This window comes from Palleronia sediminis (genome assembly GCF_004358695.1).
GTDB lineage: Bacteria > Pseudomonadota > Alphaproteobacteria > Rhodobacterales > Rhodobacteraceae > Palleronia > Palleronia sediminis.
Genome location: NZ_SNAA01000008.1, coordinates 1 through 56,170, shown reverse-complemented (window position 1 = coordinate 56,170; position 56,170 = coordinate 1). Strand labels below are relative to the sequence as shown.

General features: G+C 65.6%; 52 protein-coding genes and 1 pseudogene (1 of these 53 cut by a window edge). 19 read left to right on the top strand and 34 right to left on the bottom strand.

Annotated features, from left to right (window positions below; all coding sequences use genetic code 11):
* Both E2L08_RS08600 and ccoS read left to right on the top strand, forming a co-directional pair.
* On the top strand, positions 1-1,182 hold the 3' portion of the coding sequence (locus E2L08_RS08600; protein WP_133396665.1) for a heavy metal translocating P-type ATPase. The gene continues 960 nt to the left of window position 1, outside the view; only the last 1,182 of its 2,142 coding nucleotides appear in the window; the start codon falls outside the window, past its left edge; the stop codon is at positions 1,180-1,182.
* Entirely contained in the window at positions 1,179-1,346 is a 168-nt protein-coding gene (gene ccoS / locus E2L08_RS08595) for a cbb3-type cytochrome oxidase assembly protein CcoS (protein ID WP_133396664.1), read from the top strand. The genes E2L08_RS08600 and ccoS overlap by 4 nt, the downstream gene beginning before the upstream one ends.
* A 17-nt stretch (positions 1,347-1,363) precedes the next feature.
* Here ccoS and E2L08_RS08590 read toward each other — a convergent pair whose 3' ends face one another.
* From E2L08_RS08590 to E2L08_RS08575, 4 genes are all read right to left on the bottom strand, one after another.
* Positions 1,364-3,166 carry an ABC transporter ATP-binding protein gene (locus E2L08_RS08590; RefSeq protein ID WP_133396663.1) on the bottom strand — a complete coding sequence of 601 codons (1,803 nt, stop codon included), beginning with the start codon at positions 3,164-3,166 and terminating at the stop codon, positions 1,364-1,366.
* A complete protein-coding gene (locus E2L08_RS08585) occupies positions 3,166-4,095 on the bottom strand; it encodes an ABC transporter permease subunit (RefSeq protein WP_133396662.1) in 930 nt (309 codons plus the stop codon). Before E2L08_RS08585 ends, E2L08_RS08590 begins: the two co-directional genes overlap by 1 nt.
* A 13-nt stretch (positions 4,096-4,108) precedes the next feature.
* Positions 4,109-5,032 (bottom strand): ABC transporter permease subunit, encoded by a 924-nt coding sequence (locus E2L08_RS08580; RefSeq protein ID WP_133396661.1) that lies wholly within the window; start codon positions 5,030-5,032, stop codon positions 4,109-4,111.
* Positions 5,033-5,095: 63 nt separating this feature from the next.
* Positions 5,096-6,730 (bottom strand): peptide ABC transporter substrate-binding protein, encoded by a 1,635-nt coding sequence (locus tag E2L08_RS08575; protein ID WP_133396660.1) that lies wholly within the window; start codon positions 6,728-6,730, stop codon positions 5,096-5,098.
* Between the two features lie 266 nt (positions 6,731-6,996).
* Between E2L08_RS08575 and E2L08_RS08570 the strand changes: the two genes are divergently transcribed.
* From E2L08_RS08570 to E2L08_RS08545, 6 genes are all read left to right on the top strand, one after another.
* The gene (locus E2L08_RS08570) at positions 6,997-7,929 is read left to right on the top strand and encodes a LysR family transcriptional regulator (RefSeq protein WP_133396659.1); all 933 of its coding nucleotides are present in this window, start codon (positions 6,997-6,999) and stop codon (positions 7,927-7,929) included.
* A gap of 68 nt (positions 7,930-7,997) precedes the next feature.
* Positions 7,998-8,813 carry a putative hydro-lyase gene (locus E2L08_RS08565; protein ID WP_133396658.1) on the top strand — a complete coding sequence of 272 codons (816 nt, stop codon included), beginning with the start codon at positions 7,998-8,000 and terminating at the stop codon, positions 8,811-8,813.
* Positions 8,814-8,842: 29 nt separating this feature from the next.
* Positions 8,843-9,883 (top strand): TRAP transporter substrate-binding protein, encoded by a 1,041-nt coding sequence (locus E2L08_RS08560; RefSeq protein ID WP_133396657.1) that lies wholly within the window; start codon positions 8,843-8,845, stop codon positions 9,881-9,883.
* Positions 9,884-9,977: 94 nt separating this feature from the next.
* The gene (locus E2L08_RS08555; protein WP_133396656.1) at positions 9,978-10,526 is read left to right on the top strand and encodes a TRAP transporter small permease subunit; all 549 of its coding nucleotides are present in this window, start codon (positions 9,978-9,980) and stop codon (positions 10,524-10,526) included.
* Entirely contained in the window at positions 10,523-11,803 is a 1,281-nt protein-coding gene (locus tag E2L08_RS08550; RefSeq protein ID WP_133396655.1) for a TRAP transporter large permease, read from the top strand. The genes E2L08_RS08555 and E2L08_RS08550 overlap by 4 nt, the downstream gene beginning before the upstream one ends.
* A gap of 106 nt (positions 11,804-11,909) precedes the next feature.
* Entirely contained in the window at positions 11,910-12,674 is a 765-nt protein-coding gene (locus E2L08_RS08545) for a SpoIIAA family protein (protein ID WP_133396654.1), read from the top strand.
* A gap of 35 nt (positions 12,675-12,709) precedes the next feature.
* Here E2L08_RS08545 and rnk read toward each other — a convergent pair whose 3' ends face one another.
* The 3 genes from rnk to E2L08_RS08530 all read right to left on the bottom strand — a co-directional run bounded on the left by rnk (position 12,710) and on the right by E2L08_RS08530 (position 14,596).
* Entirely contained in the window at positions 12,710-13,162 is a 453-nt protein-coding gene (gene rnk / locus E2L08_RS08540; RefSeq protein ID WP_133396653.1) for a nucleoside diphosphate kinase regulator, read from the bottom strand.
* Positions 13,163-13,568: 406 nt separating this feature from the next.
* The gene (locus tag E2L08_RS08535) at positions 13,569-13,898 is read right to left on the bottom strand and encodes a DUF1127 domain-containing protein (RefSeq protein WP_168771091.1); all 330 of its coding nucleotides are present in this window, start codon (positions 13,896-13,898) and stop codon (positions 13,569-13,571) included.
* Between the two features lie 347 nt (positions 13,899-14,245).
* On the bottom strand, positions 14,246-14,596 hold the full coding sequence (locus tag E2L08_RS08530) for an MliC family protein (protein ID WP_133396651.1): 351 nt from the start codon (positions 14,594-14,596) through the stop codon (positions 14,246-14,248).
* Between the two features lie 98 nt (positions 14,597-14,694).
* Here E2L08_RS08530 and E2L08_RS08525 point away from each other — a divergent pair, with 98 nt between their 5' ends.
* Positions 14,695-15,816 (top strand): DSD1 family PLP-dependent enzyme, encoded by a 1,122-nt coding sequence (locus E2L08_RS08525; protein ID WP_133396755.1) that lies wholly within the window; start codon positions 14,695-14,697, stop codon positions 15,814-15,816.
* 10 nt (positions 15,817-15,826) lie between these two features.
* Here the strand turns inward: E2L08_RS08525 and E2L08_RS08520 are convergent, their stop codons facing one another.
* The 8 genes from E2L08_RS08520 to E2L08_RS08485 all read right to left on the bottom strand — a co-directional run bounded on the left by E2L08_RS08520 (position 15,827) and on the right by E2L08_RS08485 (position 23,711).
* The gene (locus tag E2L08_RS08520; RefSeq protein WP_133396650.1) at positions 15,827-17,035 is read right to left on the bottom strand and encodes a vWA domain-containing protein; all 1,209 of its coding nucleotides are present in this window, start codon (positions 17,033-17,035) and stop codon (positions 15,827-15,829) included.
* Positions 17,032-18,138, bottom strand: a complete 1,107-nt coding sequence (locus tag E2L08_RS08515; protein ID WP_133396649.1) for an AAA family ATPase — start codon at positions 18,136-18,138, stop codon at positions 17,032-17,034. Before E2L08_RS08515 ends, E2L08_RS08520 begins: the two co-directional genes overlap by 4 nt.
* Positions 18,135-18,851, bottom strand: a complete 717-nt coding sequence (locus E2L08_RS08510) for a hypothetical protein (RefSeq protein ID WP_133396648.1) — start codon at positions 18,849-18,851, stop codon at positions 18,135-18,137. The genes E2L08_RS08515 and E2L08_RS08510 overlap by 4 nt, the downstream gene beginning before the upstream one ends.
* A 94-nt stretch (positions 18,852-18,945) precedes the next feature.
* A complete protein-coding gene (locus E2L08_RS08505) occupies positions 18,946-20,223 on the bottom strand; it encodes an FGGY-family carbohydrate kinase (RefSeq protein ID WP_133396647.1) in 1,278 nt (425 codons plus the stop codon).
* Positions 20,220-21,176 (bottom strand): class II aldolase/adducin family protein, encoded by a 957-nt coding sequence (locus tag E2L08_RS08500; protein ID WP_133396646.1) that lies wholly within the window; start codon positions 21,174-21,176, stop codon positions 20,220-20,222. Before E2L08_RS08500 ends, E2L08_RS08505 begins: the two co-directional genes overlap by 4 nt.
* On the bottom strand, positions 21,169-22,026 hold the full coding sequence (locus E2L08_RS08495) for a TIGR01459 family HAD-type hydrolase (RefSeq protein ID WP_133396645.1): 858 nt from the start codon (positions 22,024-22,026) through the stop codon (positions 21,169-21,171). Before E2L08_RS08495 ends, E2L08_RS08500 begins: the two co-directional genes overlap by 8 nt.
* Positions 22,027-22,029: 3 nt before the next feature.
* The gene (locus E2L08_RS08490) at positions 22,030-22,962 is read right to left on the bottom strand and encodes an N-acyl homoserine lactonase family protein (RefSeq protein ID WP_133396644.1); all 933 of its coding nucleotides are present in this window, start codon (positions 22,960-22,962) and stop codon (positions 22,030-22,032) included.
* Between the two features lie 83 nt (positions 22,963-23,045).
* Positions 23,046-23,711 carry a GntR family transcriptional regulator gene (locus E2L08_RS08485; RefSeq protein WP_133396643.1) on the bottom strand — a complete coding sequence of 222 codons (666 nt, stop codon included), beginning with the start codon at positions 23,709-23,711 and terminating at the stop codon, positions 23,046-23,048.
* 119 nt (positions 23,712-23,830) lie between these two features.
* Here E2L08_RS08485 and E2L08_RS08480 point away from each other — a divergent pair, with 119 nt between their 5' ends.
* From E2L08_RS08480 to E2L08_RS08455, 6 genes are all read left to right on the top strand, one after another.
* A complete protein-coding gene (locus E2L08_RS08480) occupies positions 23,831-24,916 on the top strand; it encodes an ABC transporter ATP-binding protein (protein ID WP_133396642.1) in 1,086 nt (361 codons plus the stop codon).
* 33 nt (positions 24,917-24,949) lie between these two features.
* Positions 24,950-26,278: an ABC transporter substrate-binding protein gene (locus tag E2L08_RS08475; RefSeq protein WP_133396641.1), complete on the top strand. Its 1,329-nt coding sequence runs from the start codon at positions 24,950-24,952 to the stop codon at positions 26,276-26,278.
* 80 nt (positions 26,279-26,358) lie between these two features.
* Positions 26,359-27,327, top strand: a complete 969-nt coding sequence (locus E2L08_RS08470) for a carbohydrate ABC transporter permease (protein ID WP_240758171.1) — start codon at positions 26,359-26,361, stop codon at positions 27,325-27,327.
* Positions 27,328-27,330: 3 nt separating this feature from the next.
* Complete coding sequence (locus E2L08_RS08465; protein WP_133396640.1) at positions 27,331-28,266, top strand: carbohydrate ABC transporter permease; 936 nt, start codon at positions 27,331-27,333, stop codon at positions 28,264-28,266.
* A gap of 4 nt (positions 28,267-28,270) precedes the next feature.
* The gene (locus tag E2L08_RS08460) at positions 28,271-29,401 is read left to right on the top strand and encodes a Tm-1-like ATP-binding domain-containing protein (RefSeq protein WP_133396639.1); all 1,131 of its coding nucleotides are present in this window, start codon (positions 28,271-28,273) and stop codon (positions 29,399-29,401) included.
* On the top strand, positions 29,394-30,062 hold the full coding sequence (locus E2L08_RS08455; RefSeq protein WP_133396638.1) for a class II aldolase/adducin family protein: 669 nt from the start codon (positions 29,394-29,396) through the stop codon (positions 30,060-30,062). The genes E2L08_RS08460 and E2L08_RS08455 overlap by 8 nt, the downstream gene beginning before the upstream one ends.
* A gap of 459 nt (positions 30,063-30,521) precedes the next feature.
* On the opposite strand, the gene E2L08_RS08450 is transcribed toward E2L08_RS08455, so the two are convergent.
* The 3 genes from E2L08_RS08450 to E2L08_RS08440 form a co-directional block, all read right to left on the bottom strand.
* Positions 30,522-33,206 carry a UvrD-helicase domain-containing protein gene (locus tag E2L08_RS08450; protein WP_133396753.1) on the bottom strand — a complete coding sequence of 895 codons (2,685 nt, stop codon included), beginning with the start codon at positions 33,204-33,206 and terminating at the stop codon, positions 30,522-30,524.
* A gap of 542 nt (positions 33,207-33,748) precedes the next feature.
* The gene (locus E2L08_RS08445; RefSeq protein ID WP_133396637.1) at positions 33,749-37,090 is read right to left on the bottom strand and encodes a DEAD/DEAH box helicase; all 3,342 of its coding nucleotides are present in this window, start codon (positions 37,088-37,090) and stop codon (positions 33,749-33,751) included.
* Positions 37,083-37,880, bottom strand: a complete 798-nt coding sequence (locus E2L08_RS08440) for a hypothetical protein (protein ID WP_240758170.1) — start codon at positions 37,878-37,880, stop codon at positions 37,083-37,085. Before E2L08_RS08440 ends, E2L08_RS08445 begins: the two co-directional genes overlap by 8 nt.
* 54 nt (positions 37,881-37,934) lie before the next feature.
* Between E2L08_RS08440 and E2L08_RS08435 the strand changes: the two genes are divergently transcribed.
* A complete protein-coding gene (locus E2L08_RS08435; protein WP_240758169.1) occupies positions 37,935-38,822 on the top strand; it encodes a poly-gamma-glutamate hydrolase family protein in 888 nt (295 codons plus the stop codon).
* A 59-nt stretch (positions 38,823-38,881) separates the two neighbouring features.
* Positions 38,882-39,133 carry a hypothetical protein gene (locus E2L08_RS08430; RefSeq protein ID WP_133396636.1) on the top strand — a complete coding sequence of 84 codons (252 nt, stop codon included), beginning with the start codon at positions 38,882-38,884 and terminating at the stop codon, positions 39,131-39,133.
* Between the two features lie 236 nt (positions 39,134-39,369).
* Here E2L08_RS08430 and E2L08_RS08425 read toward each other — a convergent pair whose 3' ends face one another.
* The gene (locus tag E2L08_RS08425; RefSeq protein WP_133396635.1) at positions 39,370-40,914 is read right to left on the bottom strand and encodes a hypothetical protein; all 1,545 of its coding nucleotides are present in this window, start codon (positions 40,912-40,914) and stop codon (positions 39,370-39,372) included.
* Positions 40,911-42,386, bottom strand: coding sequence for a hypothetical protein (locus tag E2L08_RS08420; protein ID WP_133396634.1), 1,476 nt, complete (start codon positions 42,384-42,386; stop codon positions 40,911-40,913). The genes E2L08_RS08425 and E2L08_RS08420 overlap by 4 nt, the downstream gene beginning before the upstream one ends.
* A gap of 28 nt (positions 42,387-42,414) precedes the next feature.
* Between E2L08_RS08420 and E2L08_RS08415 the strand changes: the two genes are divergently transcribed.
* A complete protein-coding gene (locus E2L08_RS08415) occupies positions 42,415-42,852 on the top strand; it encodes a hypothetical protein (protein ID WP_133396633.1) in 438 nt (145 codons plus the stop codon).
* A 103-nt stretch (positions 42,853-42,955) separates the two neighbouring features.
* Here the strand turns inward: E2L08_RS08415 and E2L08_RS08410 are convergent, their stop codons facing one another.
* From E2L08_RS08410 to E2L08_RS08385, 6 genes are all read right to left on the bottom strand, one after another.
* On the bottom strand, positions 42,956-43,540 hold the full coding sequence (locus E2L08_RS08410) for a hypothetical protein (protein WP_133396632.1): 585 nt from the start codon (positions 43,538-43,540) through the stop codon (positions 42,956-42,958).
* A 168-nt stretch (positions 43,541-43,708) separates the two neighbouring features.
* A complete protein-coding gene (locus E2L08_RS08405; protein ID WP_133396631.1) occupies positions 43,709-44,092 on the bottom strand; it encodes a hypothetical protein in 384 nt (127 codons plus the stop codon).
* 328 nt (positions 44,093-44,420) lie between these two features.
* Positions 44,421-45,635, bottom strand: coding sequence for a hypothetical protein (locus E2L08_RS08400; protein WP_133396630.1), 1,215 nt, complete (start codon positions 45,633-45,635; stop codon positions 44,421-44,423).
* A gap of 1,065 nt (positions 45,636-46,700) precedes the next feature.
* Positions 46,701-47,600, bottom strand: a complete 900-nt coding sequence (locus tag E2L08_RS08395) for a dihydrodipicolinate synthase family protein (protein ID WP_133396629.1) — start codon at positions 47,598-47,600, stop codon at positions 46,701-46,703.
* Between the two features lie 13 nt (positions 47,601-47,613).
* Entirely contained in the window at positions 47,614-48,249 is a 636-nt protein-coding gene (locus E2L08_RS08390; RefSeq protein ID WP_133396628.1) for a LysE family translocator, read from the bottom strand.
* A gap of 11 nt (positions 48,250-48,260) precedes the next feature.
* Positions 48,261-48,872, bottom strand: coding sequence for a LysE/ArgO family amino acid transporter (locus E2L08_RS08385; protein WP_133396627.1), 612 nt, complete (start codon positions 48,870-48,872; stop codon positions 48,261-48,263).
* A 94-nt stretch (positions 48,873-48,966) separates the two neighbouring features.
* On the opposite strand from E2L08_RS08385, the gene E2L08_RS08380 reads away from it, so the two are divergent.
* Positions 48,967-49,875: a LysR family transcriptional regulator ArgP gene (locus tag E2L08_RS08380; RefSeq protein ID WP_133396626.1), complete on the top strand. Its 909-nt coding sequence runs from the start codon at positions 48,967-48,969 to the stop codon at positions 49,873-49,875.
* On the opposite strand, the gene E2L08_RS08375 is transcribed toward E2L08_RS08380, so the two are convergent.
* From E2L08_RS08375 to E2L08_RS17255, 8 genes and pseudogenes are all read right to left on the bottom strand, one after another.
* The gene (locus E2L08_RS08375; protein WP_133396625.1) at positions 49,859-50,056 is read right to left on the bottom strand and encodes a hypothetical protein; all 198 of its coding nucleotides are present in this window, start codon (positions 50,054-50,056) and stop codon (positions 49,859-49,861) included. The two genes, E2L08_RS08380 and E2L08_RS08375, sit on opposite strands and share 17 nt — an antisense overlap.
* Positions 50,053-50,592: a 3'-5' exonuclease gene (locus E2L08_RS08370; protein WP_133396624.1), complete on the bottom strand. Its 540-nt coding sequence runs from the start codon at positions 50,590-50,592 to the stop codon at positions 50,053-50,055. Before E2L08_RS08370 ends, E2L08_RS08375 begins: the two co-directional genes overlap by 4 nt.
* Positions 50,593-50,596: 4 nt before the next feature.
* Positions 50,597-51,052, bottom strand: coding sequence for a hypothetical protein (locus E2L08_RS08365; protein ID WP_133396623.1), 456 nt, complete (start codon positions 51,050-51,052; stop codon positions 50,597-50,599).
* Between the two features lie 29 nt (positions 51,053-51,081).
* Complete coding sequence (locus E2L08_RS08360) at positions 51,082-51,252, bottom strand: type II toxin-antitoxin system PrlF family antitoxin (RefSeq protein WP_133396622.1); 171 nt, start codon at positions 51,250-51,252, stop codon at positions 51,082-51,084.
* A 73-nt stretch (positions 51,253-51,325) separates the two neighbouring features.
* Positions 51,326-51,628, bottom strand: a complete 303-nt coding sequence (locus E2L08_RS08355; protein ID WP_076695361.1) for a helix-turn-helix domain-containing protein — start codon at positions 51,626-51,628, stop codon at positions 51,326-51,328.
* Positions 51,625-52,005 (bottom strand): type II toxin-antitoxin system RelE/ParE family toxin, encoded by a 381-nt coding sequence (locus E2L08_RS08350; protein ID WP_168771090.1) that lies wholly within the window; start codon positions 52,003-52,005, stop codon positions 51,625-51,627. Before E2L08_RS08350 ends, E2L08_RS08355 begins: the two co-directional genes overlap by 4 nt.
* 40 nt (positions 52,006-52,045) lie before the next feature.
* Complete coding sequence (locus E2L08_RS08345) at positions 52,046-53,260, bottom strand: abortive infection family protein (protein WP_168771089.1); 1,215 nt, start codon at positions 53,258-53,260, stop codon at positions 52,046-52,048.
* Positions 53,261-53,344: 84 nt separating this feature from the next.
* A pseudogene (locus tag E2L08_RS17255) lies at positions 53,345-56,050 on the bottom strand (TrlF family AAA-like ATPase); the annotation flags it as partial.
* Between the last annotated feature and the right edge of the window lie 120 nt (positions 56,051-56,170).

Genomic DNA, 56,170 nt, shown 5'->3' with positions numbered 1-56,170 from the left:
CGCGCCGGGCGCGATACCGGGCTTGCCCGGCTGGCGGAACTCGTCGCCACCTCGGAAAGCCAGCGTTCGCGCTATGCCGGCATCGCCGACCGGGCCGCGCGGTTCTATGCGCCCGCCGTCCACCTGCTGGGCGCGGCGGCGTTTCTCGGCTGGTTCTGGGCCACGCGCGAGGGGTGGCACGCGCTCGACGTGGCGATCTCGGTGCTCGTCATCACCTGTCCCTGCGCGCTGGGGCTGGCCGTGCCGGCGGTCTCGACCGTGTCGACCTCGCGGCTCTACCGCGCGGGGCTGCTGGTGAAATCGCGCACCGCGCTCGAACGGCTGGCCGAGATCGACACCGTCGTTTTCGACAAGACCGGAACCCTGACCACGGGCGTGCCGGTCCTGACCGGCAGCCCCGACCGCGCGGCGCTGTCCATTGCCGCCGGTCTGGCCGAGGGGTCGTCGCACCCCGCCTCGCGCGCCATTGCCGAGGCCGCGCGCGCCCGCGGCATCGCGCCTGCCGCGATCGAGGACGTGACCGAGATCGCGGGGCAGGGGCTCGAGGGGCGGCACGAGGGCCGTCTCTGGCGGCTGGGCCGCAACGGCCCCGAGGGGCGCGAGGCGTCGGTCTGGCTGACCTCGGATGACGGGGACGCGCATCCCTTCATGCTGGCCGAGGATCTGCGCGAGGATGCGGCCCAGGCGGTCGCCACGCTGCGCGCGCAGGGCTATGCCATCGCGCTTTTGTCGGGCGACGCGCCCGGCGCCGTTGCCCATATCGCGGAAACGCTGGGCATCGACACGGCGCTGGCGCGGATGACGCCCGAGGACAAGGTCGCCTGGGTCGAGGCGCGCGGCGCCGCGGGTGCGCGGGTGCTGATGGTCGGCGACGGGCTGAACGACACCGGGTGTCTTGCGGTCGCTCATGCCGGCATCGCGCCGGGCAGTGCGCTCGACGCGGCGCGCAGCGCGGCCGACGTGATCCTGCTGTCGGGCAAGCTCGACGGTGTGCCCCATGCCCTGCGCACGGCGCGCACGGCGCGGGCGCGGATGAAGCAAAACATCGCGCTGTCGGGGGCCTATAACATCGTGTCGATCCCGATCGCGCTGGCGGGCTTTGCCACGCCGTTCCTTGCCGCAATCGCCATGTCCACCTCGTCGCTGACCGTGACGCTCAACGCAATGAGGCGCGATCCATGAACGTGCTGGTCTTTCTCATACCCGTTTCGGTGACGCTGGGGCTTCTGGGGCTCGGCGCCTTTGTCTGGAGCCTCAGGGCCGGGCAATACGACGACCCGGCCGGCGACCAGGCGCGCGCGCTGTCGGACCGCTACGACGACGCGCCGCCGCCGCCGCGGGACTGAGCGACCGCGCGGCCCGCTCAGGCCGCCTCGTCGCCCATGATGGTCTCGAGCGTGTCGTGCTCGGCCACCCAATGCCCCGGCGCGACCTCGATCAGTTGCGGGACATATCCCGCGCTCGACCGGCGCGAGGGCAGGAACCGCAGCGCCGCCGCCGGGTCGAGCGGGGAGGGCAGCTCTCCGGGCAGGCGGATGCGCTTGCGCGCGCGCTCGACGGCCGGATCGGGGATCGGCACGGCCGAGATCAGCGAGCGCGTATAGGGATGGCGCGGGGCGCCGCAGACCGCGTCGGCCTCGCCCATCTCGACGATCCGCCCCAGATAGAGGACCATGATCCGGTGCGAGATCTCGCGCACGACGGACAGGTCGTGGCTGATGAACAGCATCGACATGCCGAACTCGGCCTGCAGATCCTTGAGCAGTTTCACGATCTGGGCCTGGATCGACACGTCGAGCGCCGACACCGCCTCGTCGCAGATGATGAGACGGGGGCGGTTGATCATCGCCCGCGCGATGCCGACGCGCTGATTCTGGCCGCCCGACAATTCATGCGGATACCGGTTGAGCTTGTCGGGCTCGAGGCCCACCCGCTCCATCATGGCGCGCACCTCGTTGCGGCGCCCGGTGGCGGTAAGCTCGGGGCGGAAGGTGCGCAGCGGCTCGGCGATGGACTGGCCGATGGTCATGCGCGGATCGAGGCTGGCCAGCGGGTCCTGGAACACGATCTGGAGATCCTTGCGCGCCTCGGTCATCGCGCGCCGGTCGAGCCCCGTCAGATCGCGGCCCAGCCATGTCACGGCGCCGCCCGTCGGCTCGACCAGCCGCAGCACGGCGCGCGCCAGCGTGGACTTGCCGCAGCCCGATTCCCCCACGATCCCCAGCGTCTCGCCCGATTTCAGCGCAAAGCTCACCCCGTCGACGGCGCGCAGGGGCCGCGTGCGGGGAAAGAGGCCGCCGCGCTCGGGCACGGGGAAATGCACGCGCATGTCCTCGACCTCGAGGATGGTCTCGGGGGCCGCGTCGGCGGCGGGCCGCGCGGTGCCGTCGATGCGCGGCATCGCGTCGAGCAGGCGGCGGGTATAGTCATGCGCGGGCGCGGCAAAGATGTCGTGGACCTCGCCGCTTTCGACGAAGAGGCCGTCGCGCATGACCTCGATGCGGTCGCACATCCGTGCGACCACGCCCATGTCATGCGTGATGAGCGCGAGTCCGGTGTTCCGCTCGCGCTTGAGGTCGGCCATCAGGTCGAGCACGTCGGCCTGCACCGTGACGTCGAGCGCGGTGGTCGGCTCGTCGGCGATCAGCAGCTTGGGATCGCAGAGCATGGCCTGCGCGATCATCACCCGCTGGCGCATCCCGCCCGACAGCTCGTGCGGATACTGGTCGAGCCGGCGCGCGGCCTCGGGGATGCGCACCCGGTCGAGCCAGTCGAGACAGATCCGCCGCGCCTGCGCCCCGCCGAGACCGCGATGGGTGCGCAGCACCTCGGCCATCTGCTGGCCCACGCGCAGATGCGGCGTTAGCGCGGTCAGCGGGTCCTGGAAGATCATCCCCACATCGGCGCCCCGCACCCGGTTCAGCGCCCGCGGCGAGAGGCCCAGGATCTCGGTCCCGCCCAGCCGGACCGAGCCGCGCGCCCGCCCGTTGGGCGGCAAGAGCCCCATCGCGGCCATGAAGCTCTGGCTCTTGCCCGAGCCGCTTTCGCCGACGATGCCGAGGCATTCGCCGGGGCCGATATCGAAGGACACGCCGCGCACCGCCTCGACGGTGCCGTCGGGGGTGTCGAAGCTCACGAAAAGGTCTGAGACGGACAGAACGGGCATCAGCGGTCCTTGGGATCGAGCGCGTCGCGCAGCCCGTCCCCGATGAAGAACATGGTGACGATGATCGCGACGTAGAAGAAAAGCGGAATGAGGAGCTGCCAGATGGTGCCATAGGCCATGGTGCCGGCCCCTTCGGCGATGAGGCGGCCGAGCGAGGTATGCGGCTCGGAGATGCCGAGGCCGAGGAACGAGATGAAGCTCTCGGCGAGGATCATCTCGGGCACGAGCAGCGAGGCATAGACGATGACCACCCCCGCGAGGTTGGGCAGGATGTGGCGCAGGATGATCTTGGGCTGCGACACGCCGCCCGCCCGCGCGGCCTCGACGAACTCGCGCGAACGCAGGGCGAGCGTCTGGCCGCGGACGATCCGGCTCATGGTGAGCCACGACACCGCGCCCAGCGCCACGAACAGCGCGACGAAGCTGCGCCCGGCGATCACGAGGATGAGGATCAGCACCAGCGTCAGCGGGATGGCGAGCAGGATATCGACCACCCGCATCATCACCGAATCGAGCCGCCCGCCGTAAAACCCCGCGATCACGCCCCAGGCGGTGCCCACGACCAGCGCCATCGCCGCCCCGATCAGCCCCACCAGCAACGAGGTGCGCGTGGCCTGGATGACCCGCGCGTAGAGGTCGCGCCCGAGCTCGTCGAGGCCGAAATAATGCCCCGTGGCGATCGAGGGCGCGCCCTGGCCGCGGATATCGGCCATGCGCGCCCAGTCGATCTCGTCATTGGCGTATTGCGCGAAAAGCGGGCCGATCAGCACGAAGAGCACGATGGCCGACAGCAGCACGAGGCTGGCCATCGCCGCCTTGTTGCGCAGGAAACGGTCCATCCCGTCGCGCAGCAGCGACCGCCCGCGCACCGCCTCGAAATCCGAGATGTCGGCGGCAAGCTCGGCCGTCTTGGGAGAGGTTCCGAACATGGGAAGGCCCCTTTCAGTAGCGGATGCGCGGGTCGAGCCACGCATAGGCGAGATCGGTGGCGAGGTTCACCAGCACGGTCAGCGTGCCGTAGAGGATGGTGACGCCCAGCAGCACGGCATAGTCGCGCGTCAGCGCCGAGCTGACGTAATCGGCCCCGAGCCCCCCGGTCGAGAAATAGAGATCGACGAAGACCGAGCCGGTGAGCACGTAGACGAAGACCGGGCCGAGATAGGACACGACCGGCATGAGCGTCGGCTTCATCGCGTGGCGCCACAGGATCGTGCGCTCGGGCAGGCCCTTGGCGCGGGCGGTGCGGATGAAGTTCGAGTTCATCACCTCGAGCATCGAGGAGCGCGTGATCCGCGCGATCGACCCGATATAGGAGGTGGCGAGCGCGATGACCGGCATCACGAGATATTGCCATTGCCCGCCGTTCCAGCCGCCGCCGGGCAGCAATCCCAGCCAGAGCGTGAAGACGAGGATGAGGATCGGCCCCATGATGAAGTTGGGCAGCGCCTGCGCCGCGATCCCGAGGCTGACGGCGCCGTAGTCGATCCAGCTGTTGTGCCGGATCGCGGCCAGCACGCCGAGCCCCGCGCCCAGCACGGTGGCGGCGAGAAAGGACAGCCCGCCATAGGTCAGCGAGATCGGGAAGCCGTTGGCGATGATGTCGTTCACGCTGCGGTCCTTCTGGACGAAGGAGGGGCCGAAATCGAAATGCAGCACGATATTGGCGAGGTAGTCCCAGAGCTGTTTCCACAGCGGCTGGTCGAGCCCGTATTGCGCTTCGATATTGGCCAGCACCGCCGGGGGCAGAGGGCGTTCCGAGGTGAACGGACCGCCCGGCGCGAGGTGCATCAGGAAGAAACAGGCCACGATGAGCAGAAGGATCGTCGGGATCGCGACGGCCAGGCGGCGGATGACATATGACAGCATGTGACGGTCCGGGAAGGGAGGGGCCCGCCCCCGGTCGCGCGGGGGCGGGCGGTCAGCCGAAGGTTACTCGGCCTTCTTGTAGAGTTCGCGCGAATACCAGTTCTGCTCGACGTTATCCACGGGCCAGCCGCCCACGTCGCTGTCGAGCATGTAGACGCCCGCGTAGTGATAGATCGGGATCACCGGCATGTCCTCGGCGATGATCTGCTCGGCCTGCGTATAGAGGGGGGTGGTGTCCTCGGCGGTCTTGGCCTGCTCGATCAGCGCGTCGTATTCGGGGTTGTTGTACTTGCCGTCATTGTAGCCCGAGGCGCTGTCGAGGAGGTCGAGGAAGGTCGACGCCTCGTTGTAGTCGCCGCACCACGCGCCGCGCGCCATCTCGAAATCCTGCTGGCCGCGCGTGTCGAGGAAGACCTTCCACTCCATGTTGGCCAGCGTCGCCTGGACGCCGAGCTTCTGCTTCCACATCTGGCTGAGCACCACGGCGATCTTTTCGTGCGCCTCGTCGGTGTTGTAGATCATGTCGAAGCTCAGCGGGTTGTCGGGGCCGTAGCCTGCCTCGGCCAGCAGCTCCTTCGCCATTTCGTCCCGCTCGGCCTGGGTCATGCCGGCCATCTCGGTCTCTGGCGGGGTGAAGCCCGCGACCGCCTCGGGGGTGAAGGTATAGGCCGGGGGCTCGCCGCCCGCCTTGACGTTGTTCACGATGATGTCGCGATCGACGGCCAGCGACAGCGCCTTGCGCACGCGGGGGTCCTTGAACGCCTCGGGGCCGCTCTCGCTCAGGTTGAAGGTGTAGTAATAGTTGCAGAGCCGCGGAAAGCTGATCGCCTCGTCGGGGCGTTCCTGGCTGAGGCGCGGGAACTGGCCGGCGGGAACCTCGGTGCGGTCGAGCTCTCCGGCGAGATAGCGGGTCAGCGCCACGTTCTCGTCATTGATGACCAGCGCCACGACGCGGTCGATGATGGTCTCGGCGTTGTTCCAGTAAGCCTCGTTGCGCTCGCGCACGATCCGCTCGCCGGGGCTGTATTCGGTCAGAACGTAGGCGCCGTTCGAGACGATGTTCTCGGGGCGGGTCCATTCGCTACCATGTTCCTCGATCACGCGCTGCGGCGTGGGGAAGGTGGTCGAATGGGTGGTCATCTGCGGGAAATAGGGCAGCGGCTCGCTCAGCCGGACCTCGAGCGTGCGGTCGTCGGGCGCGCTCACGCCGAGCTGGTCGGGCGCCATCTCGCCCGCGACGATCGCGCCCGCATTCTCGAGCGACATCAGTTCCACGAACCACTGGTAGGGCGAGGCGGTGGCCGGGTCGGCGGCGCGGCGCCACGCATAGACGAAATCGCCCGCGGTCACGGGCTCGCCGTCGGACCAGACGGCATCCTCGCGCAGCGTGAAGGTATAGGTCTTGCGGTCGTCGCTGACCTCGTAGCCGGTGGCGACGCCGGGCACGAGATTGCCCTGCGCATCCTGGTTCATCAGCCCCTCGAAGAGGTCGCGCACCACGTCCGAGCCATCGACATCCTCGACGATCTGCGGATCGAGCGAGCTGACATTGTCGAGCAGGCGGTAGGTAAAGACCTGATCGGCGGCCAGGGCCTCGCCGGTTTCGGGGTGGGTGTCCTGCGCGCCGGCGGGCAGCGCGGCAAAAAGCGCCGCGCTCGACAGCAGCGCGGCCAGGGCGGAACGGGTCAGTCTTGTCATGGGGTCTCTCTCCCTTGGGCTGATCGGCGGGTCAGGCTGCGGGCAACCGAAGGTTGATCGCGGCCGAACCCGCGCAGCATAGGCGCAGATCGGCCGGGGGCAATCGGTTCTCTGACCTTACGTCGCGGCGGCCCGCGGCGCGGAGGTGAGGCGGGATGTCGCGGCCGGGCACGGCCCCGCGCCCCGCGGCACGGTCGGTTGCCCGCCGCGCGGCGGGGGCGTATCGCAACATGCAGGCGCGGGCAAGGGGCCGCGACGGGGGGCACATGACGCATCCGAACCTCAATTTCGACCAGATCCGCGCCTTTCTGGCGGTGGTGCGGCTGGGCGGCGTGGGCCGGGCGGCGCAGCATCTGAACCTGACGCAGCCCGCGGTGACGGCGCGGCTGCAAAAGCTCGAGACGGCGCTGGGAAAGGCGCTGTTCGACCGCTCGGGCGGGGTGCTGCGACCGACCCGCGCGGGAGAGCTGTTCCGCACCTATGCCGAGCGGTTCGAGCAACTGGGCAACCTCGTTCAGACGAACGTGATCGACGATGCCGCGATCCGGGGCGCGCTGCGGATCGGCGCCTCGGAGACGGTGACGCAATGCTGGCTGCCCGATTTCGTGTCGCGGCTGCACCGCCGCTTTCCCAGCCTCCAGATCGAGATCGACGTCGATATCTCGGTCAGCCTGCGCGACGCGCTGCTCGACCGGCGGATCGACCTGGCCTTTCTGCTGGGGCCCCTTTCCGAGCACCGGGTCGACAACCTCGCGCTGCCCTCGTTCGAGCTGGGCTGGTACCGCTCGCCCCGGCTGGAGCGCGACGCGGCGGGGCCGGAGGAGGGCGACGCGGGTTTCCTGCGCTATCCGGTCATCAGCTACCTGCGCCCGACGCGGCCCTTTCGGCAGGTGCGCGACATGCTGCTCGACCGCTTGGGGCCGGGTGTGCGGCTGTTCCCGTCCTCGTCGCTTTCGGCGTCGTTCCGGCTGATCGAGGCGGGGATCGGCGTGGGCGCGCTGCCCGTGGCGCTGGCCCGCCCCTTCGAGGCGCGGGGCGCGATCTGCCGCTTCGATCCGGGCTGGGTGCCGCCCCCGCTCGAGTTCACAGCCTCCTACATCGCCGAGCCGCGCAGCCATACCGTTGAAATCGCGGCCAATCTCGCCCGCGAGGCGGCGGTGGAGCATCGGGCCATCACCAACTCCTATGGATTCACCTAAAATCCTTCTATTTGTGTTTATGCGGCCTCTGGGGTTCGACTGGGGGCCGAACCTTGGGGAGGGCGCCGATGGGGCGGCAACATCACGACCTGCGCGGCGCGACACCGGCCGAGCTCAGGGCGGTGATCCGGCAGGGCGGCTATGGCGGGCACACCGCCGGGCTGGCCGCGGGTGCGTTGCAGGCCAATATCGCGATCCTGCCCGAGGCGGCCGCGCTCGATTTCATGCGGTTCTGCCAGCGCAACCCCAAGCCCTGCCCGCTGGTGGGCGTCACCGATACGGGCGACCCGATGCTGCGCACCCTGGGCCGCGACATCGACATCCGGCGCGACCTGCCGGCCTATAACGTCTATCGCGACGGCAAGCTGGTCGAAAGCCGCGCCGATATCGTCGACCTGTGGCGCGACGATTCCGTGGGCTTTGCGCTGGGCTGTTCGTTCACCTTCGAGCATGCGCTGCAAGAGGCGGGCATCGAGATGTGGCATATCGAGAACGACACGACGGTGCCGATGTTCCGCTCGGGGTTGCAGACCGTGCCCGCGGGGCCCTTTGGCGGGGCGATGGTTGTATCGATGCGCGCCATTCCCGAGGATCGCGTGGACGAGGTCGCGACCATCTGCGCGCGGTTCCCGCAGGCCCATGGCGCGCCGGTCCATGCGGGCGATCCCGCCGCCATCGGCATCGCCGATACGGGCGCGCCCGACTGGGGCGATCCCGCGCCCCTGCCGCCCGGTCACGTCCCGGTGTTCTGGGCCTGCGGGGTGACGCCGCAGGTCGCGTTGGAACGGGCGGGGCTGGCGCTGTGCATCACCCACAAGCCCGGACACATGCTGATCGCCGACGTGGCCGAGGATGCCGAGACCACGATCCTGGCCCCGGACTGATACCGACCCAACCCCTGGAGGAGCGAACCATGAAGACCCTGATATCCGCCATCGCCGCCAGCACGGCGCTTGTCGCCGTGCCGGCCCTGTCCGAGACGCTGAACGTCGTCGGAAGCTGGTCGTCTCTGCCGCTGAACCAGCAATACGAACAGCCCTTCTGGACCGAGACCCTGCCCGAGGCCACGGATGGCGATTTGCAGGTGTCGATGACGACCCATGACCAGATGGGCCTGGGCGTGGCGGACGTGTACCGCCTGCTGGGGCAGGGGGTCTATGACGTGGGCATGACCGTCGCCGATTACGTCGTGGCCGACGCGCCCGAGCTCGAAGGGCTCGACGTGCCGCTCGTCGCCGTGAACGCCGAGGATGCGCGCGCCATGGTCGATGCCGCGCGCCCCATGGTCGAGGACATCTTCGAAGAGCGGTTCAACAGCCGCGTGCTCGCGATCGCGCCCTATCCGCCGCAGGTCGTGTTCTGCAACCACGAGATCTCGGGGCTGTCCGACCTCGAAGGGCTCAAGGTCCGCGCCTCGGGGCGGATGACGGCCAAGTTCCTCGAGGCGCTAGGCGCCGAGGGCATCACCGTGTCCTTCTCGGAGGTGCCGGGCGCGTTGCAGAAAGGCGTCGTGGATTGCGCCGTGACCGGCGCCGGGTCGGGCTATTCGGCCGGCTGGTGGGAGGTCTCGACCCATCTCATGACCCTGCCGCTGGGCGGCTGGGACCCGGTCGTGACGGCGATCAACCTCGACAAGTGGAACAGCCTCTCGCCCGAGTTGCAGGACACGCTCCAGACGCAGATTGCCGAGAATTTCGAGGCGCCCGCCTGGGAGACCGCGCAGGATGCGCTGGTCAATGACGTGGCCTGCCTGACCGGCAACGGCGAATGCCCCGCGGGCGAGCCGGCCGACATGACCCTGGTCGAGCCCTCGGCCGAGGATACCGAGCGCGCGCGCGAGATCCTCGTGAACGAGGTGCTGCCCGAATGGGGCGAGCGGGCCGGTTCCGACTGGGCGACGCGCTGGAACGAGAGCGTCGGCCAGGCGGTGAACGTGCAGATCCCCGTGAACTGACCCGCGCGCCGGCGCGCGCGATGCATTACGCTCGGCCCGGCCCCCCGGCATGTCGCGGGGGCCGGGCCTATCCTGTTTCGACGGAGGACATCCCATGGCCGACACCGCCCTGAGCCTTCTGCGCCGCATCAACGCGTGGCTCGCGATCCTCGTGGGCATCGGCCTGCTGGGCTGCGCCGCGTTCGTGCTGGCCGATATCCTGCTGCGGCAGGTCGGCGCGTCCTTCGGCGGCACCGACGAGATCAGCGGCTATGTCATGGCCATCGCGACCTCGTGGGGGATGGCCTACACGATGCTCGAGCTGGGCCATGTCCGCATCGACCTGCTGCGCAGCCGCCTGGCCTCGCGCGGGCGGGTGATGATGGACCTGCTGGCGCAGGCGGTGCTGGCGATCTGCGTCACGGTGATCGCCTGGCAATGCTGGCCGGTGCTGGCCAATTCGCTGGCCAACGGATCGACCGCCAACACCCCGCTCGAGACGCCCCTGGCCTGGGTGCAGGGGCCGTGGTTCGCGGGCTGGGCGTGGTTCGCGGCGATGGCCTGGGCCACGCTGGTCGCGGCGGCGGTGATGACGCTGCAGGGCCGGCTCGGCGCGGCCGAGGCCGCCATCGGCGCCTTCGGCGAGCAGGAGGCGCAGCCATGATCCTCTATATCGCCGCGGGGCTTCTGGGCCTGCTGACGCTGTCGATCCCGGTGGGGGTCGTGCTGTTCCTGCTGGGCTTCGGGATCGACCGGTTCTTTACCCCCTTTCCGCTGATGCGCGCGCTGGGCAACCTCGTCTGGTCGTCGAGCAACAGCGCGACGCTCATCGCCATCCCGTTCTTCGTGCTGCTGGGCGAGATACTCGTGCGCTCGGGCGTGGCCGAGCGGACCTATTCCGCGCTCGACCGCTGGATCTCGTGGCTGCCGGGCGGGCTGATCCATGCCAATATCGCCACGGCGACGATGTTCTCGGCCACTTCTGGCTCTTCGGTGGCGACCTCGGCCACGGTGGCCACGGTCGCCATGCCGCAGGCCGAGCGGCTGGGCTATGACCCGCGGCTGTTCTCGGGGGCCATCGCGGCGGGCGGCACGCTGGGCATCATGATCCCGCCGTCGATCAACCTCATCGTCTACGGGTTCCTCACGCAATCCTCGATCCCGCAGCTCTTCCTCGCCGGGCTGATACCGGGGCTGACGCTGGCGCTTGGCTTCGTCGTGGTCACCGCGCTGATCTGCATCGTCCGGCCCGGCCTCGGCGGCGAAAGACGGGTCTTTCCGCTGGTCAAGATGCTGTCGGCGCTCAAGGATCTCGTGCCGATCATCGTGCTGTTCACCATCATCATCGGCACGATCTATCGCGGCTGGGCGACCCCGACCGAGGCGGCGGCGGTGGGCGTCGCGGGCGCGCTGGCCATCGCCGCCGTCTTTGGCGGCGTGTCGGTGCCGATGCTGCGCGACAGCCTGCTCGGCACGCTCAAGATCACCTCGATGATCATGCTGGTGGTCATCGGCGCGTCGTTCCTGAACTTCACCCTCGCCTCGGCGGGGCTGGGCCAGGCGCTGCGCGGGTTTCTCGAGGGGCTGGGGCTCACGCCGCTGGCCACGATCCTCGTCGTGGTGCTGATCTATATCGTGCTCGGCTTCTTCATCGAGACGCTGTCGCTGATGGTGGTGACGATCCCGATCATCGTGCCGCTGGTCGAGGCGCAGGGCTATGACGTGATCTGGTTCGGCATCCTGATGATCGTGCTGGTCGAGATGGCGCTGATCACGCCGCCCGTGGGGCTGAACCTCTACGTGGTGCAGGGGGCGCGAAAATCGGGCTCCATGACCGAGGTGATGGTGGGCGTGCTGCCCTATGTGCTGGTCATGCTGGCGATGGCCGTGGCGCTGATCGCCTTTCCGCAGATCGCGCTGTTCCTGCCCGGCGTGCTCTGACCGGGGGGCTTGGACGGGGGGCTTGGACGGGGCGCGCGGCTGACTAGGTAAGGTGCAGGGCACGGGGCCGTCCGGCCCCGCGCCGAACCGGAAAGGAAGGTGCGCCATGCTGAGGGTACGGGAAATCGGGGCCGACGTGGTCGAGGTGACGCTGAGCGGTGTCGTCGACCGGGCCGATATCGCCGGGCTCGAGCAGGCGCTCGGCCCGAAGCTGGAGCGCGAGGGTCCGATGGGGCTGATCGTGCGGGCCGAGGACTGGGCCGACATCACCGCCGACGCGCTGGCCGCCGAGGCCCGGTTCGAGCTGTCGAAACTCGCCCGCTGGTCGGTATTCGCGCGCATGGCGGTCGTCTCGGACCTGCAGGCCATCGGCGCCATCCTCGCCTGGGTCGATCCGCTGATGCCCATGATCGAGATGCGCCGGTTCGATGCCGCGCAGGCGTCCGAGGCCGAGGCATGGGTGTCGGACCTGCCCGACCGCGTCACGGCACGGTCCGCGCAGTCCGGCGCGGTCACGGTGCTGTCGGACGGGTCGGACGGGCTGCTCGCCTTCGAGATCGACGGCCGGATCACGCCCGAGGACGTGGACCGCATGCTCGCGCCGCTCGCCCCCCATCTCGAGGAGGGGCGCAAGGTGAACCTCCTGGTGCGGATCGCGTCCTTCGACGGGTTCGACCCCTCGATCCTCACGCGGTCGCTGATGGGCACCAAGTTCGACGCCATGTCGCATCTGGGCCGCTATGCGCTGATCGGCGCGCCGCCCTGGATGGCGGCCATCGCGGGCACGGTGGGCGGGATGATGCCTTTCGGGCTGCGCCTTTTCGACGCCAAGGACGAGGATGCCGCCTGGGCCTGGGCCCGCGGCGGCTGACGGCGCGCGCATGGCGGCGCGCGCCGGGGTTGCGGTCAGCCGGCCTTGAGATCCTCGGCCGGGGCCTCGTCCGCGGGAATCCCCACGCGCAGCACGGTCAGCACCCGGCGTTCGCCGTCGCGCGTGTCCCAATCGAGCGACGCGCCCTCGGCCAGCCCGATCAGCGCCACGCCGATGGGCGTCAGCACCGAGATCCGCCCGCGCGCGATATCGGCATCCTGCGGAAAGACCGGCGTCACCGATTTCTCCTGGCCGGTGGTGCCGTCGCGATAGGTGACTTCGCGCCCGATGGCGACGACATTGGCGGGCAGCTTGCCGGCGGGCACGATGCGGGCGCGGCCGAGCTCGCCCAGCAGGCGGTCGGCCAGCACCGGATTGCGCGCGATAGCGCCCTCGGCCAGCGATTCGAGCTTGTCGAGGCTATCGGCGCTGATGACGATCTTGGGCTTTCTGCCGGGGCTGCGGGGCTTGGACGTGGGTGCGGTCATTGGGGTCTCCTTCCCGCGCATCGGCGGGGATAGCATGTAAAGGCAGGGCGTGGCCCTGAACCGCGCGGGATGCGTCCGGGCCGGGGGCGGACGACGCCTGGGGGACGTCCGCAGTATCGGTATCGCGATGTGGAAATGCCCCGAGAGGTCCTAGTCGCGCCTATGCGCAGACCGCCCAGGGCACCTGGCGGGTCAGAAGAAGATACCTGGACTGGCGTTCGTTCTTGACCATCCCTCCAGCTTATCCTTCGCCGCCGCCCTGTCAATGCTCATGACGCCGGGGGCGAAATGGGGTCGCCCGCCCCGAAGGGCGGGCGACGGGGCCGGCATCCCTGCGCAAGGGGGAGTCGCGCGGGGGCGGCCCGTCCGGGGGCACGGCGCATGACACGCGCCGCGCCGCGCCGCGTCACGCATGCGCCCGGTCGGCCCCGGCCGCGCGGGCACGGGGGGCATGGCTCCGCGCGAGGCGGGGCGACACGGGGCGCATGGACAGCTCGCGGTCGTCGAGATCGTCGACCAGCAGCCGGATGTTGCCTCGGCGGATGCCGATGTCGTTCAGCAGGTGATCGGGCAGCGCATGAAGCGCCGCGGCCATCTTGCGCCGTTCCCACCGGCGCATGGCCGCCCGCAGCCAGCCCTTGCCGCGCCGCGTCGTGTACCGCGGCAGGTCGTCGTGGCCGGCACCGTTCTGCCGGGGGCCGAAGGGAGAGTTCTGAAAAAAGAGATAGGGATGCATGACGCGCTCCGATGCCGAGGGTGAACCGTGGCGCATGGCCCGTCACCGCGCGCGGGCCGGTTGGACCATGCGGCGGTGTGGGCGCGAACGCCGTTGCGGATGATCTGTGGTCAGATCTCAGAGACCCCGTGCGCGGAACGTGTGCGAACGCACCCCGCCCCGCACGGGGCTACCGGCGATTCAGTGAATTTCCTGCGTTGAGCAGGAACCTCGTATGAAGCCTGAACATCGTCATGCCCCCGAGATGGGCCGCCCCGAGGGGGTAATCAAGCGCGCGCCGCAGCCTGCGACATTCTGGCACGCCCAGGACGGGCGGAGCGCGGCGCGCGCCCATGGCCGGGGTGCGATTACTGCGCCGCGCCCTCGGCCGAGGTGCAGTCGCGCGTGCTTTCCTCGAAGGTGCTTTCGAGCATGGCGCCGTCGCCCTTGGTCCACCAGACATGCCCGCCCGAGACATAGCGCGCGCCCGACCCCGAGATCACGTTGACAAAGATCCGCTCTTCGCCGTCGACCGGCAGGATGGCGAGCGAATTGGCCCCCGAATTGACGTAGGTGACATCGAAGGGCGCGCCGTCGCCGCAGGTGTAACGCGCGGTGCTGAGGCTGTCGGCGGCGCCGATGCCGAGGGTGATGCCGATCTCGGCCGCGGCCGGTCCCGCGAGGGCGAGCGCGGCGATGGCCGCAAAAGTGTAACGCATGTCCAGACCTTTGGGTTGAAAGGGGTTTTCGACCGGTCCGCGCCTTTCGCCGGGCCGGTTCGCCCGTTACCATGGGGCGCGCCGCAGAGGAAAGCCAGATGCCCGATCCGAAATCGCTCGACGACGTCACGACCCCCGCGCTGGTGCTCGACCGCACCCGCATGGCGCGCAACATCGCGCGGCTGTCGGGCCGGGCCGAGGCGCTCGGCGTGACGCTGCGCCCGCATCTCAAGACCGCGAAATCGGTCGAGGTCGCGTCCTGCCTGACCGGCGGCACGCCCGGCCCGATCACGGTCTCGACCCTGGCCGAGGCCGAGCGGTTCCACGCGGCGGGCTACGACGACATCCTCTATGCCGTGGGCATCGCGCCGCAAAAGCTGGACCGCGCGGCGGCGCTGCGGCGGGCGGGGTGCGACATTGCGGTGATCCTCGACAGCGCGGTTCAGGCGCGCGCCGCGGCCGATGCAGGCGTGCCGGCCATGATCGAGATCGACAGCGACGGGCATCGCGGCGGGCTCGTCCCCGACGACCCGGCCCTGGTCGAGATCGGGCGCATCCTTGCGCCGGGCGGCAGGCTGCGCGGGGTGATGACCCATGCCGGCGAAAGCTATGGCGCCGAGGGCCGCGCGGCCCATGCCGATTTCGCCGAGACCGAGCGGCGCGCGGTCGTCGATGCCGCCGAACGGCTGCGGGCGGCGGGGCTGGATTGCCCGGTGGTCAGCGTCGGCTCGACCCCCACGGCCCACGCCGCGCGCGACCTTGCAGGCGTGACCGAGCTGCGCGCCGGGGTCTACATGTTCTTCGACCTCGTCATGGCCGGGATCGGGGTTTGCGGGATCGACGATATCGCGTTGAGCGTGCTGACCACGGTGATCGGCCACCAGCCGGCCAAGGGCTGGACGATGGTGGATGCGGGCTGGATGGCCATGTCGCGCGACCGGGGCACCGCGGCGCAACGGGTCGACCAGGGCTATGGCGTGGTCTGCGATCTCGACGGGCGCCCGCTGGGCGAGCTGATCGTGACGGGCGCGAACCAGGAACATGGCATCGTCGCCCTGCGGCCTGGCGGAACGGGACCGCTGCCCGATCTGCCGGTGGGCACGCGGCTGCGCATCCTGCCCAACCACGCCTGCGCGACCGCCGCGCAGCACGACCGCTATCACGTCATCGCGCCGGGCGAGCCGGGGCTTGCCGTCTGGCCGCGGTTCGGCGGGTGGTGAGGCCGCGCGCTCAGCCCGCGATGGCAAGCGCCCGGCCGTAGGGCGGCGGCGGGGCGGGTCGGGGCGTCACCCACAGCACGGGGCAGGCCGGGGGCGGGACCGGCAGCGCGTCGAGATCGGTCAGGATGACCGCGACCGAGGGGCCGAGCGCGCGGCACCGCGCCATGACCGGCCCGTAATCGGTGCCGCCCCCGGTCCTGGGCGCGATCCGGTCCAGCGCGCCGCGATCGCCGGGGTCGATGCGGCGTTCCTCGTGCACGTCCTCGTCGAAGGCCAGCAGCCATGTCTCGGCCGCCATGCGCGCGGCGATGCCGCGGATCTCGGCCGAGAAAAGCGCCAGCGTCGCCTCGTCGACCGAGCTCGAGGTGTCGAGTGCGACGACGATGCGCGGCAGGTGGTCGATCCGCTGGCGCCCCGGCTCGAAGGCCGGTTCGGCCGCACCGCGCGCCCGCGCATCGGCGTGGCGCGCGGCCCAGCGGCCCGAGGGGCGGCGCCAGCTCACGCGGGGCGCCTCGATCAGGGCGCGGGCCAGCAGGCCGCGCAACTGCCGCTCCCACGGGATGCGGGGCGGCGCCATGTCGGCCAGCCGCCCCGCCAGCGCGCCGATCCCGCTGCCCGCGGCGCGCCCGGCGGCCAGCGCGCGTTCGAGGTGAGCAACCCAGGCCTCGGCCTCCTGCGGGGTATCGCCCGCGTCGCCGGGCGCGAGATCGCGCAGAAAGGCGCGCGCCTTGCCGTGATCGCGCGCCTTTTGCCGCGTCGGCGCGTCGCGGTGCAGCCGCAGGGCCAGCGCGTCGGCATCCCATTCGGCCAGCGCCGCGACGGGCGAGACGGCGGGCGCGCCGATCGCGGCCAGAAGCTCGGACAGGCGCAGGGACGGGCGGGGCAGGGGGTGGCCGGCAAGGCCCAGCGTCTCGTTCACGATGGCATCGGCGGCGATCCCGTAGAGATCGGGGTCGAAACCCGGCCCCATCCGTTCGGCCAGCGCCGCCTGCCGGGGGCCGTGGCGCAGCGCGACATGCAGGATGTGATGGGCGGCCATCCCGACCTGTTCGGCCAGCGGCATCAGGTCGAAGCCGGGGCCGTAGCGGATCGTCTCGCCCTCGGTGCGGGTCGGCCCGGTGCCGTCGCGATGGCGGCACCACAGCGCGAGCACGGCGAGCGCGGGATCGGTCTCGCCCAGATGCGCCAGCGCCGGCCCGGCCCGCCGCGCATGGGTCACGGCACACCCATGCCCTGCCGCTCGGCCATGTAGGCGGCATAGGCGGGCGAGCGGGCAAAGGCGTCCTGCCAGCCGCGCTCGAACGCCTTGCGGATCAGCACCTCGAAGCCGAAGCCCGCGAGTTCGGACAGCGGCAAGGCGCGCCGCCCCGCCCCGTCCAGCCCGCGGATGTCGGCGAGGATCTCGATGGTCCGCTCGAGCGTCGGCTCGGAGGCGCGCGCGGCCAGCGCATAGACCAGCGCGGTCAGCCCGTGCAGCGTCTCGGGATACAGCGGCGCGCGGTCGCGGCGCGGCGTGTCCATGAGCGCGTCGAGTTGCAGCGCCGCCTCGATCTCGTCGGCGACGAGGGCGAACTCGGCCGCCGTGGCCGCGCCGATCGTGCCCGCGATCATCACCCCGCGTTGCCGCCGGTCGGGCACGGCCGCGACGATGCGGCTGACGCGGGTCCAGGCGCGCGGCGTGGCCGCGACCGTCTCGCCCCGGCGCAGCGCGGCCTCGGTCGTTTCGAGCAGGTCGGGCCGGGTGCGCAGGAACGCCACCACCGCGGGGTGGATATCGGCGCCGACGGCATAGCGTTCGATCCAGTCGCGGGGATCGGCACGCACCAGCATGTGCACCAGCCTGTCCGACAGCGCGCTGCCCATCTCGTAGGCGATGGCGCCGTCCTCGACCGTGTTGCCCGCGGCGACGACAAAGCTGTCCCCGGGCAGGGAATAGGTGCCGATCCGGCGTTCCTGCAAGAGCCCGTAGACGGTGGGTTGCAGGGTCGGGGCGGCGGCGGTCAGCTCGTCGAGGAACAGGACCGCCGGGCGGCCGTCGTCGCGCGGCAGATCCTCGGGCGGGAACCAGACGGTGCGGCGCGTGTCGTGGTCGTAATAGGGCAGGCCGCGCAGGTCCTGCGGCTCGATCGTGCTGAGCCGCAGGTCGTGCAGACGCGCCCCGTGCCGCGCGGCCAGCGCCTGCACGATCTCGGTCTTGCCGACGCCCGGCCGCCCGTGAAGCATCCATGACGCGGTGAAGCCGCCCTGGCGCTGCGCGGCCCAGCCCGCCTCGAGCGTGTCGAGCGCCTCGCCCGGCGCGACGGTGGCGGCGTTGATCGTCACCGGCCCGCCCCCGCACCGGCAAGCGTCGGTCCGCCCTTGCGGTCGATCCACGCGGCCATGCGTGCGTGACCCGAGACGGCGCGCGCCCCGATCCGCACCTCGCGCAGAAAGCTGTTCTGGCGCAGGTTGACCGCGTGCAGGTCACGCTCGGTCAATTCGGCGTCGAACAGCCCTCGGAACAGGGCCGCGCGGTCGCGGTCGTCGAGATCGAGCAGCCGGGGCGCGGGGCGGTCGGTCTGCACCGAGACCAGCGTGAGCGGGGCGATCCGGACGAGGTCCGATTGCTCGATCACCAGCCGCAGGTCGCCATCCTCGATGCCCTGCCGGGCGGCGATCCCGCGCAGCAGGGCGCGCGCGCGAAAGGCGAGCCGGTCGAGACGGCGCGCGGCCTCGTCCTCGTCCACCTGCGCCTCGCGCCGGTCGGGGCGCAGCCGCAGCAGCCGCATCTCGACCACGCCCAGCACCAGCACCATCGCCAGCGGCGCCTGCGCGATGGGCAGGGCGAGGTGCGGCCAGACCAGCATGGCGACCGCGAAAGGCGCCAGCGCGACGCCGTAGCGCAGCGGCTGCACCTCGAAGATCAGCCGCGCCAGCACCGGCGCCGTGATCCCGCGGCGCGGGATCGGCATGACGCGGCCGAGGATGCGCTTGGGCAGGCCGCGCGTCTCGAGCACGGCGGGATTCCAGAGCGTCTGGCGGGTAAGGACGAACATGACCGGCCTCTTCAAGGCGTTGGTCGCAGAGCAAAGCGAATCCGCGGGGCGGCGGCAAGGCGCGCGATGCCGCACGGGGGGCGGCGGGGGGCGCTCAGCCGCTGCGCAGCGCCAGCATCGCCGCGCCGATGGCGGCCTCGCTGCGGGGGGCAATCTCGACCGGGCGGCCCATGACGCGGGCGCGGATCCGCCGCCATGTCTCGTTGGCCGCGCCGCCGCCCGCGGTGGTGACGACCGCAGGCCGCCCGCCGCCCATCTCGGCGATGGCGTCGTAGCAGGCGGCCTCGATCCGGGCGATCCCCTCGAGCAGACCGTGCAGAAAGGCCGCGTCGTCGTCGGGGCGCGGCTCGGTGCGCGAGGGCAGCGCGGGGTCGTTGGCGGGAAACCGCTCTCCGGGGGCGGGGAGGGGGTAGTAGTCGAGCGGGCTCGGCCGGTCGGGGTCGATCCGGGCCGAAAGCCGCGTCATCTCGGCGGGGGTGAAATGGCGCAGGAGCGCGCCGCCCCCGGTATTCGACGCCCCGCCCACCAGCCAGCCCGGCCCCAGCCTGTGCGCGTAGAGCCCGATCTCGGGGCGGTCGATGCGCCGGGGCACCATCATCTTGATCGCGAGCGTCGTGCCCAGCGACGTGACCGCCGCCCCCGGCGTCGGCGGGGCCGCGGCGATGAAGGCGGCGATGCTGTCGGTGGTGCCCGCATGCACCGTCGCCTCGGGCGACAGGCCGAACCGCGCGGCGATCTCTGGCGCCACGGGCGCGAGCGCGGCGCCCGGCAGGTGGACGCGCGGCAGCAGATGCGCGGGCAGGCCGGTGCGGGCGATCCAGCCGGGCCATGCGCCCGCCTCGGGGTCGTAGCCGGTCTTGAGCGCGTTGTTCGCATCCGAATGACCGCCCCGGCCCATCAGCCGCGCGGCGATGAAATCGGCTTGGTGGAGCAGATGCGCCGCGCGGCCCGCATCCCCCTCGGCCACAAGCCGTAGCGCACGCGCCAGCGCCGAGCCGGGGCCGCGCGCGATATGCGGATCGGGGGCCACGGCGGCGATGCGCGCGGCCTCGTCGGCAAAGCCCCCGGCGGAGTAGAGCAGCGCGCGCGTGACCGGCACGAGCGCCTCGTCGACCAGCACCACGCTGCCCGAGGTGCCGTCGACCGCGATATGCCCGATTTCGTCCGCGCGGTGGCCCGCCGCGGCCAGCGCGGCGATCTGCGCGTCGAGACAGGCGGCGGCGCCGTCCCACCACCCCATCGCGTCGAGCCGGTCGGGATCGGTCGCGGGATAGGCCGCGCGCGCCTCGGACAGCACCCGGCCCGTGCCGTCGATCACCGCCGAGCGGATGCCCGAACTGCCGAGGTCGAGCCCCAGCGCCAGCGCGCTCATGACCGCGCCGCCATGGCCTGGCGGTATTTCTCGGCGTCCCAGTCGAGCAGCGCGGCCTCGGCCGCGGCGCCTATGGCCTCGGGCTCCCAATCGGGGGGCAGGCGGCGCAGCACGTCCGACAGGCAGCGCAACATGGCGCGCTGCGTGGGCGTCGCGTCCGGCGACAGCGCGATCCCGCGCCCCTCGACCAAGGCGGCCGGCGCGCGGGCGGGCCATGTCGGCAGGGCGGGGCCGAGAAAGACGACGTGATCGGGCCAGTAGCTGCCCGCGCGCGCCCGCGCCGCGGCCAGCGCGTCCGCGGCGATCCAGCTTTCGGCAGCCCAGAGCGCGCCTCGGGGCGGGGCGGTATCGGGCGGCGCGGCTGCGGGCCGGGCGGGCAGGGCGAGCCGCGTCTCGACCTCGGCCAAAAGCGCCTCGGCCGCCGCGACGCTGTCGCCCGTGCAGATGAGCCCGTGGTTTTCCAGCAGGTAGACCCGCGTGCCGGGCGCGGCCCGCGCGGCGATCTCTCGGGTCAGCGGCAGGCCCGGCTTGGCATAGGGGACGAACGCCGCGGGCAGACCGGCGAGCTTGTCGCGCGCGGCCGCGCGCCCCGCCGGGGCGATGGCATGGGTCAGCGCGGCTACGGAATGGGTGTGGGCGACGACGCGCTGCGGCAGGATCGCGTGGAACGTCGTCTCGATCGACGGGCGCAGGCCCCCGGTCGGGTCCTCGAGCGCCGCGCGGCAGGTGCCGTCGCCCATCCCGCCCGCCTCGTTGCGGGCGCGGTCGAGATCGACGGCGACGAAGATGTCGCGCGCCTCGGCCTCGGCCAGCTCGGTGCCCGAGGCCTTGATCCACATGGTGCCGCCTTGCTTGATCGAGGTGTTGCCCCCCGCCCCCTGCACCTGCAACGGATCGCGCCCCAGCCGCGCCGAAAGCGCGCGAAAGGCGGTGAAATCGGCGGTGTCACGCATGGCGGGCTCCGATCGTGTCGAGGATGAAATCGGGCAGCGGCGCCCTCTGCTCGGCAAAGAGACGGTGGAGCACGCGCGGATCGACGGCCCGCCCGAGTGCCGCGCGGTGCAGGCCCCCGCGCACGAAGACGCTGGACCAGCCCGCGGCGGCCGCGCCCGCGATGTCGTGCTCGGGGCTGTCGCCGACCATCAGGAGCCGCGCGGGCGGCAGGTCGAGCGCGGCGGCCACCGCCTCGAACACCGGCGGGTGGGGCTTGCCGTAGAACCGCACCGTGCCGCCGCGCCGGGCGAGGTCATGGGCCAGCGCGCCGGGCGAGACCACCGTGGCCCCGTCCGCACGGGGCGAGGCGCGGTCGGGATTGGTGCAATGGACCGTCAGGCCGCGCGCCGTGGCCGCGTCGAGCAGGGAAGCGACCGGGGCGGGGTCGGCATCGTCGGGCAACCCCATGAGCAGTACCGCATCGGCCCCGGCGAGATCGGGGGCGAGCGTGACGGGCAGCCCTTCGCAAAAGGCGCGGGCATCACCCGGCGCGCGCTCGATCGGGAACAGGCGATGCGCGGTGACGCGGCCCTGGGCGATGTCGCGCCAAAGCGCCTCGCCCGAGGTCATCACCGTCTCGAACAGCCCGTTCGGAAAGCCCATGGCCGCGATCCGGTCGGCGTTCGGCCCGGCGCGCTTGCCCGAATTGGACAGAACCGCCAGCCGCGTGCCGCGCGCGGCCAGCGCGCGCAGCGCATCGACGGCGCCGGGATAGGGCGTGCGGCCGTCATGCAGCACGCCCCATTGATCGAGCACGACGGCGCCGAAGCCGTCCGCCACCTCGGCCAGCGAAGCGATGGCCCGCGCCATGGCTCAGGTCGGGTCGGGCGTCGGCGGCACGAGCGAGGCGATATAGCGCTCGGCCTCCTGCCGGGTCATGGGCGGGGCGGATTTCTCGGCGGTGCCGGGGGGCATGTCGCCGAAATAGAACTGGTAGCCGGGGATCACCTGCCGCCGCTTGCGGATCGGCATGCCCTCGTAGGGGAACACGTCCGAGCGTTCGTTGGCCGCGGCGTCGTGGCAGGCCAGCACGTAATCGGCGCGCTTGTCGATCTCTTCGACCGATTTCCAGCCCTCGTAGCTGTTGACGAAGCGCGCGGGCACCCAGTGGCGCCAGCCCTCGTCGGGGTTCGGCTCGAGGTTGCGCTCCTGAAAGATGGCGTCGCCCGCGATGACGATATCGCCCGCGCTTGTGGCCACGGTCACGGCCATGTGGCCGACCGAATGGCCCGGCGTGTGGAACATGGTGATGCCCGGAAGCACCTCGCATTCGTCGTCCACCGCCTCGAAAACGCAGCCCGCATAGGCCGGTTCGATCCCGAGATAGCCGCTTTCATAGGTGCGGTAGTAGAGCGGCAGCGGGTTGAAGGCCATCTCGATCTCGGCGCGGGGCGCGATGTAGCGGGCGTTCCTGAACTGCTTCATGTTCTGGACATGGTCCCAGTGCAGATGCGTGAACACGATGGCGTCGATCTCGTCGGGATGCACGCCGAGCTTCTGTTCCAGGTGCTCGTGGACCTGGAGACAGCCGCGCTTGTCGCATTTGTGGTGATATTTCGTCGCCCGTTCCTCGTCGCAGAGGCCGGTGTCGATCAGGATCTTGTGGGTGCCGGTGTCGACATAGTGGCAATAGACCGGGTTCCAGATCTTCTTGCCGGCCGGACCCTTCCAGAAGACATATGTTCCGAGATCCGCCTCGAGCCAGCCGGTATTGATCGGGTAGATCCGGGTTTCTGCGACACCCATGGCGCCCTCCGCTTGCGTGATTCCTGTTTGCATACAAAGTCACGCATTTGCATACGGGTGCAAGCGAAAACGCGTGGCAGGGGTCAGTTCGCGGCGAGCGTCTGGAGGAACGAGGCCGTCATATGGGCGCGCATCCCGTCCGACGCGGTCTTTGAATCCTCGGAGAATATGCCGGCGATGAGGGTCTCGTGGCTGCGGGCCGAGGCGATCATGTCGGCCTTTCCGGCGAACCTCTTGGCCCGGAACGGGCCGGTGCGGTGGCGGAACTCGGCCGCGATCTCGGCGAGATAGGGGTTGCCCGTCGCCTTGTAGATCGCCTGGTGAAACGCCTCGTTGGCGCGCAGGTAGAGTTGCAGGTCGCCGGTCTCGGCGGCGGCCTCGCACTGGCGCTGCGCGGCCTCGATCTCGGCCCGGCTGAGCAGCGACAGGCGTTGCGCGGCGACGCGGGCGCAGGCGGCCTCGATCTCGTGCATGGCCTCGAAGATCTGGGCGAGTTCCTCGCGCGTGTATTCGGCGACGCGGACGCCGCGCTTTTCGCCCGGAACGAGGATGCCCTGTGCCGTCAACCGCGACAGCGCCTCGCGGACCGGGGTGCGCGAGACGCCGAACCGTTCCGTTAGGCGCATCTCGTCGAGCCGTTCGCCCGGTGCCAGCGCGCCGGCGGCGATATCGTCGCGGAGCGCCGTCTCGATGCGCGCGACGGTCGATCCGCGCGATCCGTCGCCGCCCGGCTGTCGTGCCTTGTCCATGCCGATCCCTTGTCGAATGCGTGTTCCGTCATAGCAGCCATTTTGTCGCCGCGCAATTTTGGATATTTACTTCCGGTTTTGTATGCAGAAAGCTGCCAGTGCCTTGGGGAGAGGATTCGATGCCGTCAATCCAGCTTCAGCGTCTCGTCAAACGGTATGGCGGTCTCGAGGTGCTGCACGGCATCGACCTCGACATGGCCGAGAACGAGTTCACCGTTCTGGTCGGCCCTTCGGGCTGCGGCAAGTCGACGACGCTGCGGATGCTGGCGGGGCTCGAATCGGTGTCGGACGGGGATATCGTCGTCGACGGACGCTCCATCGCGCATCTCGACCCCAAGGATCGCGACATCGCGATGGTGTTCCAGGATTACGCGCTCTACCCGCATATGAACGTCGCGCGGAACATGTCGTTCAGCCTGCGGCTCAAGAAACGGCCCAGGGACGAGATCGACCGCAAGGTGCGCGCCACGGCCGAGATGCTGGGTCTCACGCCCTATCTCGACCGCAAGCCCGGCGAGCTGTCGGGCGGGCAGCGCCAGCGCGTCGCCATGGGCCGCGCCCTGTGCCGCGATGCGGGGATATTCCTGTTCGACGAGCCCCTGTCGAACCTCGACGCCAAGCTGCGCGGCCAGATGCGGGCCGAGCTGGCGATGATGCGCCAGAGCGTGCGCAAGAACATGGTCTACGTCACACACGACCAGATCGAGGCGATGACGCTGGCCGATCGCATCGTGGTGATGAATGGCGGCCATATCCAGCAGCAGGGCACCCCGTCCGAGCTGTTCCGCCGCCCCGTCAACCGGTTCGTGGCGGGCTTTCTCGGGTCGCCGCCGATGAATTTCCTCGAGGCCGAGCTGGTCGACGATGGGGGGCTGCACGCGCGGGGGGCGGGGTTCTCGCTGCGCCTGCCCGAGGATATCGTGACCCGCGCGCGCAAGCTCGGCGGCGGGCGGGCGACGCTGGGTATCCGGCCGTCGGACCTGGAATACGCGCCCGAGGCGGCGCCCGACCGCGCGCTCGATCTGCGGGTGATCGTGTCGGAATATATCGGCGCCCAATCGGTGCTGATCTGCGATTGCGGCGGCACGCGGGTCACGGTCGAGATCAAGTCCGAGACCCCGATCGCGCTGGGCGAAACGCTGCGTTTCGCCGCCCGTCCCGAGGGGCTGCACCTGTTCGACCCCGAAACCGAAAGGGCGATCTGAACGCCCGAGACGCATTTCAACTGGGAGGAAACCATGCTGAAACTCATGTCGACAACGGCCATCGCCGCGACGATGGCCACCGCCGGAGCCGTATCGGCGCAGGAGGGGCCTTATGCGCCCTACGAGGGGACCACGCTTGTCGTGAACTTCCCCGCGCATCCGCATTACGACGCGGTGATGGAGGTTCTGCCCCGATTCACCGAGGAAACCGGCATCGAGGTCGAGGTGGACATGCTGCCCTATCTCGACATGCGCGAGCGCCAGACGCTCGAGCTGTCGCTGGACGAGGGGGCATACGACCTGATCTCCTACGTGGTCTTTTCCAAGGCCGATTACGTCTATGCCGACCAGATCGAGCCGCTGGCGCGGTTCTTCATGAACCCGGCGCTGTCGGATCCCGATTACAACCCCGAGGGGCTGATCGACGGCTATTTGCAGAATATCGGTGTCGCGGGCGGCGAAAAGGGCTACCTGCCGGGGCCGACCGGGTCGCTGTTCGGGCTGCCCTTCGGCTCGGAAACCTCGGTTCTGTATTACCGCAAGGACATCTTCGACAAGCACGGGCTCGAGGTGCCCGAGGATTACGACGCGCTGCTCGACCTGGCCTGCCGCATCCCCGAGCTCGAAGAGGGCATGGGCGGCATCGCCAGCCGCGCGGCCTCGGGGCATCAGGCGAGCCATGCGTTCCTGCTGCACCTTGCGCCGCTGGGCGGGCGGGTCTTCGACGACAACTGGGAGCCGATCATCAACAACGAGGCCGGTGTCGAGGCGGCCAACGCGCTCAAGACCATCGTGGATTGCGGCCCCGAAGGGTCGTCGGCCTTCGGCCCGTCCGAGGCGGCCAACGCATTCGCGCAGGGGCAGGCGGCGATGTTTCTGGACTCGATCGCCTTTGCCTCGACCTTCGAGGATGAAAGCCGCAGTACGGTCGCGGGCAATGTCGGCTACGCGGCCCATCCGGGCGGCGTGATCCGCGCCAGCCAGACCGGCGGGTTCGGCCTCGCCATCCCGAAGAACGCCGAGAACCCCGAGGCCGCGTTCCTGCTGATGCAGTGGCTCACCTCGGAAGAGGGCGATCTGGCCGTCGCCATGGCGGGCGGGAACCCGTCGCGGTTCTCGACCTACCAGAACGAGGAGCTGAACGCGAAATACCCCTGGTCGGCCACCTTTGGCGAGGCGCTGGAATACGCCGATCCCGACTGGCGCCCGATCATCCCCGCCTGGGGCCGGATCAACGCCGATATCGGCACCACGATGAGCCAGGTCCTGACCGAGGATCTCGACGTGCAGGAGGCGCTCGACGGCGTGGCCGAGCGCACCCGCGCGCTGATGGAGGAAGAGGGCTATTACCTCTGGAAGTAACGCGCGCCCAAGGCCCGCCCCCCGTTCGCGGGGGCGGGCCCGACCCCGGTTTTTTCCGTTCCCTTGCGAGTATGTCCCCGATGGCGCGCCCCACCAGCCCCCGCCTGACCGCGAATGCCGCCGCGCCCCTGCGCCGTCGCGCCCCCATGCTGAACCGGTTGACGCCCTACCTGTTCGTCGCGCCGGCGGCGGTGGTCATGCTGCTCGCGCTGTTCTACCCGATCGGCTACATGATCTGGGGCAGTTTCCGCGACTGGGACCCGTCGCAATCGCTGTCCGAGACCGAGTTCGTGGGGCTGGCCAACTATGCCAAGCTGCTGGCCGACCCGGCATTCCACGAGAGTTTCTGGGTCACGATGGTCTTTGCCTTCAGCGTCGTGGCCGTCGAGATGGTGCTGGGCGTCGGGCTGGCGCTGATGCTCGACCGCGAATTGCGCGGCATGTCGGTGCTGCGCACGCTGTTCATCCTGCCCATGATGATCGCGCCCGTCGTGGTGGGGCTGGTCTGGCGCTACATGTTCCACCAGACCTACGGCACGTTCAACCGCGCGCTCGAGGCGGTGGGCCTGCCGGATGTGAACTGGCTGGGGCAGCATCCGCTTCTGTCCGTCATCATCGCCGATATCTGGCAATGGACGCCCTTCATCTTCATCCTGTCGCTGGCCGCGCTGCAATCGCTGCCGCGCTCGGCGCTCGAGGCGGCGCGGATCGACGGCGCGACCGGCTGGCAGCAGATCGTGCATATCAAGCTGCCGCTGATGGCGCCGGTGCTGATCGTGACCATGCTGTTGCGCCTGATCGACGCCTTCAAGGTGCTCGAGGTGATCCTCGTGCTCACGGGCGGCGGGCCGGGCCTCTCGACCGAGATCCTGGCGCTGCGCATCGCGCGCACCGCGCGCGAGTTCCGCGAGCTGGGCGAGGCGGCGGCGATGTCGAACTACCTGCTGATGCTTCTGATGGTGCTGACGCTGGGCATGTTCGCCTTTACCCGGTTCCAGGAGGCCCGCGCACGGCGCCTGCGTTTCGCGGCCGAGCAGGAGGAGGGCTGAGCCATGGCCAGCGCCGCGCGCCCCCGCGCCAACCCCGCATTCTACGCGCTGATCGCGCTGCTGATCTTCATGTCGATCGGGCCGGTCCTGCTGCTTCTGGTCAATTCGCTGAAACTCGACGTGGATATCACCTCGGGGGCGGGGGGTCTGCTTTTCATGCCCACGATCCGCAATTACGAGACCGCGCTTTGCGACATCCTGTGGTACGAGCCCGAGCATCTGCGGTTCTGCCAGATCCGGTTCGGCGGCGCCTTCGTCAACTCGATCATCATCGCGCTGGTCTCGACCGCGCTGACGCTGGTGATGGGTTGCATGGCCGCCTATGCGCTGGTGCGGTTCCGCTTCATGGGGCGCGACAGCCTGTCGCTTTCGACGCTGGCGGTTCGGATGATCCCGCCCGCCGTGCTTCTGGTGCCGGTGTTCGGGCTGTGGAACAACGCCTTCTGCCTCGATAACGATTACGGGCTGGGCGCGTGGTGGCGCGACACGTTCGGCGGGCGGGGCGATGTGTGCCTTGCCGGGACGCATGGCGGCATCATCCTGATCTATGTCGCGATGAACCTGCCCTTCGTCATCTGGATTTTGCAAAGCTTCATCGTGCAGGTGCCCCGCTCGCTCGAAGAGGCGGCGCGCGTCGATGGCGCCGGGCCGTTCCAGACATTCTTCATCGTGGTGCTGCCGCTCATAAAGCCGGGCCTCGCGGCAGCCTCGATCTTTACCTTCCGCATCGCCTGGAACGAGTACCTGCTGGCCTCGGCGCTGGCCGACCGCGACACGATGACCGTGCCGATCCTGATCGTGAACAACGCCTCCGAGTTCGACGGGCTGGGCACGATCTTTGCCACCGGGATGCTGCTGGCGATCCCGCCGATCCTGTTCACGCTTTTCGCCTCGCGCCAGATCATCACCGGGATGACCGCGGGCGCGGTCAAGGGCTGACGCCGTGGCGCGCGTGCTGCTGATGGGCACCCTCCAGACCAAGCGCGACGCGCTGGAATCGCTCGGCCGCGCGCTCGAGGCGCATGGGCTGACGGTCGAGATGATCGACCTCTCGCTCGAGACCGGGCCGGGGCGGGTGTCGGGCGCCGAAAAGGTCGCGCTGATGCAGGCCCGCGCGGCCGAGGCGGCGGCGCGGATCGCGCCGCGCTGCACCGATTGCGTAGCCGCGGTCGGCATGGGCGGCGGCACCGGGGCCGAGATCGTCATGGGGGCGCTGCGCGGGCTGCCCGCGACCTATCCCAAGATCCTCGTCAGCACGCTGCCCTTCGACCCGCGCCCGATGCTGGCCGATTGCGCGATCACGCTGATCCCGACGCTCTGCGACATCGAGGGCGCGAACGCGATGCTCGACCAGGTCTACGAGAACACCGCCGCCGCCGTGGCGGGGCTGGCGCGGGCGCGGCCGGTGCCGCGGTCGGGCCGGCGGTCGGTCGTTCTGACCACGCTGGGGGCCACGGGCGGGGCGGGCACGGCCGCGGTCGAGGCGCTCAAGCGTGCGGGGCTCGAGCCGGTCGTGTTTCATGCCAACGGCTTCGGCGGCGCGGCCATGGCGCGGTTCCTGGCCGAGGACGGCGCCGATGGCGTCATCGACCTGACCACGCACGAGCTGAACCGTATCGCCATCGCGGGCGATCACGTGGCGATGCCCGGCCGGTTCTCGGCTGCGCGCGCCCTGCCGCGCGTGGTGTTGCCGGGGGGGTTGAACTTTCTCGGGCTGGGCGCCTGCGACACCGTCGCGCCGGGGCATCTTGCCCGTCCGCATTATCGCCATACCGGCCAGTTCACCCATGTGAAGCTTACCCCCGACGAGATGGCGGCGCAGGCCGCGCGGCTGGCGGACGAGCTGAACCGTTCGACCGCGCCCTGCCACGTGATCCTGCCCATGGGCGGGTTCAGCCACGAGGATGCGCCGGGCGGCGCCATCGAGGATGCGGGGCTGCGCGCGATCCTGGCCGAGGGGCTGGAGCGGGCGGCCCGACGCTTCACCACCGCGCGGATGGACGCCCATATCAACGATCCCGCCGTGGCGCGTGCCGCGGTCGAGGCCCTCACCGAAAGGATGCGAGATGACTGACCGTTCCGACCTGCATGACAAGATGGATGCGCTGATCGCCACCGCGCGGCGCTGTTTCGAGGTGGGGTTGCAGACCAATGCGGGGGGCAACCTGTCGGTGCGGCTCGATGCGCGCGATGCCATCGTCATCAAGCCCTCGGGCGTCGGGTTCGCGGAATGCAGTCGCGAGAACCTCCAGGTGGTCGGGCTGGACGGACGGATCGCGACGACGGGCGGCGGGCTCAAGCCGTCCAAGGATCTCGATTTCCACCTCGAACTCTACCGCATCCGCGAGGATATCAACGCCATCGTGCATTGCCACAGCCCCTGGGCCACCGGCTATGCCAGCGCCGGCATCGAGATCCCGTGCCTGACGGTGCAGACCATCGAAAAGATCGGGCGGATGCCGCTGATCCCGCTTTCGGCCAATGGCGGGCCGCAGACCGAGACCGAGATCGGCCCGGTCTTTCGCGATCCCGCGATCCGCGCGGCGGTGCTGGCCAATCACGGCACGATCGGGGTCGGCCCGACCCTGATGGCGGCGCAATACCTGGCCGAGATCATCGAGGAGACCGCCCATATCGCCTATGTGCGCGACACGCTGCTGGCCGCGCGCGGCATGGCGGCGGCGGATGTGCCGCGTTTCGGCACGGCCGCCCAAGAGCGCGCAGAGGTGGGCTAAGGGACTAGCGGCGCGCCGCGTGTCGGATTGCTGTCGGGAAACTGGTTGGGGTGGTAGGATTCTATGCTAACTGATTGACATGTATATTAAATATGGGCGATTAGAGGATATGGTGTCAAGTCGGGTGTGAGCAAAGCGCTCAAAGTGCACCAGTCGGTGACCTCCTGAGAACCTCAAGTTTGGCGTGTCTCCAGTTTTTCCGCGCAAGACCACATTGCGCGGAATTGGTAGGATCATTGTGGGGGTCCTTATCTCGGGCGACTGGAAAGACAGACACGCCATCGCGGAGGTTGAGCTTAAAAAGCAGGCTGAATCCGGGTTTGGCGATATAACACCCTGCGTATGAACCCGGCTCCGAGTCTGCTCATCGACGTCAGTATCTATAAAGGTCATCAGTCGGCTGCCTGCGGACCTCCGTCGGACGTCTTGCCGATGGCTGGGTCGTGCTCTCTCAGCATGTTATGCGCTTTTTTGCAGCTTGGCTTTGCCATCACATTCTGGGAAGCGGACACAGCCAAGAAACGCGCCATAGCGGCCGCGCCGTTCGATGAGCCACCCCGCGTCACAGCTGGGGCAGGCCGGCTGGCTCTGGCCGCAATCTCCGCAAACCAATTCTCCACGGGTCTGACAACGGACCGGAAGGCCGACCCCACAGGCCGGACACGCGGGCATGCGACCGCCGCACAGCTTCACGTGTTCGCAGCGATACCAGTCGCGACCGTCCTTGCCGGCCATGTGGAGCAGGCGCCCACCGCACCCGGGGCATGTGTGCGTGTGCTTCTGGGCCTCCAAGGGCACAACAACGCCGAATTCGGGCTCTTTTATCAGCTCATCGACGAAGACGGAGGGGCGCGCTTCGGAGGCAAGGATGGTTACGGTCCGCCGGGCCCGGGTCACGGCGACATACATGACGCGCCGTTCTTCTGCATTCGGATATGGCTCAGCCTCAGGCGAGACCAGGCTGAGCAGAGGGTCGTCGACGATCATCGAAGGAAAGCCCATCTTGGCGTTGTCGGCACCGAGGATGATGACGTGATCAGCCTCGAGGCCCTTTGATGCGTGGATGGTCTTGAAGGTGATCGTCGCCCCGGGGTTCTGACGCTGGAGCCGCGCCACATCGGGCCGCAGGAAACGATAACGCCCGAGGATGAGGATGGACGGCTTCCCACCACCCTTTCCTCCTGTGGCGGCGAGAGTAGATACCGCGTCGGTTAAGGTCGTCTCCCCGGTGTCGCGCCGAGTCCAGGCGATCCTGATCGACGGCTCGTCCGTCTCGCCTGCCGGGATCACCGTCTTGGTGATCTGAGCGGGGTTACGGAGAACGAAGCGACGGGCCGCCAAGGCGATCTTGTCGACGGATCGGAAGGTCCGGCCAAGATCGACGGTGCGATGGACGCCGGTGGCGCCCGCATAGGTGCCGCCAAACTCCGCGCCGAAGTTGCGCATGATGTGGATGTCCGATCCGGCGAAGCGGTAGATCGACTGCCAGTCGTCGCCGACGGCAAACACCTTGGCATCGGCATGCTGGCGCTTGAGTGCCTGGATCAGCTTTGCCCGCCCGGTTGAGATGTCCTGAAACTCGTCGACAAGGATATGTCGGAACGGGCTCTGGTAGCGCCCGCTTTCGACGAGGGAGGTAGCCCGGTTCACCATGTCCTCGAAGTCGATCCGATCGCCCAGACGGGACTGATATTCCCGGAACACGGCTCCGAAGATCGTTAGGAAGGCCTCCGCCCGCTTGCCCATTTTCAACGTCTTCGCCTTGTCAGAGCAGTCCTCGACCCGGTAGCCGCCATTCTTGAAGTGACGCAGAAAGGTGCCCATCAGCGAAGTGAAGCTATCGACCACCCCGACCTCGGCCACACGGTCGTAGATCGCGATATCCGGGATCGGCCGTAGAGTGACGTGGGGTTCGAGCTTTTTGGCAAGCGCGTCGAGTAGCTGACCTTCTTCACGCTCCCAGCTGTAGGTTTCCACCAGCACCGTCTCGTGCTCGGCATGAACCTGGCGTTTCCAATCCATGCCTTCCAGGTATTCATCGCGATCGACGTAAGGCGCCGTGGTCAGCTCCTCCTTGCCGTCCCTGCCGCGTTTCTTGCGCACGCCGAAATGCTCGATGTAGACGCCGCTCTCGATCAGCCGGAAATCGGGTGTGTAGACGCGGCGACCGGTCTTCTCGAGCTTGTGCTCATAGGTCGGCTCGTATTCGTAGGCGATACCGTTCCGGAACAGCCAATTGGCGATCAAAAGCTCTTCGAAGCTGTTCACCGTCTCGCCTTGCAGCGTCCGTAAGTTGCGGCTTTCGATCTGCGCATACCATTCGTGTTTGCTCTTGAAGTCCCACTCCGTCGGGAAGTCGTCGAAGAAACCGGCGAACCAGCCGATCACGGTCTGTGCGACATCGCTGGCAGTAGCCACGAGGTGGCGCAGGATATCTTTCATCAAGGACAAGAACGCCTTGTCGTCCGTCGCGGTCGGCGCCAAGGGGGGCTTCTCCCCTTCCACTTCGCCGATGATCTCGTAGGCCAAAGCGTGGAAGGTGCGCGCCGCCACGGGGACCCCGCACCGCGCCTCGATGCGCTCGGACATCTCGGTTGCAGCATCTTTGGCGAAGGCCAGGAGCAGGAGCTCGCTTGGCTTCCGTATCTCCGCCTTCACCAGGTATGCGGCCTTGGCCGTGATCACGCTTGTCTTGCCCGACCCCGCGCCGGCCAGAACCAGCGTCGCGTCTTCGTCGACGACCACCGACAAACGCTGTTCCGGCGTCAGTGGCATGGACTCGACCGTGTCGAAGAAATCCTTCCAACGAAGCAGCTGAGCTTCCACGAACGTCTCGATAGCCGCCGCCCGGACGGGGTTCGGATCGGCAGCGAAGGCCACGATCGGGGCGATCCGGGACATCACTTCTTCGCCAACGGCTTCCGCGTTCAACTTAGAAAGCACACGGTTGTTCAGATCGGCAGCGTCGCGCGTCAGCGGCGCTACGTGGCATGCGGCAGGATAAACATCCGGCGCCTTGAGCACATCGAGAGCATGCAGGATGCGCCGGACCGCGGCGTCCTCCTTCTCCAGCTCCGCCCGATTGAAACTCGTCCAGGCGGTCGTCACCGCCTCTGCGAAGGTTGTGGCCGCATATGGCTCCACCGCTGGCAAGGTCAGGTTTCGGTCGTGCCCAAGATCGAGCGACAGCGACGAAGAGAGCAGACCTTTCCTCACTGAGGGGCGCGTCGCGATAGCGTCAAAACCTATCCAGGGCGAACCCGCCCCGCGTGCCGCAATGCCCCTGTCTTGCAGAGTCAAGGACCTTGGATGTCGACTGAGAGGGTCGACCAGGAACCTCAGGAAAGATTTTGAGGCGAGGTTCATTTGCACCGTATTGTCAGTATTATCCGAGGGGTATCAGATATCGGACAGCGGGGAACCTTGTGGGACGCGTTTGAAGCCCAGATAAGCGCCAGCTTGTTGTATACGTGCCAGGAATTAGGGGCGACGGGTCGATCGACGAGGATGGGCGGAATCCAAGCATTCGCTCCAAGCGCGAGACCGTGGACCTTAGGTGATCAAAGCCAACCTCTGCAAGGCATTCCACACAATGCACCTTCTCAAGAGTCTTTCTCTGAACATGTTCCCACAGATAGCCCGGAATACCCTGCCACTTACAAAACTGACGCGGCACCTCCTGACGATTAGGTGCCGTCAAAAGAACCCGTATCGATACTTGAGAAAGCCTCTACCGCCTCTTTGAGATTCTTTCCCGCACGAACCCTTTCCTTGAGATTTTCGAGCGTCTCAACGCTTTCTGCTTCAGCCACATGCGGGCGAACCTCCTCGAACGCCCGATGGGTTGCTCTTCGAGGCAACGCGCCACCCAACATCGAAAACGCTGCCATTTCTGCGTCTCGAAGGCCTCGTCGCACGCAGACATGAGCAAGGAGGAGGGAGGCGGCCCCCTCCACCGTATTCGGCTCAGATCCCCCACGCGTGAATATCTGCATTATCCGAGAAGGCAAACCCATCACATGTGCCAATTCTGGGATCATGCGGATAACAAACTTGCGTGCGTCAGGTGAGAACTGCGAAGAAGCCCCCTTAGGCGATATTGTTGGTTGCATCTCTTTCAGCGGCGTGCCGCCCATCCATAGTCGCAGAGTCGCTTCAAGCTTGGCAACTGCATGCTGCGCTTTCGCGTCGTCCGATGCCAGATCTCTGTAGGCCTTCCCAAACAGATCCTCAAAGGTCGAAGGCTTTATCATTCGGAAAAGATGGGCCGGATTGGCTTCCATCCATGAGAACATCCACCCGCAGATCCCGGCCACTGTGCTTCCCATGTCATCTGGAGCTTCGGCAAGCGCGTCGGACAAAGCTTTAAGCAGGTCCTCTGGGAGGCCCACCATGGACGCGAGGTCGCGGTATCGCTGATCCAGCACAATTTCATTTTCATCGGCACCGGACATGACAGAAAGGGCGGCCTCAGTACGGCTCGCAACCCAATGTTCGTCGCCGGCTTTTCGCTTCCGGAATGCCGTAAGGCTTCGAGACAGATCAATCCGAGGCGAGCCATGTTCTTCGCCGCCCGAAGGCGCTTCCATCAAACGGCTGACGACATACCGTTCAAGGTCTCCGGCTTCCTGCGCTCTGTCATGGACGCGATCCATGACGGCTTCGAAGGGGTCCTCGAGAACCAAGCACTGATCAGACTGACTGAAAATCTGGCGTAGCTCGGTCCATTGACTGCCAATCGTCCCGTCCACATCCGAGAGAGGAACGACCTTGCCTGGAACAACCAGCACTATACCTGACGCGCTCTGACCCGCCCGTCCTGCCCGCCCGGCGGCGTTCAGCAATGCGGCCGCGTCGAGAAGATCGCGTCGCTGTGTTTCACGATCGAAGCGGCTGTCTTCGGCGATGATCACCAGATCGGCCGGTAGATTCATTCCCTGCGCTAAGGTCGGGGTTGCTGCGAGAACCCGCAGGGCGCCTTCTCTTGCATAAAGCCTCTCGGCCAAATCTCGTTCGTAGGGCAGCAAGAGGCCGTGATGCGCCGTGGCAGCGCTTTGCAGTTCGCCGTTCTCAACGTTGAGATAGACGTCGCTCGCGTCGCCCATTTCGTCAGCAGCCGTCTCATACAGGTTCTTTTCGACTTCCGTGAGGTCGGTCGGTGGTGCGTGGATGATCGCCGACGCTTTCTTGGCGATCGACCATGCGTTCGGGATTGACTGGGAGAAGACGAGGGTCCGGAGCCCCGCCTTTGAGGCCGATGCAGCGATGTGCGATGCAAGCTCGCCCGAGTTAGGGGTAAGTCTCCAGTAGTCGTTCGCCGTTAGCAGGACCTCATGATCCAAAAGCGAGAGCAGGGTATAGTCCTCGCGTTTCGTTGAGGCCCATGTCTGTTTCAGACTGAACAGGCCTAATGGTGACGCGTACAGTTCCCTCTTGAGCCTCGCGGGCGGAAATTTAGTAGTCTTTTTCTGCCACGCCTTCCCGATCTTCTGGTTCAGACGTTCGATCTCGCCTGCATCATAGACGACGCACCCCCGTAATTGCCGGGTTGGCTTCCAAACGTCCTCGAGGGGGATTGATCGGCGTCCATTCGGTTCCCCCCCCGTTAGCTCGCCAAGCCAGCCAGCGATCTCTCCCGTGTTCTTCATCATCGCCGATAGGAGGACGAGGTCCGCTTCCGGGGCGACTCGGCTGAAGCGGATCAGGCATAGCATAGCGTCGATGGCCCGCCGATCCCCGTCAGTCTTCGGATGGATGAGATGGCATTCATCGAAGATCAACAGTCCGACGTCTGCGAAGCTCTCAGGCTCAATATGACTCGCGTAGAGGCATGCCTCCGGGGTCATCACGAGTATGTCGGGCAGCTCTTCGGGCAGCGCACCTTCCTCGAACTCCTCTGCGCGCTGGCCCTTAACACTGGTGTTCGGGAAGGCGGCCCGGAGGTCCCGGGCCGTTTGATCGACCAGCGCATGGGTCGGCGCGAGGAATACCACCTTCCGGTCTCGCAAGAGAGTTGCGTGCATCTTCAGCTGCGCGGTAGTCGATTTACCCGCCCCCGTCGGAAACCCGACGGCACAGGATGTTCCCGGTTCGAGATAGCCCGCCGCAATGGCGGCAAGATGGTTTGGCCAGAGGTAAGGCCTCTTTTTCGCGATTCGTGCCATCGAATGATACCAGCGACCTGCGGGCACACCGTCCGGCGGGTTGATGTTGATGACAGCCGCCTCGAGTAGCGCCGAACTTGCCGCTTCGAGAAGTCTTGCGAGGTGAAACGGGCCTGGAAACGAGGCGACCGGCATCGGAGGCAGGCCTTCGACCGCGATCGCATCGTCTGGTTTCGCTGACTTCGCGACGCCACGAAAGAGCGCGTTAGGCCGGTCCCGATCCGCGTCCGGAATGCCCCCCAGAACGGCTGCCAAGGCTCGGACGCCCTCCAGAAGTCGATGGTAAAGCGCTCTCGCGGCTCGCGTGCCATCGACGCCTTCGCCAGAGATTATCTCGGCGAGTGGAATTCTCTCTTGGTTGAGGATCGTCCCCATCATTCCACGTGCCAGCCAGCCAAGGTTCAGCACAAGTTCATGCTGAAGCCGGTCGTCCTCTGGCGAGCGAAGCGCCCGCGCGACCTCGGTGGCGTCGGCGGACGAGCCGGCGATCAAGAAGAGGAGCATTGCTGATACGTCGGCGGTGATAGCGTCCGCTGTGAATGCGGTCGTCCGATTAGCTGAGACGAGAAGAGCTTCGGCTTGGTGAACGAGTTGATGCGCAGACGCTGCCACGAAGCTTGCAGCGCGGCGGTTTTCGCGTTCAGGGCTCGTCGTGACCAACACCTCATTGGTCGCGGCAAGCTTCCGCGCGAATGCGATGGTCTCTCTGATATCCCCAGCAGGCGTCTCGGCCCCACGCAAGGCGATGCGTGCGGACACGATTTCGGCGAAGGCTCGCGACAGATGATCTGGCAAGCGGTCTCGATCGAGGCCTGGTAGGTCTGGGGCGGATCGGATCAGAGCGGCCGTGCTCTCGTCATACATTGATGGCGGCCTCCTCGGCATTGATGATGGCAGTAGCCTTCACCGCGATACTCTCGAACCAGGGCCGAAGGTCCTGGACCTGGAAGGTCTCCGCCCGGCGCCGGCCGATCTCGCCGGAGACCGCCGTCTCGTAGCCCTTGTAGAGAGCCTTGAGGCCTTTCTCTGAAGCGTGCGTGTCGTCGATCGTCACGGCAACCCTGTAGGCCCGCTTCTCGGTCCACAAGATAGCGGCTACCACAGCATCGGGATTTGGATACCCCCCATCCGCGAGCAACGTTGAGACACCGTCATTGAGTTCGGCATCGCGTCTGCCTGTCTCAAAGTCCCGAAACTCGGGCCAGACCCGATCCCGGACCATGGTTCGCGCGTTGCCCGTTGCCTTCTCCTCAGAGATCACGACACGCGCGATCTCCGTGTCGTCGAACTCCACCATGAGGCCATCGAGGCCCTTGTCAGCATGCCGCATATGCGGCGACCGGATCACGCCTGGCCTGCCTGATCGGTGCGCGGCAATCCACGAGATGACTTGGAACATCCACCCATCACGATGGGCCGGATCTCCAGTGGGGCCAACCTCGAGGAGTTTGCGCGCGCCTTCATGACCGCCCATCGGGTAGCCGACGTCTATCAGACCATCTTCATTTAGAATTCGCTCGGCAACTCGGGCTTGGCCGATGGCCACGCGCGCAATCAGCCCGGCCAACACATCCTCGTCTTCGACCGTCCAAGTCGCCCCGGCCCATAGCTCGCCCTCTCGGACAGGTGTCAGCGCAATGGCCATGATGATCATTCGTTCCGCTTGCTATCGCAGTATACCTGAGAGGATAGCAGGAGGAACAATGGGGTGAGCAATGTGATCGGTGGTCATGCAGAGGAAAATCGGCCCCGAGCAACAGAATTGCAACCGCTTGAAGCGAGCCTCGGAGAGCAGCATTCGGCCGGGCTCATCTGGGACACATCACTGGTTGACGGACGCTTTCACATGTCCAAAAGATGGACAATGGCCGACCGCTACACCTCCTTCACGGATCTTGCCGCCAACGAGCGGCTCGACATCGACTATCAGATTCGAGTGTTAGAGCGTGGCTCGGACACAGTGATTCTGGCACCCCATGGCGGATGGATTGAACCCGATACTTCTAAGATTGCCGAGGCAATCGCCGGGTCCGTCTTTTCGTTCTACGCTTTCGAGTCGCTGAGAAATGCGCCGCATGGCCACTTTCACATAACTTCCCATCGATTTGACGAACCCAATGCCGTAACAATCCTCGGCAGATCTTGGACGGCAATTGCAGTCCACGGAAGACGGGACGAGGGAACTGACGCGGTTTGGCTGGGTGGTCGCGCCATCGATCTTCGTGACGCGGTTGGAAACTCGCTGCGCAGCGCAGGCTTTGAAACGGAGCTCAACAAAAGGCTTCCCGGCACGGAAGCGACAAACATCTGTAACCGGACGCGCTCCGGTGAGGGTGTGCAGCTCGAGCTTTCAAGGCGGCTACGTCGTCAATTAGTGTGCGATGCCAACCTTCTCCGATCCTTCGCTAACGCTGTTCAAGATTCCGTTCCGCCACCGCCCGTAAATCGAACGCCGCCAACACGCCAGGTTCTACGAACGTCTCCTTCGGCGGGCCGCAAAGCAGCATTGCAGCACGGCTATGACCGGCTGGTCTGGGCCAATAGGAGCCCTGGCAGCGGACGCCGATCGCAACATGATGCGGAAAAAGAGTCCTAAAAATGGTTTCCGTCTTCAGCAAAAGACCCGATCTCCTGACCATAAGCATGGAGACCGTTATGAACTACGAGCAAACGATGACACTGAAGGAAGTCGAATACGACCTGATCGAATGGGCAGGCAGTGGTGAGGAAGGCGAAGACCCCCCGGCATGCCTTGCCCAATGGGATCTGGACGAAGAGCAGCTTGAGATCATCAAGGAGGCTTGTGCTGTCCCCCACGCGGCCACGTGCGTTGCCAATGCGATGTGGTGCATCACTGACGGGGAAGGGCTCTCGTCGATTGCAGAGGTGCTGCGGACTTACTGCTGACAACGTAGAGTCCGGAAGCGCGATACTTGTTCGTCGACTTAATATCGGCTCGTTCCTTGTCCTGCCTGGTTACCCTTTGCGCGTAAACGTAAGACTGCAATGCGGGCTGCGACCGCAGCATCAATGCTGGCTTCTGGATGACTCCTTTGGGCCGTAAGCGGCACCGCACCTCAGCCAGCAAGGCACCGTTATTCTTGAGCGATCGCCTCCGAGATCTTTTCAAATTTTGTAGTAAGTTATCGTGGTTTGGTCTCGCTGTATTTCTCGAGGCCAACCATAAGATCGCGATGTTTCTCGGATTGCATCTCCGACAGTCGCCGGCTTCGTCGGTTCCGAATACAGTTCGCGCGAATTTCCGCAACCTCTTCGGCGATATAGTGTGATTTCACGATATCCGTGCTGGCATGATGTGCTGCGGGCTTGGCAAGTTCGATCCCTTCGATGCCGTGATGGGCGATGGCGTCCGAGTAGAGCATGACGCGAAGCGTGGTGAAGCTGTTGCCCGTGAGAGCCTGAAAGACTCGCGGGATGTATGTTGCCGCAGCCGGGTGGCCGTTCGGCAGCAAAAAAAGTTGGCGTCTGTCTCGGATCAACCTTTCCCTCAGGGTTGGGAGCATGGCCGGAGACGCGTCCCCAAGGACGATCGCGTCGACGAAACGACCTGCCTCCGGGTGGAGGGGGAAATCGAACAGCTCTGGCCGCCGCGCTTGGGTCTTTTGGATTTCCGTCCGGATCACCCATTCGTCGTGCTTCCAGAACAGGCTCTCACCGAACGCAAGCTGGGCTGATGCGTTGCGAAGCGGCGCATTCCCAAAGATAGCAAGGATGGCCGCTCCGTTGCGCATCTGGTGCCGCTTCTTGGGGCGAACCTCGGCTTCGACGGCTGCAAGGAGTGCCTCGGCCATATCGAGGATCCGATCCGTCGAATTCCCGGTGCGCGCCAGCGCGAAGAACTTGAGGGCGCGCTGAGCAGACTCCCGGACCTCATAGTCCCGTCGGTAATCGGCGAGATGCTGGATGATCTCGGGTTGTGCTCCCTCGTACCTGGTGAATAGGAGGAGCGCATCGGCCGTCGCGCGCATTGTCGCCCATCGCAGTCCATGCGGTCGCTCGAGGAGGCGAGTTTTCAGGTCGGCAAGGTATGCGTCTATTCCTGTCAGGCTAAGCTCTGCATCGAGATTGTGCTGCGCCACGGACCACGCATATTGACAGAGCTTCTCGCGCATTCTCAAAACCATGCTGCGGGCGGGCACCTGCATGCCCGGCTCTTGGCCGGGAAGCCCGTCTGCTGCGCGGCGCAACTCGCTTTGATAGTCCAGAGGGAGGCCCCACGGCGCGATGGAGACAGCACGTTTTCTCGGCGGCCGACGTGTCGGCGGGGCTATCGGATCCCAATCCTGTGTTTCGTAGACCGGCCGGAGCACGCAGGATTTGTTCCTTTGCAGGTCGAATGACGCAGGGCGCGCGGCTTTGGAGTCTGGGTTTCTTGGAGACTTGGGAGGCGCGAAACGACGCGCTTCCCGGATGGCCCCAAGGAATGATGGCTGGCAAACGGCAAACACTTCCTGGAGATGATCGATCCGCAGCGTCCGCTCAGGCTGCGGGCAATCCCCGAGCCAGTTTCGGACATCGCCTGCCGTTGGTGACGCGAGGCCGTGTGCTACGATGAACTCGAAGAACCCGTTTGTCGTCTCGATCGACGGGATGGACAGGGCCGCGAAGCCGGGACGTTGCGCAAGGTTTTTCCAAACCGGTTTTTCGAGGATTCGGTGGATGTTCATGCCGACATCTCCGCAGCAGGTGGCGAGGCGTGCATCCTCTGGGCACGACGCTCGTATCTTTTCTGCCGCAGGGACCTCGACTGGCGCTCCCGGTCGATGAACGCGTAGTGCTGCCGAAGGGTTTTCTCGGTGTCTCCAGTCAGTGTCTCGAGCTCCGGGTAGCAGGTCGGATCATGAAAGATCTCGATCGTGCAGAGACCGTGCCGGAAATTGTGCGGCAGGAGCGGGAGCGCGATCTTTGTCGAACATTCGGTCAGCCAGCCGTCGAATGTCGAGATCACCAGGGGCCGGGGTTCGGCTTCGAGCGCGGGGAACACGTGATCGGTGAGATCCGCTCCGCCGAGCAGGGGGCGGATGCGGTTCAAATAGAACGACAGGATACGGTAGCCTTCAGCCCCGAGCCCATTCTTTTCGAAGACGAAGCGGGGCAGATGCTGGTTGCGCCGGGTCATCGCGTCGCCATTCTTCAGGAGCTCATTGGGAATGTGAATTTCGAGGCGCGGCCGTATCTTGTCGTCACGGTGGTCGAAGAAGGTCTGCGGGTGACCAGAAAACCTCAGGTCGGAGATGACGTTGGATTTGCGGAACGGCGCGCCCTCGAGTTCGATCGCCGCAAACGCAGCGCAGACCCCGAACATTCTCGCCTGCCGCAACAGATCCGCGGCAAGGCGTGCCCTGTCCGGGCAGAAAGGCTGCGTGTGCGATGACCGGCTGAAGGCAAGAAGGTCGACGCCTTCAAGATCGGCCAGTTCCAATGCCGCCAGCGCCCTTTCAGCATATAGGAAATGCTGCGTCTCGAAGATCTCCATGGCATTGGGGTCGTTCAGTAGATCGCGGCACCAGGTCTCGACCTTCGGCGACATCATCTTGCTTGCCGCTTGCCCTTCAACGAGGACCGGCAGAGTCTTGATGAGCTGTTCAACTTTTGCGGCCTCTTCGACAAGGCCCTGAATGGTCAGGGCTCGCTTGAGGTTCAGCGAATAGGAGAACAGGGTGCGCGGCGCGAGTCCTCCCGAGGTTCCGGACTTCTTGCAGAGCCGGATCAGCGTCTTCTCGATCAGTTCAGGCCGGAACAAGGCCGTCAGGCCGTTGACGCCGTCGAGATCGCACTCGGCCTGGACGGCACGCATATAGGTGCGCAAGGACGCCATGTAGACGGCTTTGCAGCTCTCCGAGTATTCCTTGGCTGTGGCGCAGCGAGCCTCCTCGGTGAGCATCTCATCATGATAGATGACCGTGGCGTCCCGCACCCATGTCCTGGCTTCCTCGTCGAGAAATGCCGGGAGTTGCGTGTCGAGGCGAAGAACGCCGGCGAGAGTGCCGATGTCGTCCTTCGGCAGGAGCGACAGACATGTCGGGAATTGCCGAAGGTAATCCAGGCACCCGGCCGCTTGCTTGATACGCGTCCATTCGTCGGTGCTCAGGCAATCCTCGCGGAGAGAGATGATGCTCTGACGTGTGACGTCGCACATGTCCCATCCCCTGGCCCGGGCGAGGTCGATGAGCCGCGGCAGGTTGCGGGCCTGGCTTTCCTTGGAGCAAGCCTGCACTGACGAGGTCGGGAACGACGGCCTGCAATCGCGCGAAACCGTCCTGCCGCTCTCGGCGCGCGCACCGTGCGCGAAGCTCGCCCGTGAAGGACTCAACCATCCGCCGCCCGTCCGATTGGTATTGCTTGTAGGTGCGGGGGGTGATGCCCCAGTCCAGGATCCTGGCGTTCAGGTCGGCATTCCCTTTCCGATATTTTGGCGCAACCTGGAGGTAGACCTCCACCGTCCCCTCGAGCGTTTCGAGATGTCGATCCTGGTATCCGCGCTTGCGGAACAGCCGTTCGAAATGTGTCGCGTATTGCCGCTCCGTCCCACCCTCCAGAACCTGGCCGAAGCGAAGGATATCGAGCATGGTTGGAGCGTTGCCGGTCAATTTCATGTCCTCTGAGTGTTGTCGTTATCGGGAAGATTGGCCGTTATCGGGATCGCGGTAATAAAAACCCGGAAGTTTACCTACCCCGCAAATACCCGGGGGGATGTTATTTTCGGCGTTATCGGGGCGCGGTCGCGGCGTCGGAAAAAAGAGCTGAAAACACGTCTTCGGACGGCTCCTCCCCAGCGCCTTCGGCTGGAAAAGGAGGGTGTGTCGTCGACGACGGGGAATGCGTGTCGGCACTGCCCCAGTTGAGGGGATGTGGAGCAATGCGGGTGAAAGACGGGAGTGGGGAGCCGCATGTCCTGTGGCGGATCATGGCAGGTATCCATCGGCGCAACCGGCGGGCCTGCGTCCCATTCCGGTCGCCGAGTTGAACGCCGCGGTCGTAATTCCAACGTCGGGCCCGGAGATGGTCGCGGATCGTCGACTGCGGCACGCCTGTCGCGATAGACAGCCAGTTGATGTCTGCAAGAGGCTCGCGCAGCGCCGCCTGGGCGGCCTCGTTATCCGGCGCGAGGCCGAAGAGCTGCCGCCAGACGATGCATTCCGGGTAGATGCCGTGCAGGTTTTCGATACCGAAACGCCGCGCGATAAGCGCGACGTTGTTCTTGCCGACACCGAGGTAGCGCCGCAGTTCTTCTGTCGTGAGGCCCGCGGCGGAGGCCGGGACGATTGGTGCGTGGAAAAGCTCGAAGCGCATGGGACCCATCTCCTTTTCGAGGAGATGGGTCCCTCCGGGTCAGCCCGGAAAACCGAAAGATGGCACGGTCCTGATACTCGGGTCCGGCAGCATTCTGATCATGTTGGTTAGCCGGCCATGCAGAGTATGCTGGGAGCCGGCCTCACCAGACCACCGGTTTCTTGCCAGTCAGTCCGCGATCGCTCGGGACAGGGTTGCGCAGATGTCCTGCAGCCTCGCACCCGACCAGCGCAGCCACGCGTCGATATCCGATGGAGCCCGCTCGAAAGACGCGCGCGGGGAAATCGTTTGCACGACGTCCAGCAGGCGCAGGAGTGACGTCTGCGCGCACGTGAGAAGATGATGAATGTCAGCCGCTGTCGCATGTGCCCCGAGATGCAGTGCGTGAAGCGCCTGGATATCAGCTCCGGCGGTCTCACGCCCGGTAAGTTGCAGTAGGGTCTCGAGAGACCCCAACTCCGTATCGAGATATGCGCCGAGACGCGCCAGCGCCGCATGCAGAAGGGTCTCGCCCGTCTGGACCGGGACCTTTGTGAAGATAATCGAGTTCATGGATGCTTTCCATTTTTGGGCACCGGGAGCAGTTCGTGCTCGCTGGTCGCTTCCGGGATGCGACGACACGAATGTCGACACGACCGTCAGGTTGCCGGAGTTTGGGCCCGCCTGGAGACTTCCTTGGTTCGTTTCCCTCCCTTACGAGGAGGACATTGGCCATTCGCAGGAATGACGAAGAAAAATATTCAATGTTCGAAAAGAATTTCCCGGAGCGACATGAAGCCATACGTCTACCACTCATGGCTTCACGCATTTCATTGTGCTGACCCATCTGTCGGCTCACGCTTCGCCATGCTCGGCCGATAGATTTTTTCGGAGAACAGGATCAGGTTCGTCTCGGATCCCGCTTGCGCGCCAGGCCGCTGACCTCGCATGGCAGAACGTCTTGTGGAAATTCTTCATCCAGGATCAGGTCATCCAGGACGAATAATCCGCTTCGAAAGGCGTTTCGTTCCTGACGCGGCAGAATTTGCAGGGTTTTCTGAATCCACTCAGATGTCATTCTTGCCGGTGCGACACCGTCCCGGATTGCGTGCTTTGACACGCCAAAGGTGCGTTGTATCAGCTTCTCGAAACCATGCTGTCTCATGCAGCCACGCAAGTCGGTCCAGCCCTGAGGTGCCGTGGCTTGCACTGGCGTCGGCGGAGTGTGACCGGTTCCGGCATGTTGACCGATGTGCCTGATGTAAGACTTCAAGGCGACCTGCGAAGGCTTTTGGAATCCGTAATCGTTGGGGGCAACGTCCCACAGTAACATGCTCGTCCGCGCCAGGTCCTCGAGTGTCGGATCCTGATCTTCGGACAACAGATCTGTACGCCGACACAGCCGATAGACGAACGGCACGGCCGCCCTCACCCTGGGGGGCGCCGAGGCATACGCGGCGTCCAACCTCGGTGGCAATGGCGCATGATAGAGATGCGAGCTTGGCGCAGGGAGCGGCCCTATCTGTGCTGCTGGTAGCAGGTGGCGCGAGCCTGCCGCGAGAGGTGCATTCTGCAGCCGATCGAGCAATGAGAGCGCAGCACGGAACGGTGGGCGGAGATTTTCGCCGAGTCCTTTGTCGATCTGAAGGGCGTTCGTAAGCGTGAGCTGGCTGATTGCGAATCCGCCGGGTAGCGCCTCTCCCAGACTTCTTAGGCTCTCGTCGGTTCGTCCACCGTATTCCAGACGGGCGATGCGCCTTAGACCGGCGATAGGATCATGGTCGGCAAGAGATCCGGTCTCCAAGAGAAACAGATCGTAGATCGTTCGCCGCCAAGCACGGTAGCGGGAGAGTTCCTGCTTGAAGACATCTTGAGCGCAGCGGGGAACGCGGTCGTGGGGAAACCGCCTCTGAAGGTCTCGGGCCGAATACGAGAGCGCCAGCAATGGCACACCTTCGATCCTGATCAGGAGGGTAAGCGCACTTGCTGTCGCAAACGGAGAGCCGGCACGGGCAAGGTGCGCGGGCGGAGTCGGGCAGGTCAGGGCCTGATAGATGCGAGTAATGTTCATGATATGGAAGTTGGTCGATTTTCCGGACGACAAAGCGATCCGCATCGAAATCTGCGTAGTTCATCGGGTGGCTTTAGGAAGTTGCTCTCGCGACACGGTCGATAGTCCGTGCCGAGAGGCCGACGCTCCCCCTCGCATTGCCGCTTTTCGCGAGGGTTAGCCGCGGTCTCGGTGAGTTTTTCTTCCACGGGGGAATGTCGTCATCTCACGGGGAAATTGCGTCAAGACGCGGGGAAATGTCGTCACTCCGCGGGGTTTCTGCGTCATGTTGCGGGGAAATTGCGACGGACCTGACTCCAACTCATTGGTTTGTCGAGCGGAATTCCCCCCTGAATCAAGGGAATCATGAATCCCCCTGAAAGAGCCGCGGAGCGGCCGGTTCAGGGTGGTTATTGGGTTTCGGGCGGGCAACTCGAAGAAAAATCGACCGGATGCTTTTTCCTCGCTCGCAAACGATCCATGTATTTGATGTGCCGGGTGCACCTCGACGGAAGCCATGAAAGTGAAGGCTCTGCGGCGCGCAGCAGGGTCTATTGCTGGAAGGGATTCTGGCGGGATCGGTCACGGCGCAGGCTCGCAGACGTGCGGGCCGAAGGTCTCGCGTGTCTATGCGCGAGAAACACAGTGGTTGCTGTCTCGGGATAGTCGAGATGTGAAGTCTGCTGCGGCGCGCAGCAGCAGGCCGATCAACTTGGCGTATTCCGGGGCAGCGGCTGCTTACGTGTATTGATACGAGCCGCTATCGCCATCGGATCCTGGAGCTCGGACGACCCGTAAGGGATGGGATGGTGGTCTATATCTTGTCTGAGAGGGGCCCTCAGAGGCACATATGGCGGCTTTCGCGTGTCCCGAAATTTCATGGAGCCGGAAAACTGGTTCCGAGGGTCTTTCACGGCACGCCGTCGAGACGGGCATGAGGCGCTCGTATGGGAGGGCATGAGCGCCCCTTTTTCTGTGTGAGGAAAGTTGCTTATGGAGAGGGATGCAGGGCACAGGATAGCCCTTTGCGGCAGCTCAGGGGCTGTGATCGCCCCGAATCACGTCTGTCGTCGCCTCGATCTCGGACCATCGATTCGCGTGGCGAAGTGCTGCGTAGGCACAATCGCGTAGTCAGACGACGACCTGAAGCAGCGGACGAAGAGCATCCTCAACCCGTGTATGGCACGCTTGGTCGAGCGTCAGGATCGGGCGCGGGGGCGTGATAGGTTCGAAGCCGAGTATATCGGTGATGGCAAACATCACGCGGAAGCTCCCGAACTCCCGGAACAGCGCCCAGAGGGGAGCGAAGGCGTGGTCGATACGCTCGGCGTCAGCCGCATTCCCCGCCAGGGCCGCACGTGTGAGTGCGCGTGCGGGTTCCGGCAAGAGTCCGGCCACCACGCTATACCAGCAGGCGCCGCCGGCGAGCAGCGCGTCTTTCGCGCCCCAGTCGCCGCTGTAGCCGATAGCGAAGTCCTCCGGCGTCATGGCCCGCAGGCGCTGCATTTCGCCCGCGTAGTCGCCGTCCGCAGGCAGTGGCATCTTTACTGCGGTCACGTTCGGAAGTTCGGCCAGTCGCGCGATCAGGTCCGGGCCGAAGGTGAATTTCGTGGTGCCGGGGTTGTTGTAGATGCAGAGGGGGAGCTCGCCGGCCGCAGCGACAGCCTCGAAATGGCGGAACACCTCCTCGTCGGTCAGCGGCTGGTAAGACATGGGCGCGAGAAGCAGGCCGTCTGCGCCGGCCTCCCTGGCATCTCGCGCGAGATCCTCGGCAACGTCGGTTGTGAGCGCGCCGACACCGACGATGAGCGGGGTCCGCCCCGCTATGCACTCCACGGCGGCCCGCAGCGTGCGCTTGCGCACCTCCGGCGTCAGGTAGGCGTATCCGCCGGTGCTTCCGAGCAGTCCGATGGAATCCGCCCCAGCTGCCACGATCCGCTCGAGGAAGCGTTGCAGGAGCTCGGGCTTCAGCTCCCCATCATCGTCGGTGGGGGTGAGGGGGAAGGCCGACAGGCCAGTGAACAGGGTCATGCGAGCATTTCCTTCAGATGCGTGACAGGAGGAGGCGAAGGCCGGCGAACCCGAAGAAGGCGGCCAGGACGCCTTCAATCCCGCGCCGGGCACGTCGGTATAGGCGGATCATCGGCTCCGTCGAGAACACGAGAGCGTAGCCGCCGAAAATCGTCACGCTCAAGATCGCGCAGCCCGCCAGAATGGTAGCCACGTCGTGCCAAGATGCCTTAGCGCCGAGGCCGAGAGTGACGAGGGCGATCCAGGCCAGCACGGCCTTCGGATTGGCCAGATGCATGATCAATCCCTGACGATAGAGCGCCACAGAGGACGGAGCAGTCTTGGTCTGGGCAGCTCCCGGTAAGATCGCGGTGTCGGGCGTCATCGCGTTTCGGGCCGCGCGCACCGCGAGGTAGAGCAGGTATAGGCCGCCGAGGATCTTCAGGACGATCAGGGCTTCGGCGTAGCGCGCGAGCAAGGCGGACACACCGGTGGCCGCAGACAGCCCCCAGAACAGCGATCCGGAGATGACGCCCGCGGCCAGTGCCAGCCCGGCCCGGCGCCCGTGGTTCATCGCCACGCCCATGATCCGAAGGGTGCTCGGACCGGGGCTTCCAGCCGCGATCACGTAGGCGGTGAAGACGACGAACAGGTGGTTGATGTTGTCCATCGCGGGTCCTCTCAGGTTCCGGCAAGAAGCTCGAAGGCGATGATCCACATCACCAGTGCGATGAGGGTCTCGAGGATGCGCCATGCCGCCGGGCGCTCGAACACAGGGCGCAGCCTGATGGCTCCGTATCCGAGGGCGAAGAAGAAGACGAACGACCCGAGGATCGCGCCGACGGCGAAGGACGCCTGGTTGTCGGTGAACTGCGTGGAGATGGTTCCCAGAAGGACCACCGTGTCGAGATAGACATGAGGATTGAGCCAGGTGAGGGCGAGACACGCCACCAGCGTGCGGAACAGGTTGGTCTTCGCCAGCGAGGAATCCGCGGCCAGCGCCTCGTCCGATCGCAGCGCGGATACGAGGCTCTTCACGCCATACCAGATCAGGAAGGCGGCGCCGCCGTAGCGCATGACCGGCTCGAGCCAGGGCAACCAGTCCGAGACGGTCCGGAAGCTGGTCACGCCCACCGTAATCAGGATCGCATCCGAGATCGCGCAGGCGAGACAGACAGCCAGGACATGTTCACCCCGCAGCCCCTGCCGAAGCACGAAGGCGTTCTGTGCGCCGATCGCCACGATGAGGCTGAGGCTCATCATCATGCCGGTAAAGAAGACTGCGAGATCCATGAGCTGGCCTCCGATCCGAAAAACTGCCCTTGGTCTATGCGGTCCGTTAAGATTAGACAAATTAAAGGCGCTGATGCGAATGAAGGAAATCTAAATGTCAGTGGACTACGCAGCTCTCCGGGCCGTCGCCGCGGTCGTCAGGACCGGCAGCTTCGAAAGGGCCGCTGCGTCTCTCAACGTGACCCCCTCAGCCGTTTCGCAGCGCGTCAAGCATCTCGAGGAGCGTCTCGGCGCGGTGCTTATCGAGCGTGGGATACCTTGCACCGCCACCGACAAGGGCCTTTCCCTATGCCGGCACATGGACCGGGTAGGGATGCTCGAGAAGGACCTCATGGCGCAGTTGCCTGAACTCGCCGGACCTGAAGGTGCCGGACAACAGGTGACTCTCAACATAGCCACGAACGCTGACAGCCTCGGGACCTGGTTTCTCGAGGCCATCGCGTCCTTCACCAAGGCCAGCGACTATCTCGTGAACGTAGCAATAGACGATGAGGATCATACGGCCGACTGGCTGCGGCGCGGCCGGGTGCTTGCGGCCGTTACCTCGCTTGAACGCCCCGTCCAGGGATGCCGTGTCACGCCGCTCGGATCACTCCGCTATCAGGCCACGGCGAGCCCCGACTTCGTTGCCCGATACTTCCCCGATGGCCTCACGGAGGAGGCGTTCCAGCGCGCGCCAGCTCTCACCTTCAACCAGAAGGATCGCCTTCAGAATGCCTGGGCGCGCGAAGTATTCGGGCACGACATGTCATTCCCCACCCACTGGCTTCCCTCGACGCAGAGCTTCCTCGAAGGCAGCCTCGCCGGCATGGGGTGGGCGCTTAATCCGATTCAGCTCGCGAAGCGCCCTCTCGAGCGCGGAGATCTCGTCGAGCTTGTCCCGGGGAAGGTGCTGGAGCGGCACCTGTTCTGGCAAATCAACCGGCTGGCTGCCGATCAGCTTCACGAGCTGTCCCGGTTTATTCTTTTGGTGGCGAGGCGAAATCTTACCTCGGAAGCGTGACGTTGATGCCCGCGCTTTCGAGCCGGTGGTAGGGCGCATCGCGGATACATGCATCGAGATCGATCTTCGGTCGCTCCTCCGTCGGGCGACGCAGCATGATGATACTCGCGAGCATCACCAGGCCGCTGACGCCGAGCAGGCCGCCTCCGACGATGATCTCCGTTGTGAATATCTCGGTCATGCCGTCCTCCCTTCGAGCTCCAGAAATGCCTGATGCTGGCTCGCCTTGAGCCATCCCCGCGCAAGCCGTGCGGTGTCCGGACCCGCGCGATGAGGAGCAGGGCGCCGCTCTATTGTCTCGTATACCAGATCCAGAGCGTATCCCTCGAACACAGCAAAAGATGTGCCGTCGAAATCTTCGATCGAAGGGTTCTCTGCACGCCCGGCGGCTCGGAGCAGGCGGTCCAGCCATCGTATCTCGAACTCAGGGGCGTCAGAGACGAGTTTGCGGCCTCCGAGGACCTTGAAGAAGGTTTCAGCCACTTCTGTTGTCGAGGGCGCCTCCCTTAGCTCGGACAGGGAAATGCCGTGAACCGCTGCGCTTTGCGGCGACCAATCGTCGATTTCCCAATCGTGAGCTGGATGGATAAGGGAGGACCAGGTGCGCACTTCTCCGTGCTCAAGCCACGAGAGTCCGATCTCGATGGGCCAGCTTGCTTCCGACAGACTCGATGCCTCGAAGTCCAGGATCGCGATTTTCTCTACGGCCGCATCCATGGTCTCACTCTTGGCGCGCCGTTGAAGGACGATAGCTGGATCTTGTGGTGTTCGCTTGCTTCACCGCTCGACGAATGCGGGCGATATCTGCCAGGCGGGCATGGGAGGATTGCGCTTGAGACGGGCGATGGAAGGTTGAGCGGACATCGCGCCCTTCCGGCTTTATGGACCATCCGAGTGCCGTGAGCGCCTTTTCCGCGGCATCGCGGGCTTCATGCCGCCGGGGGCGATCCGTCACCCGTGGCTCAACATGGGCTATCTCGTTGTCCTCACAGCCATGGTGTCGCTGCACTTCCATGCTGTTGACCAAGCCGGGGAATTCCGCGTCGAGCCAGCACACGACAGCGCGGGCATCATCATCAAGCCTCTGTGCGGCCTCGCGGGTCCGCTGCATCGCCAGCAGGTCCTCGTGCGACCTCTGGATCGGCGATATCGTGGCTGCTTCGCTGTTGCCCGGCATGATCGGATCTCCGGTTATCTCGCCCCTGTTCAGTCTTTTTCGAGTGGTGCGTGAAGGTCGATTTCAACGTCCTCGACCAAGTCGGCGGCGCGCTGGACGATGTGCGCGCCGAAAGGCCGCAGGCGCTGCGGGTCGGAAGCGGCTTCCTGCTCGAGAAAGCCCAGGAAGGTCTGAACTGTTGGGTCGATTGCCGATGTCATGCTCCTGACCTCCTCCGGTTTCGAGATCTCTGCCAGCGGACCTCATGATGGCGGGCGATTTTCCGCCCCCAGCTCAGATGATGGCCTCGATGCCTTTCCGATCGATGACATCGAGCAGCCTCGCCGAGGAACCGCCCGGGGATTTCTTGCCCTGTTCCCACTGAGCGACAGTGGTCGCGCCGACATTGAGAAACTGGGCAAAAACGGGCTGGCTCATACGGCTCTTGGCCCTGATCTTCTTGATCCTGGCCGGCGTGAAGGAGGGTTTCTCCGGAACGCAGATCCGATCCATGACGCGCATGGTGATGTCGTCCATGGCGCCGACCTCGTGCAGGTCCTTCGCCATGTCGTGGGCCATATCCAGAATGTCACTCATGCCTCGCACTCCAGCTCTGCGATGGCGCCCTTCGCCTTCAGCGCATCGATCTGGCTGTCATCAGCCTCGATGAGCGCCTTGGCGTTGACCGAGAGGGCGTCCTTTTCCCGGCGCGTGATGTTCGATCGGCTGCTCTTCGGAAAGCCATAGAGGAAGAAGATCCTGTCGGATTTCTTCTTCCGGAAGCCAATGATGGTCCGGAAACCACCCGACTTGCCTCCGCCCGTGCGCGCGATCCTCTTCTTGAAGAGGTAGCCGCCAAGGTCGGCCTCGACGTTGCCGTCAAACGCCTCCTTCGCTGCCGCACAGAGGTCCTCGTCCGATATCGCCTCGGACCCGGCCCACTTTCTGAACGCCTTTCCAACGAATACTCTCACACGTCTCCCTAACACTTAGTGTTACACTTGTCCATTTCAATCATCTCTCGGCGGTCTCGGCGGCAACCTGAGACAGGTGACGATCGAGGACGAAATCGACGAAGGTGCTGGCGGCCCCGATCGCGAGACGCGCATGACGGGGCTGGAGACCCTTGAAGTCGCGCCCGCGTCCATGGCCCTTGCCGTAAGCGTTGCGCAAGGGGGCAAGGGCGTGCGCGATGTTCCCCAGGCTGGTCAGGATTCCCCTGATTTCGTTCGCGCCCTTGGCGTTCTCGTCGATCCCGTCCGGCATGATCTTGATCTCCTTGCGAAGGAGCTTCAGCAGCTCGGGGATCTCCGCCTTTTCGGGATAGGCGACCTTCCTGTCGTCGAGGATCAGCTTGCAACAGCTCTCGACGATCTCCTTTGCCAAGGCGATCGCCTCGCCAGGCTCGCTGTCGCCGATGCGCTCGAGGCGTCGCAGATCCTCGTAGAGCGTATCCGAGTTCAGGGTTGCCGCCACGGCCTTGATGCGCTGGACGGACCCACCCAAGGCGTGAACCTTACGTTGTGGCACATAGGCCGGTCGGCCATCGATGATGGCGTCCTCGACGAGCTCCCATCCGTCGACCCGCAGGTGACCATTGAACGCCCGGGCGAGCGCATCCTGCTCCGCGTCGTCCTTCCGGACGATGGGATGAAGAACCTCGCAGATGAACTTCAGTAAGGTATCCTGATCAGCGGCATAGAGACGGAAGCGCGGGTCGCTGTAGACCCAGTCCTGCGACCAGTCGAAATTGTTGATGCAGTGTTGCCAGATGTCCTGCTCGGCGTTCTGGAACCGGCTGTCATAAGAGGGCAGAGAGGTAAGATCGAAGATCCGGCTGAGGAAGGCAATCTCATCCAGGGCGCCGTGCCAGGCAGTCTCCCTGGCACGCATCTCATCGAGGATGGCGGCGCGTGTCCGTTCGCTGATCTTCCCGTCGGGCAGACGCCGCCCCGGCGGCGCGGCGCGCATCGGCGAGATTTCCGCGCTCACCCAGTATCCATTGTCCTTGCCCGTGACGAGTTCGAGGTTCTTCGAGATGATCCCGGCGATCTCGTTCCGGCTGTCCTCTATCGACACGAAAACGCTGACCGGGACACGAAGGAAGACAGTCCAGAGCTCGGTGCCGCCGTTCCAGTTGTCGTAGCCGACCTCGTCGATCTCAATGTCGGCCTGGCTCATGGCGCGCAGGGCATCGTGCTCGCCTTTCTGGCGAAGGAGCTCTGCCACGGTGGGCAGGCTCCCCTCGATTTCGCGTCTGATGCTCAGGTATCTCATGGCGGGGCGAGAAGGATGTTGGCAGCTGCCAACACCTCAGCCCCCGAACTTCACGCGCACTCGGCGCGCACGTTCTCGAAACGCCTGTTCTCCACCTTCCAGGATGTCACAGACGGCCCTCCTGATTTCGGAATCCTCAAGGCCTCCGCCTCTGTAAGTGATCTCGGGGAGACCACCTGACGAATGGGAACCGGCATCGGCGATGATGACCTGATCAGCATCAGTATTGATGACGAGGTTCGCATTGTGGGTGACCATGATCACTTGGCGTTTGGTCTTGGCGGAGATGAACAGGGAGACAAGCTCGTCGAAGACGGATTTCGGATCCAGGTTCTCCTCGGGCTGGTCGATGATGAGCGGCCGGTCATCCGCATCGTCCAGCGCCAGGTAAAGCAACAGCAGAACGATGCCACGGGTCCCGGGGGAGAGCTTGCGAATATCCAGTCCGTCGTAGAGAATTTCATAACGAACAGAGATGTGAGAGGTGTCAAAGAGCCAGTGCGCGAGCTGTTTCATCCATGCGCGATACTGTTCTGTCTTGTCCTCGGAATATGGCGCATGACTGAGTATCGCCGCCATGTGCTTCGATATGAAGGTGCTCATCGCCGCTGAAATATCTTTGGATGAGCCTTTCTCCCAAGCTGGGCGAAGGGTGGCATCGGCTTCAGCGACCAAGGCCCCCCGACGATAAAATGGCCCGGCCTTCCGTCGATCGATAAGATCCTCTTCGGCGACAGTTCCCCACGCCTCCACGTTGACCACTCGACGGACCGAGAACCCGAGCTTCCTGAGCGTTCCCGTCGATTTTTCAAGCCGGCTCATCAAAGGGGCATAGAGAGCGGCAAGAGCATCTTGCTCCGCGACGATTGCCTCGAACAGTCGCTCGTAGGCCTCCATGCGTTCTTTCTGGAGTTCTTTTTGGCGCTCCGCGGCGCCCTCGGCGTCCTTCAGGCGCTCCTTCAAGGTGTTCAGCGTCGAGGTCTCTTGTGCGATCTTCTTGGAGAGGGCGGCATACCGTTCGCGAATAACCTTGTCCGCGCTTAGCATCGCCTCCAGGCGCTTGGCTTCTGCCTGAAGGGTGTTCAGAGGTAGCGAAGTTAGGTCTGCCCCGTCTGCAATGAAGGCATCGCCATGGTTTGGTTCGGCGACGGGTGGCCCGGTCAATTCCTCGATCTTCTTGTCGGCGGCCTCGATGTAGCTTGTCAGGCTCTTGTCGACATCACCCTTGTATATGAGAAGGAATTCCTCCCACTCCTCTGGCTTCATTCCGCTCTGCTGATGCCGCTCCTTGGCTTGGCGCAAGAGCTCTGGAGCCTTGGTCGCCCGGGTGCTGGCGACTTCATCCTGAAGGGCGATGAAGCTCCTCTTCTGGGTCCCAAGGGTCTGGATCTGGCTGCGCAGTCCCTGCGCAGCTCGACCGATTTCCGAATGCCTTTCGGCATGCTTTTCACTCCCCTTCACGACATGCTTCCTGAGGTCGGAGCTGTATCCCTTGATGAGAGCCTCTTTCTCCCCGACCTGTCTTCTCAGGGAGGGAAGGGATTCCTTCTTCTCGATTTCGGCGGCAACGCGATCGGAAATGTCGGAGATCGCTTCTGCCTCACGTTTCCTTGCCTGACGAAATCGGTCGGTCCTGAAGCCGCGAAGTTCGGCGAAATCGATGGCTCCCTCTCTCGCGTCATCCTGGTGAGCATCGAAGATCACGCGCTCAATCTCTGCGATCAGTCCGTCGGACGCCCCTGCCGCAGAACATAAATCCTCGACGAATTGTTGGGACAAGTATCTTGCTCGATGATACGCGGCCGGGCCGTTGGCATCGCTGCCATCCAGGCGGCGAGTTGTCGTCGCACCCCCTCCCCATGTGAGCGTCGTGGTCCCGTCACCGAGAAGGTCTCGTGCACGCGTCAGGAAGGACGGACTGTTGTTCTCTTCAGCCTTCCAGGCGGCCTCATCGATCGAGTCACATCCAGCAGCGATGATATCGGCGAGCGCTGTTTTTCCAGATCCCCGTGCCCCGATAATGGCCACAAGGCCCGGGTTCAGCGGGATCTCCGGAGTGCGGGCCCATGGCGCGTTCTCGATAGAGACGTGAGAAATCACCTGCGAGGGCGTCGGCGTTTGCGGTGGTTCAGTCCCGACATAGGCTCGGCCTTCGGGGTCGATGCATGCTTGCCGAAGCGCGTCGAATAGCAGCCCTCCCTTGATCCAGGAGAAGCGATCCTGAGCTGGTTGCCCGACTTTCTTCTGGTCGTGGGCGTCACTACCATGAAGGCAGGGCTTGCAGCCCCCGTATGCCTGGATCAGTTCGTCTTTGGACAGACCCTTCTGGCCGATCCAGAACTCCCTTTGACTGGGAGCGCTCGAAAAGATGATGTCGGCGAATCTCTCGATCTCCTTTCGGGTGGTTGCATCAGCAGCATCCTGAAGGCCTGAGGTGCCGTCGTTAGTCCCGGCGGCGACGGCAATAAGGATATTCTCCTTCGCCCATTTACTTCCCCCCAATATCTCCCTGAGTTGCGGGAAGTTCACCTTGAACTGCGTTGCACCATGCTTGAGCGCAGCCTTGTCGTCCTTGATCGTTCGATCAGCTGCTTTGCCGAGTGCGATGAGATCGGGGCGAGTACAGTTGAAGGTATCTCCGTAGGCGTGAAACTGGAGACGCTGGAGAATGCGGTGAAGCTGATCGAGATGGTCTGGATCCTCGGGACTGACAAGCAGGTGGAGATTGATGAATCCCTTTTTAGGGTCAGGATGCATTGATTGTTGCTGTTCGGCGTGATTCACGGCCCGAAAAACGGAGCGGTGACATGGACGACCTCTACTGGCTGAGCGACGAGCAGATGGCCAAGCTTTCCCCTTTCT

What these genes read in the sequence shown, in the direction of transcription:
- E2L08_RS08445 (WP_133396637.1), bottom strand. Translation starts at nt 37,090, where the DNA reads ATGTATGACGAGAGCACGGCCGCTCTGATCCGATCCGCCCCAGACCTA.
- E2L08_RS08485 (WP_133396643.1), bottom strand. Translation starts at nt 23,711, where the DNA reads ATGGACAAGGCACGACAGCCGGGCGGCGACGGATCGCGCGGATCGACC.
- E2L08_RS08475 (WP_133396641.1), top strand. Translation starts at nt 24,950, where the DNA reads ATGCTGAAACTCATGTCGACAACGGCCATCGCCGCGACGATGGCCACC.
- E2L08_RS08470 (WP_240758171.1), top strand. Translation starts at nt 26,359, where the DNA reads ATGGCGCGCCCCACCAGCCCCCGCCTGACCGCGAATGCCGCCGCGCCC.
- E2L08_RS08355 (WP_076695361.1), bottom strand. Translation starts at nt 51,628, where the DNA reads ATGAGTGACATTCTGGATATGGCCCACGACATGGCGAAGGACCTGCAC.
- E2L08_RS08405 (WP_133396631.1), bottom strand. Translation starts at nt 44,092, where the DNA reads ATGAACTCGATTATCTTCACAAAGGTCCCGGTCCAGACGGGCGAGACC.
- E2L08_RS08580 (WP_133396661.1), bottom strand. Translation starts at nt 5,032, where the DNA reads ATGCTGTCATATGTCATCCGCCGCCTGGCCGTCGCGATCCCGACGATC.
- E2L08_RS08425 (WP_133396635.1), bottom strand. Translation starts at nt 40,914, where the DNA reads ATGAACATCCACCGAATCCTCGAAAAACCGGTTTGGAAAAACCTTGCG.
- E2L08_RS08555 (WP_133396656.1), top strand. Translation starts at nt 9,978, where the DNA reads ATGGCCGACACCGCCCTGAGCCTTCTGCGCCGCATCAACGCGTGGCTC.
- E2L08_RS08575 (WP_133396660.1), bottom strand. Translation starts at nt 6,730, where the DNA reads ATGACAAGACTGACCCGTTCCGCCCTGGCCGCGCTGCTGTCGAGCGCG.
- E2L08_RS08530 (WP_133396651.1), bottom strand. Translation starts at nt 14,596, where the DNA reads ATGCGTTACACTTTTGCGGCCATCGCCGCGCTCGCCCTCGCGGGACCG.
- E2L08_RS08395 (WP_133396629.1), bottom strand. Translation starts at nt 47,600, where the DNA reads ATGACCCTGTTCACTGGCCTGTCGGCCTTCCCCCTCACCCCCACCGAC.
- E2L08_RS08565 (WP_133396658.1), top strand. Translation starts at nt 7,998, where the DNA reads ATGGGGCGGCAACATCACGACCTGCGCGGCGCGACACCGGCCGAGCTC.
- ccoS (WP_133396664.1), top strand. Translation starts at nt 1,179, where the DNA reads ATGAACGTGCTGGTCTTTCTCATACCCGTTTCGGTGACGCTGGGGCTT.
- E2L08_RS08525 (WP_133396755.1), top strand. Translation starts at nt 14,695, where the DNA reads ATGCCCGATCCGAAATCGCTCGACGACGTCACGACCCCCGCGCTGGTG.
- rnk (WP_133396653.1), bottom strand. Translation starts at nt 13,162, where the DNA reads ATGACCGCACCCACGTCCAAGCCCCGCAGCCCCGGCAGAAAGCCCAAG.
- E2L08_RS08500 (WP_133396646.1), bottom strand. Translation starts at nt 21,176, where the DNA reads ATGCGTGACACCGCCGATTTCACCGCCTTTCGCGCGCTTTCGGCGCGG.
- E2L08_RS08365 (WP_133396623.1), bottom strand. Translation starts at nt 51,052, where the DNA reads ATGCCGGGCAACAGCGAAGCAGCCACGATATCGCCGATCCAGAGGTCG.
- E2L08_RS08360 (WP_133396622.1), bottom strand. Translation starts at nt 51,252, where the DNA reads ATGACATCGGCAATCGACCCAACAGTTCAGACCTTCCTGGGCTTTCTC.
- E2L08_RS08430 (WP_133396636.1), top strand. Translation starts at nt 38,882, where the DNA reads ATGAACTACGAGCAAACGATGACACTGAAGGAAGTCGAATACGACCTG.
- E2L08_RS08380 (WP_133396626.1), top strand. Translation starts at nt 48,967, where the DNA reads ATGTCAGTGGACTACGCAGCTCTCCGGGCCGTCGCCGCGGTCGTCAGG.
- E2L08_RS08415 (WP_133396633.1), top strand. Translation starts at nt 42,415, where the DNA reads ATGAGCCGCGGCAGGTTGCGGGCCTGGCTTTCCTTGGAGCAAGCCTGC.
- E2L08_RS08545 (WP_133396654.1), top strand. Translation starts at nt 11,910, where the DNA reads ATGCTGAGGGTACGGGAAATCGGGGCCGACGTGGTCGAGGTGACGCTG.
- E2L08_RS08375 (WP_133396625.1), bottom strand. Translation starts at nt 50,056, where the DNA reads ATGACCGAGATATTCACAACGGAGATCATCGTCGGAGGCGGCCTGCTC.
- E2L08_RS08510 (WP_133396648.1), bottom strand. Translation starts at nt 18,851, where the DNA reads ATGTTCGTCCTTACCCGCCAGACGCTCTGGAATCCCGCCGTGCTCGAG.
- E2L08_RS08585 (WP_133396662.1), bottom strand. Translation starts at nt 4,095, where the DNA reads ATGTTCGGAACCTCTCCCAAGACGGCCGAGCTTGCCGCCGACATCTCG.
- E2L08_RS08390 (WP_133396628.1), bottom strand. Translation starts at nt 48,249, where the DNA reads ATGGACAACATCAACCACCTGTTCGTCGTCTTCACCGCCTACGTGATC.
- E2L08_RS08535 (WP_168771091.1), bottom strand. Translation starts at nt 13,898, where the DNA reads ATGCATCCCTATCTCTTTTTTCAGAACTCTCCCTTCGGCCCCCGGCAG.
- E2L08_RS08490 (WP_133396644.1), bottom strand. Translation starts at nt 22,962, where the DNA reads ATGGGTGTCGCAGAAACCCGGATCTACCCGATCAATACCGGCTGGCTC.
- E2L08_RS08560 (WP_133396657.1), top strand. Translation starts at nt 8,843, where the DNA reads ATGAAGACCCTGATATCCGCCATCGCCGCCAGCACGGCGCTTGTCGCC.
- E2L08_RS08440 (WP_240758170.1), bottom strand. Translation starts at nt 37,880, where the DNA reads ATGATCATCATGGCCATTGCGCTGACACCTGTCCGAGAGGGCGAGCTA.
- E2L08_RS08550 (WP_133396655.1), top strand. Translation starts at nt 10,523, where the DNA reads ATGATCCTCTATATCGCCGCGGGGCTTCTGGGCCTGCTGACGCTGTCG.
- E2L08_RS08455 (WP_133396638.1), top strand. Translation starts at nt 29,394, where the DNA reads ATGACTGACCGTTCCGACCTGCATGACAAGATGGATGCGCTGATCGCC.
- E2L08_RS08420 (WP_133396634.1), bottom strand. Translation starts at nt 42,386, where the DNA reads ATGTGCGACGTCACACGTCAGAGCATCATCTCTCTCCGCGAGGATTGC.
- E2L08_RS08465 (WP_133396640.1), top strand. Translation starts at nt 27,331, where the DNA reads ATGGCCAGCGCCGCGCGCCCCCGCGCCAACCCCGCATTCTACGCGCTG.
- E2L08_RS08570 (WP_133396659.1), top strand. Translation starts at nt 6,997, where the DNA reads ATGACGCATCCGAACCTCAATTTCGACCAGATCCGCGCCTTTCTGGCG.
- E2L08_RS08505 (WP_133396647.1), bottom strand. Translation starts at nt 20,223, where the DNA reads ATGAGCGCGCTGGCGCTGGGGCTCGACCTCGGCAGTTCGGGCATCCGC.
- E2L08_RS08495 (WP_133396645.1), bottom strand. Translation starts at nt 22,026, where the DNA reads ATGGCGCGGGCCATCGCTTCGCTGGCCGAGGTGGCGGACGGCTTCGGC.
- E2L08_RS08385 (WP_133396627.1), bottom strand. Translation starts at nt 48,872, where the DNA reads ATGGATCTCGCAGTCTTCTTTACCGGCATGATGATGAGCCTCAGCCTC.
- E2L08_RS08480 (WP_133396642.1), top strand. Translation starts at nt 23,831, where the DNA reads ATGCCGTCAATCCAGCTTCAGCGTCTCGTCAAACGGTATGGCGGTCTC.
- E2L08_RS08400 (WP_133396630.1), bottom strand. Translation starts at nt 45,635, where the DNA reads ATGCGGATCGCTTTGTCGTCCGGAAAATCGACCAACTTCCATATCATG.
- E2L08_RS08370 (WP_133396624.1), bottom strand. Translation starts at nt 50,592, where the DNA reads ATGGATGCGGCCGTAGAGAAAATCGCGATCCTGGACTTCGAGGCATCG.
- E2L08_RS08590 (WP_133396663.1), bottom strand. Translation starts at nt 3,166, where the DNA reads ATGCCCGTTCTGTCCGTCTCAGACCTTTTCGTGAGCTTCGACACCCCC.
- E2L08_RS08410 (WP_133396632.1), bottom strand. Translation starts at nt 43,540, where the DNA reads ATGCGCTTCGAGCTTTTCCACGCACCAATCGTCCCGGCCTCCGCCGCG.